A 56316-nucleotide genomic window follows, 5' to 3' on the forward strand; every position below is an offset into this window, starting at 1 on the left:
ACCTCTTCGCCACCGCCGTTCTACAACTTTGCCGTGCTGCCAAAAGCGGACGTCATCGACCCGTTCACCGAGGCCAAGGAAAACGGCACCGCGTACCAGGCTCCGGCCAAGTACGAGCCGATCCACATGCCCAACAACACCGCGACCGGTGTGGTCATGGGCGCGCTGTTGACCGTGTTCGGTTTCGCGATGATCTGGCACATCTGGTGGCTGGCCATCGCCAGCCTGGTCGGCACCGTGGCGTATTTCGTGATCCATGCTGCCCGTGACGATCAGGGCTACATGGTGCCGGTGGATGTCATCGAGCGCATCGAAGCCGAGCAGCACAAGCGCCTGGTAGCGGCCGGGAAAGTCCCCGCCACCGCCACCCGTGTTGAAACCTCGTTGGAACAGGCTTAAACCATGTCGAACTTAGTGACCACTGTTGGACACGCCCATGGTCATGACCATGGGCACGATGACCATCACCACGACTCGGGCGAGATGACCGTATTCGGTTTCTGGCTCTACCTGATGACCGACTGCATTCTGTTTGCGTCGATCTTCGCGGCGTACGCGGTGCTGGTTAACAACGTCGCCGGTGGCCCGTCGGGCCACGACATCTTCGAGCTGCCGTACGTGCTGGGCGAAACCGCTCTGCTGCTGTTCAGCTCGATTACCTACGGCTTCGCCATGCTGGCGTTGTTCAAGGGCAAGAAAAACCAGGTCCTGGGCTGGCTGGCCATGACCTTCCTGTTCGGTGCCGGCTTCATCGGCATGGAGATCAATGAGTTCCACGTACTGATCTCCGAGGGCTTCGGCCCTAGCCGCTCAGGCTTTCTGTCCGGGTTCTTCACCCTGGTCGGCACCCACGGCCTGCACGTGACCAGCGGCCTGATCTGGATGGCGATCATGATGTACCAGGTCCAGAAAAACGGCCTGACCGCCACCAACAAGACGCGCCTGAGCTGCCTGAGCCTGTTCTGGCACTTCCTGGACGTGGTGTGGATCTGCGTATTCACCGTTGTATATCTGATGGGGACTTTGTAAATGGCTAACGCACATTCCCATGATGGCCACGACGCCGGCCACGGCAGCGTCAAGTCCTACGCCATCGGTTTCATCCTGTCGGTGATCCTGACCGTCATTCCGTTCGGCCTGGTGATGTACCCGACACTGCCGAAAAGCCTGACCCTGTGGATCATTCTGATCTTCGCCGTGGTCCAGGTACTGGTGCACCTGGTGTACTTCCTGCACCTGGACCGCTCCGCCGCCCAACGTAACAACGTGGTCGCGTTTGTCTTTGCCGCGATCGTGATTGTCCTGCTGGTTGGCCTGTCGTTGTGGATCATGTTCAGCATCCACACCAACATGATGGCGCACTGAGGAAAGTCCGGATGTCCTTAAAGCACTTTATCCAAATCACCAAGCCGGGGATCATTTTCGGTAACGTGCTTTCTGTGGCAGGCGGGTTTTTCCTGGCTTCGAAAGGGCATGTCGATCTGGCCATCTTCCTGGCGGCGATGATCGGCACTTCCCTGGTGGTGGCGTCCGGTTGCGTGTTCAACAACTGCATCGACCGCGACATCGACATCAAGATGGAGCGCACCAAGAACCGCGCGCTGGTCCAGGGGCTGATCCCGGTGCAACTGGCCCTGGCGTTCGCCACGGTGCTGGGCGTGGCCGGTGTCGCGCTGTTGTATCGGGTCGCCAACCCGTTGGCGGCGCTGTTCGCGGTGATCGGTTTTGTCATCTACGTCGGCCTCTACAGCCTGTACCTCAAGCGTAAGTCGGTGCACGGCACGCTGGTGGGCAGTCTGTCGGGGGCGATGCCGCCTGTGATCGGTTACGTCGCGGTGAGCAACAGCTTCGACATGGCTGCGCTGACGCTGCTGGTGATGTTCAGCCTGTGGCAGATGCCGCATTCCTATGCCATCGCGATCTTCCGCTTCAACGACTACCTGGCGGCCTCGATTCCGGTGCTGCCGGTCAAGCGCGGCATCCGCGTGGCCAAGAAGCACATCCTGCTCTACATCCTGGCCTTCCTCGTGGCGACCTTGATGCTGACCTTCAGCGGCTACGCCGGCATGAGCTACCTCGCCGTCGCCGCCGCCATGGGCATGTACTGGCTGTACATGGCCTGGACCGGCTACAAGGCGGTGGATGACACGGTCTGGGCACGCAAGCTGTTCGTGTTCTCGATCTTCACCATCACCGCCCTGAGCGTCATGATGTCCCTGGACTTCAAAGTGCCGAGTGAGCTGCTGCTGACTTACGCGCCTTAAGCTTCAGATGCTGCATGAAAAAGCCCCGCCTTCGAGAGAAGCGCGGGGCTTTTTGTCTAGGTGGGGCATGGATTGGCTGTCATTCGTCGCAATAGATTTTGGTTTGTTGAACTATACGCAATTTGCCTATAGTTTCTGCCATGCGTACCCTATTTTTTGAAACGACTACGTTCACCGCCACGGTTGGCCATTACCTGACTGACGATGAATATCGCCTGCTTCAGTCCTACATGCTGCAGCATCCAGAGGTTGGTGACGTCATGCCACGAACCGGCGGCTTTCGTAAGCTGCGCTGGTTCGATGAACGTCGTGGCAAAGGGAAGCGAGGTGGGTTGCGAGTCATTTACTATTGGCTCATGAATGATCGTCAGTTCTGGATGTTTGCGATTTATGGCAAGGACGAGTTGGAAAACCTGACCTCCGAGCAAGAGAAGACGCTCAAGCGCGCCATAGAAGCTGAGTTGAAAGTGCGAGGTACCTTATGAAAAAACGTGATCTGTTTGCCGAGATGATGCACGGCGTCGAGGAGATGGCCGCTCACCGTGAGGGCAAGATTACCCTTCGCCAGATATCGATCGAAGACAAACCGGTTCCCGAGGTGTCGGCGCAAGAAATCGTAGCGTTGCGCGACAAGCTCCATATGTCTCAGGCCGTTTTTGCCAAGAGCATCAGGACCAGTCCTGGCACCCTTAGGAACTGGGAGCAGGAGAAGTCCAAACCCAATGCCCAGGCGGCTCTTCTGATCAGGCTGGTCGAGAAGTTCCCAGACATGGTTGAGCGGCTCGGAGCGGTTTGAAACGATCTCCTCATCCCCATGAAAAAGCCCCGCCTTCGAGAGAAGCGCGGGGCTTTTTCATGGGCGTTGCCTGGGCTGCCGATGTTCCTGTGGGAGCGAGCTTGCTCGCGATAGCGGTGGATCAGCCTGCATGAATGCTGAATGTGTGGCCGCATCGCGAGCAAGCTCGCTCCCACAGTGGCCTCGGTGAGGCTTATTGCTGGGCGATGCTGTAGCCGTCGAATGCCTTCTGCTGTTGCAGGGCGGTGACGATGCTTTTACGGGTGGCCTGTTGTTCGGTGCCGTCGTTGTCCAGGAAGGTTTCGTTCTCCAGCTCGGCTTCTTCGCCTTCGCCGACAAAACTGAAACCCAGGAACTCGAAGGCCTCGCGGTCGACGTTCGGCTTGGAGCGCGGCGTGCGCAAGGGCAGGGTAACGCTGATGCCGTCCTTGCTGATGACAAACACTTCCGCTTCCTTCTTGGCCCGGGAGGCTTTGCCTTTGCTGCCGCTCGGGTTGCTGATGGCCTGGTGGGTCTGGTTCAGCACTTTCAGGGCCAGGCCATAAACCAGTTCCTGGAACGCCGGGTCGTCCTTGTAGCTGGACAGGATACGGCTGATGGGGAAACGGCTGCTCAAGTCTTCCAACGCCGCGAAGTCGGCGGCTTCGGCGTCCTTGAGTTGCTTGAGCTGGCCCATCAGTTCGTAGGCCTTGTCGTCGTCGAACGCATCGTGGGCCTGGCGGATGGCATTGCGCAGCTCGCGGATCTGGTCGCTTTCGCGATTCGACTGGAACGCATCAAGGACCATCTCACTGATGTTTTTGGCCAGGGGCAGATGCTGTGAAAGATTGATGGAGTTTTCGTATTCCGCTTTGGACGACAGGGTGACTACGGATTCAGCGGTGTTGGAATCGGACATTGAAATTTCACTACTTCTGTTAGCGGGATGAGGCGAGAAAGGCATTGAGCTTTTTTCCGGTCGCCTAATCTATTGGACGCGAGCGGCGTTGTCACGGTTGAACCGGCGACAGGTCGGCATTTGTTGCCGGTCGCGAGTTTCAGTCGCGCATCAGGTCGTTCAAGCGCAATGCATTGGGGATCGCGGCGCCACTGGCCGTGTTGTCGAAGATGCACCAGGTCGGTGTGTCAGGCTCGGTCTTCAACTGTCGGGCGAGCTGCACCAGCCAGGCATCCTCGTAGTGGGAGTAGTAGATTCGTGGTGACCCGTGCAACCGGTAATAACGAACGCCGGGCCAGCCTGCGGGCTGATCGCAGCCGGGCAGCGGCGTCGGATCGGCGGCGACACGGCCGATGTGTTGCTCATCCAGCAGCGCCGCGACGGCTGGCGCAAGCCAACTCGGATGCCGGGGCTCAAGCACCGCAAGGCCTGGATAACGGTCACGCAAGGCTGTGAAGAAAGCTTCGGCCACCCTGGCGTCGAAGGCCAGTGACGGCGGAAGTTGGATCAACAGGCAACCCAGCTTTTGCCCGAGCTGCGAGCATTGCCCGAGAAACTCATCCACAAGTCCTTCGCAATCGAACAGTCGTCGCTCATGAGTGATCTGCTTCGGCATCTTGACCGAGAACCGGAAGCCCGGGGTAACGCTCTCTGTCCACTTTGCGTAGGTGGCGGGGCGGTGTGGGCGGTAGAACGAACTGTTGATTTCCACGGCCGGGAATCGTGCGCTGTAGCGTTGTAGATGAGTGCCTTCAACGGGAAACGACGGCCAATGCTCCCGGGGCAATGACCAGCCGGCGCAACCCAGGTAAAGGTTGGGAGGAAAGGGGGATCGAGTCGACAAGGGCAAGGACCTGATTGCAAAGGTTACAACCTATGACCGCCGTAGACGCCGCAAAGATGCATTCATTTTTTTGCCGGTGCGCCGGGCCAGGCTCATTTGCAGATCACATTCTTGCCCGCCATCTTGGAGCGATACAGCGCCTGGTCCGCCCGGTCCAGCAGCGCCGCCTGCTGCTCATCGTCGAAGCGCTGCACCACGCCAAAACTCATGGTGATCTGGAAATCACCCACCGGCAGCAGGTCGGACAAGCCCCGGCGAATGGTTTCGGCCATCAGGCAAGCGTCGGCCAGTGAGGTGTTGGGCAAAATCATGATGAATTCATCACCGCCCCAGCGCACCAGCAAATCGCCGTCGCGCTCGCAGCGTTTAACGGCCTGTACCACTTGCACCAGCGCCGCATCGCCGAACGCATGGCCGTAACGGTCGTTGATGTCCTTGAAGTCATCGACGTCCATGGCGATCAGTGACAAAGGCTCGCGAAAGCGCTGGGTGCGCTCGCAGGCCAGTGGCAGCGCCTGTTCAAGGCGATAGCGGTTGGCGACCAGCGTCAGGGCATCGGTCTCCGCGAGCCTGCGGTTTTCGTCGAGCTGGATCTGTAGCTGTTGGTTGACCCGGGACAGTTCGCGGGTGCGCTCTTCGATGACGGCTTCCAGGGACTGGTTGCGCCGCTCCAGTTGTTCGAACAGGCGCTTCTTGTCGTCGATGCTGCGATGGGCGCCGATCATGCGAGCCACCGTGCCGTCAGGATTGCGGGCGATGATGTAACCGCGATCTTCGATCCAGATGTAGGAACCGTCCCGGGTGCGGCAGCGGTATTCGGCCTGGTAGCGGCGGGTTCGTTCTTCCAGGTAGTCGTCGAACAAGGTCATGACCCGTGGATAGTCTTCGGGGTGGATCACGTTTTCCCAAGTCAGCACGGTGTTAGTCAATGAATGGGGCAAGTAGCCGAGCATCGTGTACCAGCCAGGGTTGCGGTAGACGAACCCGGTGTTGGCGTTCCAGTCCCAGATGCCGTCGCTGACCAGTTCCAGAATGGTGTGCAGTACGTCTTCATCCAGATCGGACAGATCGAACCGCGGCCTATCGATGTTCGAGGCATCTCCCATCGTCGTTTCCCCATCAGCCTTGACATCAAAATGCTCGTCCCAGGCGTGAAGAGTAGCCGATGCCGCGCGGGGCCACTAGCGGTGCTGGTGGCCGGTCAGAAGCCAACCCTTTGCCACAACATCATTGCGCTCCAGGCTGAGGCTTCCCCCATTTGTCCAACGCAAACTCGACAAAACTGCGCAACTTCGGCAAACGGTAGCGATCCTGGGCATACATCAGGCTCATCGGACGGTGGGGCAGCTGATAATCCTGCAGCAGCGCTACTAACGTCCCATCCTTCAGGTCCTGCTCCACCAGCGCGTCGGGAAGCATCACCACGCCCATGCCGGCCAGGGCGGCGCGATGCAGGCCTGAAGAGCTGTTGATCAGCATTGGCCCGCTCACCGGTACTTTGATTTCGCCATCCGGGCCGTTGATGGGCCAATGATCCTGGGCGAACCGCCACTCGTCGCCCGCGGGATAGGCGAATGACAGGCAGTCATGCTGTTGGAGGTCGACGGGTTTTTCCGGTGTGCCTCGCCGGGCTAGGTAGGTCGGCGAGGCGCAGATGGTCAGGGTGTAGTCCATCAAGGGGCGGGCGATCCATTTTGGGTCGGGATGACCCAGGCGGATGGCGACGTCGAAGCCGTGCTCGAGCAGGTCCAGGCGTTGGTTGGTCAGCACCACGTCGAGCTTGACCTGCGGATGACGCTGGCTGAATTCGGCCAGGGCCGGCGCGAGGCGCTCGGTGCCGATGGTCAGCGGCGCGGTGATGCGCAAGATGCCGGCGGGCTCGCCCTGGGTCTGTTCGGCCAGGCGTTCGGAGGCGACCACCAGCCCCAGCACTTCTGAGCAGCGCTGATAGTAGACCGAGCCGAATTCAGTCAGGCGCTGACGTCGGGTCGTACGGTTTATCAAGCGCACGCCGAGGCGTTGCTCCAATGCACGAAGATGATTGCCCACCATGGTCGTGGACATTTCGCACGCCTGGGCCGCCGCTGTCAGGCTGCCGGTTTCTACCACCTTCACATAAACGGTCATTGCCTGGAACAGGTCCATTATCAAGCTCAGCTTTTAAATGATTGAAGTAAAGCAGCGTTTATCCAGCATGAGTGGCTAACCATACTGGAAAAAACCACCCGATGGAGCTTGATGCCATGACCGCCGCCTGCCTGATGACCACTTACCAACCCCTGGCACTGAATTTCACCCGTGGCTTGGGTACGCGCCTGTGGGACCAGGACGGTCGCGAATACCTCGATGCGGTGGCAGGCGTGGCGGTGACCAATGTCGGTCATTCCCATCCTCGGCTGGTCGCGGCCATCAGCGAACAGGCGGGTCTGCTGCTGCATACGTCCAACCTGTACAGCATCGATTGGCAGCAGCGGCTGGCGGAAAAACTCACGCAGCTGTCCGGGCTGGAGCGGGTGTTTTTCAATAACTCTGGCGCCGAAGCCAACGAAACCGCGCTGAAACTGGCGCGTCTCTATGGCTGGCACAAGGGCATCGAGCAGCCCTTGGTGGTGGTCATGGAGAACGCGTTTCACGGGCGCACATTGGGCACGTTGTCGGCCAGCGATGGCCCGGCGGTGCGGCTGGGTTTCAATCGGTTGCCGGGGGATTTCATCAAGGTGCCGTTCGGCGATCTCGCCGCATTGGAAGCGATCCAGCAGGCCCATGGGCAGCGCATCGTCGCGGTACTGGTGGAGCCGATCCAGGGCGAAAGCGGTGTGCAACTCGCACCGCCCGGCTATCTCAAGGCTTTACGTCAACTGTGCAGCCGGCGCGCCTGGCTGCTGATGCTCGATGAGATCCAGACCGGCATCGGCCGTACCGGCCAGTGGTTTGCGTTCCAGCACGAAGGCATCGTGCCGGACGTCATGACCCTCGCCAAAGGCCTGGGCAACGGCGTGCCCATCGGTGCGTGCCTGGCCCGGGGCAAGGCCGCCGAGCTGTTTACCCCCGGCAGCCATGGCAGCACGTTCGGCGGTAATCCGCTGGCCTGCCGGGTCGGCTGCACGGTGCTGGACATCATCGAAGAGCAAGGCTTGCTGGACAACGCCCGGCATCAGGGCGAACAGTTGCTTACGCAGTTGCGCGCCGAACTGGCGGATAACCCGAATGTGCTGGCGATTCGCGGCCAGGGCTTGATGATCGGCATCGAACTCAAGCAACCGGTCCGCGACCTGACCCTCAGCGCCGCCCGGGATCATGGCTTGCTGATCAACGTCACCCGGGGCAAGACCATCCGCCTGCTGCCACCGCTGACGATCGATGATCGGGAGGTGCAAATGATCGTCAGGGGCGTGAGCCGCAGCCTCGCGCGCGAATGAGCTCGGTCCAGGCCCACCAGGCCAGGGCGGTCGCGCTGATCGACGCGCCCAACAGGCACACCGCGACCCAACCCCACTGCGCATAAACCTGGGTCGCGGCGCTGGCTCCCAAGGCGCTGCCAATGGAGTAGAAGCACATGTACGCGCCCACCAGGCGACTTTGCGCATCAGGGCGTGCGGCGAAAATCAGACTCTGGTTAGTGACGTGCACGGCTTGCACGGCGAAATCCAGGGCAATCACCCCGACCATCAACGCCAGTAATGAGGTCTGGGCGAACGCCGTGGGCAGCCACGACAGCGTCAACAAGGCCAGGGCGATACCCGTGGTGCGCTGCCCCCATCCTCGATCGGCCCAGCGTCCGGCCTTTGACGCGGCCAACGCACCGGCCACGCCTGCCAGGCCAAACAGGCCGATCTGGGTATGGGACAGCGACAAGGGCGGAGCACTGAGCGGTAGCACCATCGCCGTCCACAACACGCTGAACGCGGCGAAGACCAGCAAGGCCAGGACGCCCCTGACCCTCAAGGTGCGCTCCGTGACGAGCAGTTTGAACAGCGATCCGATCAACCTCGGATAAGACGTGCCGAGTCGGGGAGTGCTGGTCGAAGGCACTGTTTTGGCGAGCACCACGGCCAGGGTCAACATCAGTCCCGCCGAAACGAAGAACACCGCGCGCCAGCCAGCCAGGTCGGCGATGATCCCCGATACCAGTCGGGCCAACAGGATACCCAGCACCACGCCACTGGTCACCGTTCCCACGGCTTGCCCCCGTTGTTGTGGTGAGGCGAGGGCGGCGGTGTAGGCGACAATGACCTGCACCAGCACTGCCATCATCCCCACCATGACCATTGCTCCCAGCAACACCGACCATTGCCCGGCGCCCCCTGCGACGGCGAGTGCCACGGCTGACAGCAGGGTCTGGCTGAGCATCAGGCGCTTGCGATCGAGCAGATCCCCCAATGCAACGATGAACACCAGGCCCACGGCATAGCCCACCTGGGTTGCCGTCACCACGACACCTGCCAGGCCGGGGGCGACGTGCAGGCTTTCAGCGATGGCGTCGAGCAGTGGTTGGACAAAATAGACGTTCGCCACGGCGAATGCGCAGGTGACGGAAAACAACAGCGTCAACGCGCGGCTGAGCCTGGGGGCATGCGTGCGGTATGAGTGTGCGACGGATTCGTCGGATTGGGTTTCTGAAATCATGGGCCATCCTTGATCAATCAGGTTTTGTTTTGAAACCGGTTATTTGATTTCTAGCGTTTCCGGTTTTAATCTGCAACCAGTTTTTTCAACCAAGGAGAGCGGGATGACACAGCAAGCATCGCCGGGCAGCCATGAGTGCCCCGTGGGCCGAGCGGTTGAGGTCATTGGTGATCGCTGGTCATTGCTGATCATTCGCGACGCCTTTGACGATGTGCGCAGGTTCAGTGAGTTCCAAAAGAACCTCGGGTTGGCGAAGAACATCCTCGCCTCACGCCTCAAGGCGCTGGTGGAGGTGGGGGTGTTCGAGACCCGGCCCGCCTCCGATGGCAGTGCTTACAAGGAGTACGCGTTGACGCAGAAGGGCCGCGAGGTATTCCCCATCGTGGTTTCGCTGCGCCAATGGGGCGAGCGGCATTTGTTCAGTGCCGGGGAAACCCATTCGGTGTTGCTGGACAAGGCGCATGATGAGCCGATAGCGCCGCTTGAGGTTCGCTCTGCCGAGGGCAAGAAACTCGAGCCAGGTGACTGTCACCGCCGCCGGGTGATCAAACTCTGAGCGGTGCGATTTTCTGATGTGTAAGTTCTAGGTAAACGCAGCGTAGCGAGCGGAATTTTTAATCTTTGTCGCGTTCCAACGCCAGCCAGAGTCGATTGCCTACGCCCTGGCACTTCAGACTGAAAAACCAGGAGCTTTTCCATGTTCACCTCGCGTCGCTTGATCGTTGTCGCTACCGCTGTGGCCCTGTTGTCCGGCTGCGCGTCGCCTAACCCTTATGACAATCAGGGCCAGGCTTCCACGGACTCTTCAGGCATGAGCAAGACCGCCAAATATGGCGGCCTCGGGGCATTGGCCGGTGCGTTGGCCGGTGCGGCCATTGGTCACGATAACCGTGGCAAGGGCGCGTTGATCGGCGCCGCCGTGGTGGGCGCTTCCGCGGCCGGCTACGGCTACTACGCCGACCAGCAGGAAAAGAAACTGCGCGCCAGCATGGCCAATACCGGCGTTGAAGTGCAGCGCCAGGGCGACCAGATCAAATTGATCATGCCGGGCAACATCACCTTTGCCACCGATTCGGCCAACATTGCGTCCAGCTTCTACCAGCCGCTGAATAACCTGGCCAACTCCCTCAAGGAGTTCAACCAGAACCAGATCGAGATCGTCGGTTACACCGACAGCACCGGCAGCCGCCAGCACAACATGGACCTGTCCCAGCGTCGTGCCCAGAGCGTGGCGACCTACCTGACGTCCCAAGGCGTGAGCGGCGCCAACCTGTCGGCCCGTGGCGCCGGCCCGGACAACCCGGTGGCCAGCAACGCCGACGTCAATGGTCGTGCGCAGAACCGTCGTGTCGAGGTCAACCTCAAGGCGATTCCCGGCCAGCAATATCAGGGGGCGCCGCAGCAGCAGGGGCAGACTTACCAGCAGTACCCTTGATCGCAGGAAGGTAAATGAAACGGGGGCCATGCAGACATGGCCCCCGTTTTTTATGGCTGCCATTTCCCTTGAGTTGACACCAAACCCTGTGGCGAGGGAGCTTGCTCCCGCTGGGGCGCGCAGCGGCCCAAGATCATTCGCCTCGGTCTCCCAGGCCCACCGCGTTCGCTGGGTTGGGACTGCTGCGCAGTCCAGCGGGAGCAAGCTCCCTCGCCACAAAAGTGTTCACTTAAGTGAGTGGGATCAGTTGGCCTCTTTCACCGCACTCAGAAACGCGCACGTACGCTCCTGCTGCGGATGCTCGAAGATCTGCGCCGGGGTGCCCTGTTCGTGGATCTGCCCCTTGTAGAAAAAGCACACCCTGTCAGCGAATTCCCGGGCGAAGCCCATCTGGTGGGTCACCATCAACATGGTCAGGTTGTGCTCGGCCCCCAGCTTGCGGATCACGTTGAGCACTTCCCCGCACAACTCCGGGTCAAGCGCCGAGGTCACTTCGTCGAACAGCATCACTTTCGGCCGCATCGCCAGGGCCCGGGCGATGGCCACCCGTTGTTGCTGGCCGCCAGACAACTGCGAAGGGTAGTGGTCGAGCTTGCTGCCCAACCCCACCAGTTCCAGCAAATCGGCAGCACGCTCCCGGGCTTCTTTCGGGTTCATGCCCAGCACTTGCACCGGGGCTTCGATCACGTTCTGCAGCGCGGTCATGTGGGGGAACAGGTTGAAACTCTGGAACACCATGCCGATCTTGCCGCGCACCCGGCGGATGTGCCGGTCGTTGGCCGGCACCAGCACACCGTTGCGATTGAGCATGTGGGTCAGGGAGTCATCCTCGATGCGGATCTGGCCCTGGTCGATGCCTTCCAGGGTCATCAATACCCGCAGCAGCGTGGATTTGCCCGAACCGCTGGGGCCGATGATCGCGACCTTTTCTCCCGGCGCGACATCCAGGTTCAGATGGTCGAGCACCGTGAAGCTGCCATAGCTTTTGGTCACGTCCTGGAAACTCACAATTGGCAGGGACGCTGTGGGATCTTGCATGGCCGGGGCCTCCTGCTGCGACGCCAGCGTGCTGCGCCGGGACAAATCGGTGGGCGTGGACAGAGGTAAAGTCATTAGCGTAGCTCCATGCGCGTTTCAAGGCGCCGTACCAGATAAGCCAAGGCAAGGCTCAGGGCGAGGAAGAACAGGCCAACCATGGTGATCGGTTCCAGGTAACGGAAATTCTCCGAACCGATGTTCTTGGCCTGCTGCATGATTTCCACCACGGTGATCGCCGACAGCACCGGCGTGTCCTTGAGCATCGCCACCAGGTAGTTGCCCAGCGGCGGCACGATGGGCCGCAGCGCCTGGGGCAGGATGATGTTGCGGTAGGCGTTGTACGGCGCGATGTTCAACGCCGTCACCGCTTCCCATTGCGCCCGTGGCACCGCGTCGAGGCCACTGCGGTAGACCTCGGCGATGTAGCAGGCGTAGTGCAGGCCGATGCCGAGGATGCCGACCTGCATGGCCGTCAGGCTCAAGCCGTAGTTGGGTAGCACGTAGTAGAGAAAATACACCTGGATCAGCAGCGGCGTGCTGCGGATGAACTCGATCACCGCCGTGGCCGGCCACGACAGCCAGAGTTTGCGACTGCGCCGGCCAATCGCAAGGAACAGTCCCAGGACAATCGCAATCAGGAAACCGACCAGGGTGATACCCACGGTGTTGAGGGAGGCGCGCAGCAGGTCCGGCAGGATCTGTGCGGCGTAGGACCAATCGAACAAGGTCATGACAGACCTCCACGCATCCGGCCCCGGCTCAGTCGTCGCTCGATGTGGCGCATGCCGAAGTTGATGGCTTGGGCGAGGATGAAATACATCACCAGCGCCAGGCTGAAGATCTCCAGGGTCTGGAAGGTTGCCTGATCCAATTGCCGAGCCCGGAAGCTCAGGTCGGACAAGGTGATCAGCGACACCAGCGAGGTATTTTTCAGCAACTCGATGAGCAGGTTGGTGCCCGGTGGAATCGCCGCCAGCAAGGCCTGCGGCAAAATGATCCGTTTGAAGCGCGTGAAACCGCTGAAATTCAGCGCCGTGCAGGCTTCGTATTGCCCCTTGGCCACCGAGCTGATGGCGCCGCGCATCACCTCGGCCCCATACGCACCGATGTGCAGGCCCAGGCCGACAATCGCCACCGCGTAGGGACTCAGCTCGATGTTGAACGGCGGCAGCGGCAATACGAAGAACAGCCAGAACAGCTGGACCAACAATGAGGTGCCTCGGAACACTTCGATGTAGGTAATGCTGAACCAGCGCAGCGTGCGCCACGGCGACAGCCGCCCGAGGGCCGCCAAGACCGCGGCGATAATCGCCAGCAGCGAGCCGAAGAAGGTCACCTGAAGCGTGACCCAGGCCCCTTGAATCAATAACGGAAGTAATTCGCCCATGGTTCAACCCGATATCCGATGAAGCAGGGAACAGGCATCACGCAGCGCGCGTCACGCCTGTTTCGGCACGTCAGTTTCGACTATGGCTGAGCGCAGAGCTCGGCCGCGGTTTTACTGGTCACGTTGGACTTGTCGAACCCGAACGGCGCAACCGTCTTGAGGTGTTCTTCGGAGCCCAGCCACTTCTTCAGTTCGGCGTTGACCGCATCGCGCAGGTCTTTGTCTTCGGGGCGGAAGGCGAGGGCGCCGTAGCCGATGTGGGACGGATCGTCCTTGAACTCGGTCATCGCCTCGATCTTGTCGCCGCCCTTGCTGGCCAGGCCTTTCATGGTCAGTTGCGTGCCAACGGCAGCGTCCGCGCGACCGGCCCGCACCGCTTGCAATTGTGCGGTGGTGTCGGGGACCTGGAGGATCTGCTCGTCCTTGACCCCGGAGTCTCGAGCGTAAGCCAGGTTCACCGTGCCGGCCATGATCGCCAGCTTCACGTCCGGTTGCTTGGCGATGTCTTCATAGCTGTGGAGGTTTTTCGGGTTGCCCTTGGCCACGAGCAAGGCATCGGGCAACTGGTATTGCGGATCGGTGAACAACACTTGCTTGCAGCGCGCCGGGGTGATGTACATGCCGGCGGCAATCACGTCGAAACGGCCGGCGCGCAGGCCGGGAATCAGCGAGCCCCATTCAGTGAGCACGCCGTTGACCTGTTGGATGCCCATCTTGGCGAAGATGATCTTGGCGATTTCTGGCGACTCACCGGTCACGGTGCCATCGGTTTCGGTGAAGGCGAACGGGGTTTCGTTGGCGTAGCCGATCCGGATGCTGCTGTTGCTTTTGACGGTGTCCAGAGTGGCCGCCTGGACGCCGCTGGCCAGGCCGAGTACGGCGCAAGTCAGCAAGAGCCGACGCAAGGGCGCGCAGGTGCGGGGAAGAAAATTGCTCATCGATAAAATCTCCTGTTTCTTGTGGATCCGTCGTTGGACGGCTCTGTGGTAGGAGGCAGTGTGACAAGAGCAAAGCGTACTGCGGCTGATCCAGGCTGGGCCTTGGATCGGGAATGGCGCCGGTACAGGTCGAATCCGGCTTTTTGTCAGGGCCAGGAGCCCGCCTGGATGACGACCTTGGACCGAGCATACAAAAGCCCCGGCATCGATTGTATTGCACTAGGACAATTGCTTTGCCGGGATTGTCGCGGGATGCTGTGCGCACCAGAACACACGCGGGTTGCAGCCTCATGGATAAGTGGAAATCAGCCTTGGACGTCGCCCGCAGCGGTGAATCCAAATACAAGATTCTGGTGCAGGCCATTGCCGACGATATCGAACAGGGCGCCCTTGCCAACGACCAGCGCCTGCCGCCGCAACGGCAAGTGGCCGACGCCATGGGCATCAGCGTGCAAACCGTCACCAATGCCTACAAGGAGCTGGAGCGCCAGGGCCTGGTGCGTTGCGAAGTGGGGCGCGGCAGTTTCGTTTCCCGGCGCATGAGCGACCGGGTGGCCACTTATATTCTCGACAGCCCCGAGCGGGCATTGGTGGATTTTTCCATCACGCGGATCATGCACACCCGTGAGCACGACCAGTTCTGGCGCGACACCTGCCTTGAGCTGAGCACCGAGGAGGACCAGCCGTGGATTCATGCGTTCCGGCCGATTGCCGGTTTTGAGTCCCACCGTGAGGCTGCCGCCCAATGGATCGGCCGCCAGGGGCTGAAGGTCGATCGCAACGACATACTGATCACCAACGGCGCGGCCCACGGGATTTTTCTTGCCCTGGCTTCCCTGGCCGGTCCTGACGATGTGGTGCTCTGCGAGGGCGTGACCGACCACGGGGTGATCGGCAACTCCCAGGTGCTGGGTTTCACCCTCAAGGGATTGGAGATGGACCGCTACGGCATCGATCCCGAACATTTCGAAGACATGTGCAGCAACGAGCGCATCACCGCGCTGGTGTGCACGCCGAACCTGAACAACCCCACCACCAGCCTGATGCCCGACACTCGCCGCCGGGAAATCGCCGAGATAGCCCGACGCTTTGGTGTGCACATCATTGAAGACGACGTGTACGGCCCGCTGCTGGACGAACGCCGGGCGCCGCCCATCAGCCATTACCTGCCGGAGCTGTCGTTCTATTGCACCAGCATGACCAAGTCGGTGCTCACGGGGCTGCGCATCGGCTACCTGGTGGTGCCCAAGCGCCTGGCGTTGCGCACCGAAAGCATCCTGCGGGTCAACAGCTGGATGGCCACGCCCATGGTCTCGGAGATTGCCGCCCGCTGGATCCGCGATGGGCGCGCCGAATCGCTGGTGCATCTGCAGCGCCGCTTGCTGTCCGGGCGCCAGGCGATGGTCACCGAGTACATGGGCGAGCACGTGTTGGGCCAGCACCCTCATGCGTTGAACGCGTGGATCGGCATCCCGTCCCATTGGGAAGTGGACAGCCTGGTGCGAGCCCTGCGGCACAAACACATCGCCGTGACCTCCCCCGACCCGTTCACCGTGCGCGGCACCCCAAAACCCCGCGCGGTGCGGGTGTGTGTCGGGGCTGAGTGCAGCGATGAGGAAATGCGCCATGCCCTGGCGGGGATGCGGGACATCTTCAACCAGTATCCGCAGATCCATGATTTCTGATGTTGCTGGATTAATGCACAACATAACCCCCTGTGGGAGCGGGCTTGCTCGCGAAGGCGGCGGCACATCCAGCATTGATGTGACTGGCAGACCGCTTTCGCGAGCAAGCCCGCTCCCACAATGGAATTACGCTGTTCACGGGATTTGTGTTCACCGCAAACTAAATTGCCCTAGTACATTCATCACCACAATCCAGCCCTCTTAGACTGCGTCCAACACATCAGCTCGGGACGCGGTCATGTCGGTGTTGCAGCTTCAGGATGTCTACCTCGCTCGCCAGCGCATCGAAGCGCTGGTGCGGCGCACGCCCATGGAGCCTTCCGCCAGCCTGTCGCGGCTGATGGGGGTGGCGGTTTACCTCAAGCTGGAATCCCTGCAAATCACCGGCAGTTTCAAGTTGCGCGGCGCGAGCAATGCCGTGGCCCTACTCACTCCCGAGCAGAAAGCCTTGGGTGTGGTCACTGCATCCACCGGCAATCATGGCCGGGCATTGGCCCATGCCGCCTCGCAACAAGGGGTCAAGGCGATTGTCTGCCTGTCGAGCCTGGTGCCAGCCAATAAGGTGCAGGCGATTCGCGACCTGGGTGCCGAGGTGTGCATCGTCGGCCAGTCCCAGGACGATGCCCAGCGCGAAGCCGAGTGCATCGCGAGGGAGCAGGGCGCGACCTTCCTGCCGCCCTTCGATCACCCGGCGATCATCGCCGGCCAAGGCACCCTCGGCCTGGAGATCCTCGAGCAGCAACCGGACGTGGCCCAGGTGCTGGTGCCGCTGTCCGGCGGTGGCCTGTTCGCCGGTGTGGCCTTGGCCCTCAAGCGTGCCAACCCAGCGATCCAGGTCCACGGCATCAGCATGGCCCGTGGCGCCGCGATGCACGCCAGCCTCGCCGCCGGGCACCCGGTGGACGTCGAAGAACTACCGACGCTGGCTGACTCCCTCGGCGGCGGCATCGGCCTGGACAACCGCTACACCTTCGACATGACCGGCCAATTGAGCGATGACTTGCACCTGCTTTCGGAAGCCTCCATCGGCAACGCCATCCGTCACGCCTATCACCACGAACGCCTGGTCCTCGAAGGCGCGGCGGCGGTCGGTATCGCCGCGCTGCTCGACGGCCTGATCGAACCGCGTGGGCCCATCGTGCTGGTGATCAGCGGGCGCAACGTCGACACCGAACAACATGCCCGCGTGATCGCGGGTGCCAACACCTGATAACAACACCTGAAACGCAACGGAGCCTGTCATGCGTGAAGTCATCCTATTGAGCGAAGCCGACCTGCGCAGTTGCGTGGCCCTCGACCTGCCCAGCCTCGACGCCATCGAACAGGCTTTCGTGTTGCTGGCGACGGCGGCCGTGGCGATGCCACCGATCCTGCGGCTGGACATCCCCGAACATAACGGTGAAGTGGACGTGAAGACCGCTTACTTGCCGGGCCTGGAACGCTTCGCCATCAAGGTCAGCCCGGGCTTTTTCGATAATCCGAAACTCGGCCTGCCCAGCCTCAACGGCATGATGATGTTGCTGTCGGCGCGCACCGGTCTGCTGGAGGCGCTGTTGCTGGACAACGGCTATCTCACCGCCGTGCGCACGGCGGCGGCGGGGGCGGTGGCGGCGCGCTGCCTGTCTCGCGGGGCCAGCCGCAGCGTGGCGCTGATCGGTGCCGGTGAGCAGGCCGCGTTGCAGCTCCAGGCGCTTCGGCTGGTGCGGCCCATCGAAGAGGTGCGGGTCTGGGCTCGCGATGCTCAAAAGGCCCGGGCTTTCAGCGCCGAACTGGCCCGCGACACGGGGCTGGCGGTCACGCCGAGCGCCTCCATCGACGAAGCCCTCGAAGGCGTGGACATCGCCATCACCTGCACCCCCAGCCGCGAGCCACTGATCCAAGCCCGGCACTTGCACCCCGGCCTGCACATCACCGCGATGGGCTCGGACGCTGAACACAAGAACGAGATTTCCCCACAAGCCCTGGCAGCCGTCGACTGTTACGTCGCCGACCGCCTCAGCCAGACCCGCCTGCTCGGCGAACTGCACCACGCCCTGGCGGCCGGCACCATTGGCGATGAGGTCGCGTTGCGGGAGCTGGGCCAGGTACTGGCAGGGCAGCGAGCCGGGCGTACCGACGAGGCGCAGGTCACCCTGTGCGACCTCACCGGCACCGGCGCCCAGGACACCGCCATCGCCAACCTGGCGTTCGAGCGGGCACGGACGGCGGGGAAGGGTTTCCCGTTCGGTCGCTAACCATTTTTCATTCGTGCGTCATTGATCAGAGGGCAGAGGGATGTCAGAGAGAGTCGTCAATCTTCCGTTCCAACGGGAGGAATACGCCCAGCGCCTGGCGAAGGTGCGCGTCGCCATGCAGGCCCAGGGCCTGGAGCTGTTGCTGGTCACCGACCCGTCGAACATGGCCTGGCTCACCGGCTACGACGGTTGGTCGTTCTATGTGCACCAGTGTGTGCTGTTGGCGCTGGACGGCGAGCCCGTGTGGTTCGGTCGCGGCCAGGATGCCAACGGCGCCAAGCGCACGGTGTTCATGCAGGCCGATAACATCGTCGGTTACCCGGACATCTACGTGCAGTCTCGCGAGCGCCACCCCATGGACTACCTGTCCCGGGAAGTGATCATCGCCCGTGGCTGGGGCGCGTTGACCATCGGCGTAGAGATGGACAATTACTACTTCAGTGCCGCCGCGTACCTGTCGCTGCAAAAACACTTGCCCCAGGCGAAACTGGTGGACGCGGTGGGCCTGGTGAACTGGCAGCGGGCGATCAAGTCGCCCCAGGAAATCGCCTACATGCGCATCGCCGCGCGCATCGTCGAGAACATGCACGGGCGGATCCTGGAGCGGATCGAGCCGGGCATGCGCAAGAACGAACTGGTGGCTGAGATCTACAGCAGCGGCATCCTCGGTGTCGACGGTCATGGCGGTGATTACCCAGCCATCGTGCCGCTGTTGCCCACCGGTGCCGACGCCAGCGCGCCACACCTGACCTGGGACGATTCGCCGTTCGAAAAGGGCGCCGGCACCTTCTTTGAAATCGCCGGTTGCTACAAGCGTTACCACTGCCCACTGTCGCGGACCATCTACCTGGGCAAGCCGCCGCAGCATTTCCTCGACGGCGAAAAAGCCGTGGTCGAGGGCATCGCCGCCGGCTTCGACGCGGCCAAGCCCGGGAACACCACAGGTGACATCGCCGTGGCGTTTTTCAAAGTGCTGGAGAAGTTCGGTATCCACAAGGACAGCCGTTGCGGCTATCCCATCGGTATCAGCTATCCGCCGGATTGGGGCGAGCGCACCATGAGCCTGCGCCCCGGCGACACCAGCGTGTTGCAGCCGGGCATGACCTTCCACTTCATGCCGGGGCTGTGGATGGATGATTGGGGCCTGGAAATCACCGAGAGCATCCTGATCACCGAGACCGGTGTCGAGACACTGTGCAACGTGCCCCGCCAACTGTTCGTGAAGGATTGAATGATGAGCGACTTGCCCACCAACCCCATCAGCGCCACGGTCGATTTCAGCCGCGAGGGTGTGCAGCACGGTTTCCTTAAGTTGCCGTATTCGCGGGACGATTCGGCCTGGGGGGCGGTGATGATTCCCATCACCGTTATCCAGCGTGGCAGCGGCCCGACGGCGCTGCTCAGCGGTGGTAACCACGGTGACGAATACGAGGGGCCGGTGGCCTTGAGCAAACTGGCGCAGCAACTGACGGCTGAAGAAGTGAGCGGACGGGTGATCATCGTGCCGTTCATGAACACCCCGGCGTTCCATGCCGGACGCCGCACCTCGCCCATCGACAAGGGCAACCTGAACCGCAGTTTTCCCGGCAAGCCGGATGGCACCGTCACCGAGAAAATCGCCGACTATTTCAACCGCACATTATTGCCCCTGGCCGACATCGTCCTCGATATCCATTCCGGCGGCCGGACCCTGGATTTCCTGCCTTTCGCCGCCTGCCATGTGTTGCCGGACAAAGAACAGCAGGCCCGCTGCGAGGCGGGAATGCTGGCGTTCAACGCGCCGTATTGCATGCGCATGCTGGAGCTGGATGCCGGGGCAATGTACGACACCGCGGCCGAATCCCAGGGCAAGGTGTTCGTCACCACCGAGCTGGGTGGCGGCGGTTCGTCGACGGCCCGCAGCGTGGCGATTGCCGAGCGTGGGGTGCGCAACCTGCTGATCCACAGCGGGATCCTGCGGGGCAGCATCGACTTGCAGCCGTCACGGGTGCTCGACATGCCGGACGCCAGTTGCTTCATCGCCAGCGAGCACGATGGCTTGCTGGAAATGTGCCGAGACCTGGGTGAGCACGTGACCGCGGGCGAGGTGGTGGCGCGCGTCTACGACGCCACCCGCAGCGGTGTTGCCCCCGTTGAATATCGAGCCGCCCGTAGCGGCCTGCTGGCGGCCCGGCATTTTCCCGGGCTGGTGCAGTGTGGCGATACGTTGGTGGTGATTGCGGATGTGTTGGCTTGATACACCTCTACTGACACACCCCCTGCGGCGAGGGAGCTTGCTCCCGCTCGGCTGCGAAGCAGTCGTCGCTTTTCGGCCTGGGGCAGGCGGAACCGAGATCGGGGCCGCTGCGCGCCCCAGCGGGAGCAAGCTCCCTCGCCACAGTAATCGGTGTGATGTCTGAACTGACTGGAGAGCCCCGGCCCATGCACAAGCTCGATCGCTACGACCTCAAGATCCTGCAGATCCTCGCCGAAGATGGGCGGATCACCAAGTCGAGCCTGGCCGAAGCCATCAACCTCTCGGTGACGCCGGCCTGGGAGCGGGTGCGCAAGCTGGAGATGGCCGGGTTGATCACCGGCTACCGGGCGCAGATCGACTGGGGCGCGGTGTTCAAGCGTCAGCAGGTGCTGGTGGAAATCACCCTGGCCCGGCACACCGCCCAGGACATGCGCCGTTTCGAGCAACGCATGACCGACGCCCCGCAAGTGGCGTTCTGTTACGCCACCGGCGGCGGGGTGGATTACCTGGCGATGATCCAGGCGCCGGACATCGACTATTACCAGCGTTTCGTCGATCAACTGTTGCTCGAAGACCTCGGCATCGAACGCTACTTCACCTACATCGTCACCAAGACCATCAAGACCGGCGGCGCCTTGCCGGCGGAGTTGGCCGAGCCGTCCTGAGCACCGCAGAAAATCCGTTTTTGCCGCCCACGATTCAGAAAAAACCAGGGTTTGACCCACGGCAAACAGCCGATTACCCAAGCGCCGCTGCCCTAGCATGGTGTCACGCACACGCTCTGGAGTGAACGTCATGACTTACCAACATCCGCTGCTGTTCAAGGCGCTTTGCTACATCGACGGCCATTGGGTCCACAGCGACAGCGGCCACAGTATTGCCGTGCACAACCCGGCCACGCGCACGGTCATCGGCCATGTGCCGATGCTCGATCAGCCGCAAATTGACGCGGCCGTGGACGCGGCCCACCGCGCCTTCCCAGCGTGGCGCGAGCAGAGCCTGGACGCCCGGGGCGCGATCCTGCGGCGCTGGGCGGCGTTGATCGTCGAGCACAGCGAAGACCTGGCGCGCATCCTTAGTCTGGAGCAGGGCAAGTCGTTGGCCGAGTCCCGGGGCGAAATCGCCTATGCCGCGAGTTTCATCCCGTGGTTCGCCGAGGAAGCCCGACGCCTGTACGGGCAGAATATCCCCAGCCACATTCCCAATGCGCATCTGGGCACGGTCAAGGAACCGGTAGGCGTCTGCGCGCTGCTCACCCCGTGGAATTTCCCCTCGGCGATGATCACCCGCAAGGCCGCCGCTGCCCTGGCCGCCGGGTGCACCGTGGTGATCAAGCCGGCCCACGAAACACCCTACTCGGCCCTGGCCCTGGCGCAATTGGCCGAGGAAGCCGGGTTTCCCGCCGGGGTGTTCAACGTGGTGCTCGGCGAGCCGCAGATGGCCATGGAAACCTTGGTCAAGGACCGTCGCGTGCGCTCGGTGAGTTTCACCGGCTCGACCCGGGTGGGCAAACTGGTGCTGCAAGCGGCGGCCCATGACGTGAAGAAGGTTGCCCTGGAGTTGGGTGGCAACGCGCCGTTCATAGTCTGCGCCGATGCCGACCTGGCGCTGGCGGTGAAGGTCGCGGTGGAGGCGAAGTTCCAGACCTCCGGCCAGGATTGCTGCGCGGCCAACCGGATCATGGTGCAGCGTCCGGTCTACCAGGCGTTTCTCACTCGCTTTGCCGCGGCAGTGCGGGCCTTGCGGGTCGGCCCGGCCATGGTCGATCAGCAGGAGCAGGCGGTGGACGTCGGCCCGCTGATGCATCAGGCTGCGTTCGACGTGACCGCCGAGCGGGTCGCCGATGCCTTGGCACTGGGCGCACAGCGCCTGGTGGGCGGCGAGGCCCATGCCCTGGGTGGATTGTTCTATCAGCCGACGGTACTGGCCGACGTCACGCCGCAAATGCGCATCTACCGTGAAGAAAACTTCGCCCCCATCGCCGGGGTGATGCCGTTCGACACCCTGGACGAAGCCATCGAAATGGCCAACGACACCGAATACGGTTTGGCGGCCTATATTTGTTCCAACCGTCTGGACCTCATCTATCCACTGATTCGCCGTCTGGACCACGCCATGGTCGCGGTCAACGGCGTCAAGTTCACCGGCCACCCGATTCCCTTCGGTGGCATGAAAGCCTCAGGCCTCGGTCGCGAGGGTGGCAACGAGGGCTTCGAGCCCTTCGTCGAAACCAAATACTTTTGCCTGCACCATCAAGGCCAGTTCCCAGGAGAGCCCGCATGAGCCAAGAATTCAACACGCTGTTCGAACAAGACCGTGCGCATTTCATGCACCCCTCGACCCACGCCCACGACCACGCCAGCGGTGCGCTCAAGGGCCGGATCATCAAGAGCGCATCGGGCATCCGCATCCGCGACCATGAGGGCCGTGAGTTCATCGATGCCTTCGCCGGCCTCTACTGCGTGAACATCGGCTATGGCCGCACCGAAGTGGCCGACGCCATCTACAAGCAGGCCAAGGAACTGGCCTACTACCACACCTATGTCGGCCACTCGAGCGAGGCGATCATCGAGTTGTCCAGTCGCATCATGGACTGGGCGCCGGAGGGCATGAAAAAGGTCTATTACGGCTTGTCCGGCTCCGATGCCAACGAAACCCAGGTCAAGCTGGTGCGCTACTACAACAACGTGCTGGGCCGGCCGCTGAAGAAGAAAATCATCTCCCGCGACCGTGGCTACCATGGCTCGGGCATCATGACCGGCAGCCTGACTGGCCTGGCGACCTTTCATCAGCACTTCGACCTGCCGGTGGAAGGGGTCAAGCACACCGTGTGCCCCCACTGGTATCGCAAGGCCCCGGCGGGCATGGACGAAGCGACGTTCGTGCGTTACTGCGCCGATGAGCTGGAAAAAATGATCCTCGCCGAAGGGCCGGACACCGTGGCGGCGTTCATCGGCGAACCGCTGATGGGCACCGGCGGCATCATTGTCCCGCCTGCCGGCTACTGGGATGCGATCCAGGCTGTGCTGAAAAAATATGACGTGTTGTTGATTGCCGATGAAGTGGTCTGCGCCTTCGGCCGCCTCGGTTCGAAGATGGGCAGCCAGCGCTACGGCATGAAGCCGGACCTGATCACCACCGCCAAAGGCCTGACCAGCGCCTATGCACCGCTGTCGGCGGTGATCATCGGCGAGAAGGTCTGGGATGTGATCGACAAGGCCTCACAGGCCGAAGGTGCCATGGGCCATGGCTGGACCTATTCGGGGCACCCGATCTGCGCGGCGGCGGCACTGGCCAACCTCGACATCCTCGAGCGGGAAAACCTCACGGCCAATGCCGAGGACGTCGGCGGCTACCTCAACCGGCGGCTGCGTGAAACCCTTGAAGGTCATCCCCTGGTGGGTGAAGTGCGTGGTGACGGCATGCTGGCGGCGGTGGAGTTCATGGCCGATCGTGAACAACGCACGGCGTTCGATCCAGGGCTGAAAGTCGGCCCCAAAGTCTCGGCCGCCTGCCTGGAACGCGGCATGATCGCCCGCGCCATGCCCCACGGCGACATCCTGGGCTTCGCCCCACCACTGATCCTGACCCGAGAAGACGCGGACCTGATCGTCGACATCACCCAAGCGGCTATCGACCAGGTGGCGGGGGAAGTACTGGGGTGAATCCAGGTGAGGTGTGCGCAGAATCTGTGAACACCACCAACCCCATGTGGGATTGGTGCCGAGCACAATATTTCTGCTCACTGAAGATCCAGTGTGGGAGCGGGCTTGCTCGCGAAGGCGGACTGTCTGAGACGGTGATGTTGGATATGCCGCCAACTTCGCGGGCAAGCCCGCTCCCACAGGGGATCGGTGTCGAGCACAATATTTCTGCTGACTGAAGATCCAGTGTGGGAGCGAGCTTGCTCGCGAAGGCGGACTGTCTGAGACGGTGATGTCGAGTGTGCCGCCGTCTTCGCGGGCAAGCCCGCTCCCACAGGGGATCGGTGTCGAACACAATATTTCTGCTCACTGAAGATCCAGTGTGGGAGCGAGCTTGCTCGCGATAGCTCAGGCCGGGGGCGATTTTGGCGGGAGCATCCGTGTCGGTGGCTTGCCGTTGGCGTTGTGCTGGTAGATCTGCGCGGGTTGTCCCTTGTCATTGAAGAACACCTGGCCGATTCCCGCTGAGTTCCACAGCCGTTCCCCGGCCTCGGCGTGTTCCGGGGTGTGGGGGACGATGCGCATGCTCCGGCGCTTGGTAAACCAGTTCAGGGGCGAGCGCGGTGAATAGAGCCAGCGGTTCAGGCGGTCGAACCATTCCAGCAGCGCCGGTGGGAATTCATTCTTGATGCCGCTGCTGGTGATCTGCCAGATGCGCGGGCCGCCCTTGCGGTGTGGGATCAACACCTCGTAGACGAAGGAATAATGCACATCGCCTGACAGCACCACATAATTCCCGGGCGTACGCGAGTGTCGGAAAATGTTCAGGATCACCTGGGCCGCGCCGCGATGGGCCATCCAGTTTTCCGCGTCCACCAGCAGTGGAAAACCGCACCAACTGAACACTCGCTGTACGGTCTCGATGAGCTTTACGCCGAAGATCGGCGCCGGTGAAACGATGATCGCCGAAGGGTGATCCAGCAGCTCTTGCTGCAACTCGCTCAGGGCTTCCCAATCCAGCAGACCGGAAGGCTGCTTGAGGTTGTTCTCGCTGCGCCAGCGCCGGGTGCGGGTGTCGAGTACCACCAGGGCCGGCGTGCTCGGCAGCACGTAATGCCATTGCTGGAAAGCCAGCAGCGTGTCGATCAGTTGGTCCTGGGGGCCGCTGTCGAGGTAGCGGTCCCGTGCAGTGTCGCTCAACGCCACGGTTTGCTCGACCACGTCGGTAAAGGCATCAGGATTGTTGCCCCAACCCTGGCAGAGCATGTAGGCGATCAAGGCATTGCCGATGATGCGCTTGGAGAACGGATGGCCGTAGGCCGTTTCTTCCCACTGCGCGGACAGATTCCAGTCATCGGTAATATCGTGATCGTCGAAAATCATCAGGCACGACAGGTGCGCGAACACCCGCGCCACGCCGCCCAGTCCGGCCTTGAAGCCCTCGATGCGTTGTTGTTCCAGGTCGTAGCGCTGGCGTCGCTCGGCGGTCAGCTCGGGTGGTTGCGGGGCGACCAGCGTCCATGGCACCGGGGACCATACCAACAAGTACATCGCCATGACCTCGGCGAAGGTCACCAGGTGATTGTCAGCGCTGCTGCTGGTGAAAATCGGCTTGCGCGCCCCGCCGAAAAATCGCTCGCGCAGGGTTTCGTTGCTCTCAAGCGCGGGTAATAAATCGGCGCGATGGTAGTAACTGGCCGGGTGTTGGTAGAGCTTGGCGCTGTCCTCCACCACGGCGCCGTCCAGGCATTCCTCGAACAACCCCAGCCGCTCGATCAGCGCATGAATCGCCCGCAACATCGGCCCGGCGACGTCATCGGCGTAGACCTGGTCGCCGCTCATCATCAACAGCGCTGGCCGTTGCGTCGGCGCCTGGGCCAGCAATCGATCTACGCAAAGCAAGCCGTCGTTGGTCGGGTAATGGGGCTTGCGGCAGGAACCGTGGACCAACTGCTCGATGCGCGAATGCAGCACGAAGTTCGGACACCGCGCCTGGCCATACAGCAGATGCGGTGCCCACTCGGCGATGGGGACACCGTCCACCAGCAGGTCATAATCAATCGCGATGTCCTGGGGCAGCGGATTGTCGAGGCGCACATCGATCAGATGCACGAACGCCCGCTTCCCCACCGGCACCACCGTGCAGCGTGACGCATCCAGCTCAAGATCAGCCACGCCGTCCACACGCAACGTCAACGCCAACGGTCGCGTGCCCACCAGCCACATCACTAGCCGCGAGGGCTCAAGCCGCCGCAACAACGGGCCGACGAGAACGGGGGGAGGTCGGGGGTGATGTCTGGGGTGGACGACAGCATTAGCGGAAAAAGCTCTGTTCAGGGAGAGGCGGGGATCATAACGCAATGTGCTGTGCAGCTGGGGATGGGGGGCGGGCACTTTGTGGCGAGGGAGCTTGCTCCCGCTGGGGTGCGAAGCGCCCCCAAAACCTGACATTGCGGTGTGTCAGGTTAAACCTTGGGGCTGCTGCGCAGCCCAGCGGGAGCAAGCTCCCTCGCCACAGGGATGTGTTGAGCCTGGCGACGTCACTGGGCTGTATTGGAAGCTTCGGCCGCCTTGATCAAATCCGGCCCAATTTCCTTTTCAAACTTCGCCCATACCGGCTTCATCTTGTCGCGCCATGCGCTGCGCTCTTGCGGCGTGAGGGTAATGATCTCGGTGGTCTTGGCATCCAGGACGTGCTGCTTGTCCAGCTGGTTGAACCGTTCCGCTTCCTTGTTCGCATGGACGGTGGATTCGACCACGATCTTGTCCAGCTCGGTGCGGATATCCGGCGGCAGGCCGTTCCAGAAGTCCGAGGTGGTGATCAGCATGTAGTCGAGGATGCCGTGGTTGGACTCGGTGACGTACTTCTGCACTTCATTGAGTTTCTGGTTATAGAAGTTCGAGTAGGTGTTTTCCGTGCCGTTGACCAGCCCGGTGCGCAAACCTTGATACACCACCGAAAAAATCATCGGTTGTGCCTTGGCGTTCACCATCTTGAACTGTTCCTCCAGCACCGCGGAGGTCTGTATCCGGAACGTCAGGCCACGGGCATCCTCGGGCATACGCAGGGGCTTGTTGGCCGACAGCTGCTTCATGCCGTTGTGCCAATAGGCCAGGCCGGTCACGTTCTTGCTTTCCATGGACTTGAGCAGCTTCTGGCCCTCGGGGCTCTGCTGGAAACGGTCCACTGCCGTGATGTCGTCAAACAAAAACGGCAAGTCGAATAATTGCACCGATTTGGTGTACTGCTCGAACTTGGCCAGCGACCGCGCAATGATCTGCACCTCCCCCAGGAGCAACGCCTCCATCTCCTTGTCATCGCCATACAGTGTGGAGTTGGGATACACCTCGACCTTCACCTTGCCCGGCAGCCGTTCTTCCGCCAGCTTCTTAAACATCAACGCGCCCTGGCCCTTGGGCGTCTGTTCACCCACCACATGGGAAAACTTGATCACTATCGGTTCAGCCGCCATCGCGGTGGCCCCTGCACTGAGGGCGAGGGTGCAGAGGAGCGTTTTCCATATCGGCTTGAGCATTGCGGGCTTCCCTTTTTATTTGTCTTTATCGTACGGGCTCATTCAAAACCCGGCGTACAGCGGACAATGGCAAGTCTAGGAGAAAAAACGCCGACTGCAGGATGCCTGTCCAAGAGACCTCTGGGCATCTGCTAGGCTAGGCCGTCAGAATTGAGAACCTAGGGACGGGAGCAGGATGTTTACATTCGATAAATTATGGAGCAGCCATCCGCAGATATACGGCGACGCCGCGCCCTGCAGAGACAAAGGCAAAAAAAACTTCAGCGACCAATGTGCGATCAACCTCGGCGTAGCCCTGCGCCGCGCCGGTGCCGATATGAGCCAGCTCAAAAGTGTGCGCCATTGTTGGCAGCATCCCAGAAGCGAAGGGCACATACTGGCCGCTGAAGAGCTTGCCAGCGCGTTGACCCGCGCCAGGATTCCTGGCTTGCAGCCTATGAAGACAGCCAAAAGTGAAGACTTCGAAGAGGCCCTGAAAGGGCAGCAGGGCGTTATTTTTTTCAAGGACTTCTGGCGTCGAGCAAATGAAACCACTGCGGGGCGCAGTGGTGATCACATCGACTTGTGGAATGGTCGGCGCCTGACGGATTGGATGAGCTACGTGCGCATACAAATGGGCTTTTCGATCGAAGGTACGTTCTCGGATTTCCATGACTCCAAAGACATATGGTTCTGGAGGGTCATATGAACTTCATCAAGGGAGCGTTGTTTGTCCTCCTGATCATTGCCCTGGCGGTTGGGGCGTTCAATTTGGTTTTCGTGACGGTTGGCAACTACTTTGGACCGTTCTACGAAAGTGAGGCGGATCAGAGCCGTAACTTTGCAATCTGGTTGTTCGGTAATGCCGGGGTGGTGATCATCGCGGCGGTGGTCGGCGTCCTCTGGAATCGCCGGCGCAACCCCCGGATTTAACAGCGGCCACAGCGTTGCAGAAACGTTTGGCGGGGGAGCTCTGAGGTCATCCTCCCCGGGCAAAGTGAAATTCGGATTCACCGGCAAGACGAACATCGGCGAAATCTCCAAGGTGATTTCCAACCACCTCCTGACCTGATTTTTTATAGCGGGCACAGACTCTGTGCCCGCTATAAATCCCCTGTGGGAGTGAGCTTGCTCGCGATGACGGCGGTACATTCAACCTCGCCGGCCCAGGTACACCGCTATCGCGAGCAAACTCGCTCCCACAGGGTTTTCTAGCCCTCAGCTCTATCTTTTATCCCTTCAAGTGATCATCCCCTCCCGTGATAAGTGGTCTCACTTTTTTGTCTCGTGGTATGACGACATCTGAAAATCCCTCACGCAAAAATAACCTCTTCTTTCAAGCGGATCTCATTAAAGCGCATATTTTATTGAATTTCAGGGTTGACAGTGCGCCAGGAACGTCCGAATAATCCGCTACGTTGTATGACGACATACAAATAAACAATAACAACTTGGTGCTCCTCCCTATGAGAATCACAGGCGTTCACGTCGAAGTCTTTTCCACCCCTTCGCGCCGCGCTCAGGACAGTGCCGGCCATGCCCATCCAGGCGATGAGGTCATGATCAAGATGGCCTTGCTGCGCATCGGCTGCGACGATGGCAGCGAGGGTTATGCCTTCGGTCCGCCTGAGTTGATTCGTCCGCACATCATCGAATCCTTCGTGCGCAAGGTGCTGATTGGCCGCGACCCGATGGATCGCGAAAGCATCTGGCAAGACCTGGCGCACTGGCAGCGCGGCAGTGCCGGGCAGTTCACCGACCGGGCGTTGGCGCTGGTGGAGCAAGCCCTGTGGGACCTGGCCGGGCGCAAGCTCCAGTTGCCCGTGCACAAGTTGATTGGCGGCTACCGGGATAAGGTCCCGGCCTACGGTTCCACAATGTGCGGCGACGATTTGCCGGGCGGCCTGTCCACGCCGGATGAGTACGCCCAGTTCGCCGAAAAACTGGTCCAGCGCGGCTACAAGGCCATCAAGTTGCACACCTGGATGCCGCCGATTTCCTTCGCACCGAATCCGCAAATGGACATCCAAGCCTGCGCTGCCGTGCGTGAGGCGGTGGGGCCGGACATCGCGCTGATGCTCGACGGTTACCACTGGTACAGCCGCATGGATGCGCTGACTATTGGCAAGGCGCTGCAGACGCTGAATTTCGCCTGGTTCGAAGAGCCGATGATGGAAGATTCGGCGGAGTCCTATGCCTGGCTGGCGGCCAACCTGGACATCCCGGTGCTGGGCCCGGAAAGCATCGCCGGCAAGTTTCACAGCCGCGCCAGTTGGGTCACCCAGAAGTCCTGTGACATCCTGCGCGCGGGCGTGGCCGGGGTCGGTGGCATCGGGCCGTGCCTGAAGGTGGCGCACCTGGCCGAGTCGTTCGGCATGGATTGCGAAGTGCACGGCAATGGCGCGGCGAACCTGGCGGTGGTCGGTGCCATCAGCAACTGCCGCTGGTACGAGCGCGGCCTGTTGCACCCATTCCTCGACTATGAAGACATCCCTGCACACCTCAACAGCATCGTCGACCCGATGGATACCGACGGTTTTGTGCACTTGTCTGATCGGCCCGGGTTGGGCGAGGACATCAACTTCGCGTATATCGAGGCCAACACCGTGTCCCGACATTGATCGTGCGCCACGTCCCAGGCCCATAGCGGCCCGGGCGACAAGTCTTTATAAATATAAGAAAGGACTGAACCATGAATCTCTGGCCCAAGCGCCTGACCCGGCTGCTGTGTGTCACCATGGCCCTGTGCGCAGTGCAGGTGCCCGTCAGCCTGGCCCAAGGCGAAACGCCCCCGATCAATTGGTGGTGGGCATGAGCATGATCAACCTGCTGTCCCTGGATCCCGCTGCGGCGACGGGCCTGGAGGTGGCCGAAGTCAACGCCAACGTCTATGACATGCTCCTTGAGCAGGACGCGGCGCAGCCGGACACGCTGATTCCGGCCCTGGCGAAAACCTGGGAGATCAGCCCCGATCGCATGCGCCTGACCTTCCAGTTGCGCGATGACGTGCGTTTTCACTCCGGCACACCGCTCACCGCGCAGGACGTCGCCTGGTCGTTGCAGCGGGTGGTCACCCTCAACCGTGCCCTGGCCTCCACTTGGAAAGCCTACGGTTTCACCGCCGACAACGTCGTCAAGCTGATGCGAGCCGAAGGGCCGCACACCTTTGTCATGGAACTGCCGCGCAGCACCGATCCGATGCTGGTGCTCAACACCCTGGCGACCTCACCCAGCGCCTTCATCATTGATCGCAGCGTCGCCTTGCAGCATCAGGTCGGCGATGACCAGGGCGCGGCCTGGCTGGCGACGCACACGGCCGGCTCCGGCGCTTTCAAGCTCGACATCTGGCGCGCCAACGACGTGATCCTGATGAGTCGCAATGACGATTATTGGCGTGGCGCGGCGAAGTTGCGCCGGGTGATTATGCGCAACATGACCGAGTCCCAAGCGCTGCGGCTGATGGTCGAACGCGGTGACCTGGACGTCGCCCGGGGCATGGCGGCCACTGACATCAAGGCGTTGGGAGCGGTCGATGAGGTGCGCATCCAGAGCATCGCCCGGGGCACGCTGTACTACGTGGCGATGAGCATGCAACAGCCGTTGTTCCAGGACATTCGCGTGCGCCAGGCCATTCGCCTGTTGATCGACTACCAGGGCATCAACGATGTGGTGATGCCGCACTACGGCGTGATCAATCAGCGGCCATTGCAATTGGGACTGCCGGCACGCCTGGAAGACCCGGGCTATCGCCTGGACGTGGCCGAGGCCAAGCGTCTGTTGGCGGCGGCCGGTCACGCCGATGGCTTCAAAGTGACCATCCGTTCGTTGACCGATCCACCGTTCATTAATATCGCCACCAGCCTGCAAGCGACGCTGGCCCAGGCGGGGATCCAGGCAACGATCATCACCGGCACCGGCAACCAGATCTACGGGGCGATGCGCGACCGTCAGTTTGACATCCTCGTCGGGCGCGGCGGTGGCGGGGCGGAGCGCCATCCCCATTCGAGCCTGCGCGCCCTGGTGTACAACCCGGACAACCGCACCGAAGCCAAGCTGAGCAACTTCCAGGGCTGGCGCACTTCGTTCTTCGATCCGCAGCTCAATCAGTTGATCGAGCAGGCCGAGCGCGAGCGTGACCCTGGGCGCCAGCGCGAAATCTATGCGCAGATCCAGACCCTCTACGACCAACAGGCCGGGGCGATCATGCCGGTCTCACAGATGGTGGACGAAGTGGTGATCCATGCGGATGTGCGCAACTACATCGGCCACACCGCCGCCACCACGCGTCTTCGGGACGTCTACAAGCAGCGCTGAAATCGACGGCCGCACGGCCAAGGCAGGAATGAACATGTCGACTGCATCCTTTTCAATCTGGACCACCCGGGCCGCTTCGGCGACCCGGCGCGGCGGCTCGGTGGCGGTGACGCTGCTGGGGTTGCTGCTACTGACCTTTTTCATCGGGCGAGTGATGCCCCTGGATCCGGTGCTGGCCATCGTCGGCCCGGACGCCGACGCCTCGGCCTACGCCCAGGTGTACAAAGAGCTGGGCCTGGACAAGCCGTTGTGGACCCAGTTCGCGATCTACCTCGGCGACTTGCTCCACGGCGACTTCGGCATGGCCTTGTTGACCGGCAACCCGGTCATCACCGACATCGCCCGGGTCTTCCCGGCGACGTTGGAACTGGCGACCCTGGCCATTCTGTTCGGCGTGTTGGCGGGCTTGCCGCTGGGTGTCTACGCCGCGACCCACCAGGGGCGTGCCGGTGACCATGTCGCGCGGCTGATCACGCTGTTCGGTTATTCCACGCCGATTTTCTGGATCGGCATGATGGCCTTCCTGGTGTTCTACGCCTGGCTGGGTTGGGCTGGCGGCGTCGGGCGCATCGGCCTGGCCTATGACGGGCTGATCCCGAAACACACAGGATTGTTGTTGATCGATACCGCCTGGTCCGGCGACTGGGAGGCCTTTCGCAGCGCACTGCGGCACATCCTGCTGCCGGCGGTGATCCTCAGCTTCAACTCGGTCGCCTACATCAGCCGCATGACTCGCAGCTTCATGCTCGAGCAACTGTCCCAGGAGTACATCATCACCGCCCGGGTCAAGGGCTTGTCCCAACGGCGGATCGTCTGGGGTCATGCCTTCGGCAACATTCGCGTGCAGTTGTTGACCATCGTCGCCCTGGCTTATGGCGGCCTGCTGGAAGGTGCGGTGCTGATCGAAACCGTGTTCGCCTGGCCGGGCTTCGGCCAGTACCTGACCAGCAGTTTGCTGCTCGGTGACATGAATGCGGTGATGGCCTGCGTGCTGCTGATCGGCCTCATCTTCGTGACGCTGAACCTGATCAGCGACGCGCTGTACAAGATCTTCGACCCGAGGACTCGCTAATGAACCTGCCCCTTGCTTCCAGCGCCGCCGGCAGTGCCGCGCTGCCCGCTTCGAGTACGGCAGCGCTGGTCGCCAGCACCGTGCGCCTGCTGCGATTCTTGCTGCGCAACCCGATGACTTTCGCCGGCCTGATCGTCGTTTCGACGCTGATCCTGGTTGCGGTCTTCGCGCCGTGGATTGCCGGCCACGACCCATTGCTGCAAAACCTCGCCGGGGCGTTGCAGGCCCCCAGCGGCGCGCACTGGTTCGGCACGGACGAATACGGCCGTGATGTCTTCGCCCGGTTGGTGTACGGCTCACGCATCACCCTGTACATCGTCTTGCTGGTGACGGTGATCGTCGGCCCCATCGGCCTGTTGGTCGGCACGGTTTCCGGCTACTTCGGCGGTTGGGTCGACAGCCTGTTCATGCGCATCACCGACATCTTCATCTCGTTCCCCAGCCTGGTGTTGGCGCTGGCGTTCATCGCCGCCCTCGGCCCGGGATTGGAGCATGCGGTAATCGCCATCGCACTGACGGCCTGGCCGCCGATTGCGCGTCTGGCGCGGGCCGAAACACTGCCGCTGCGCAACGCGGACTTCGTCGTCGCGGTGCAGCTGCAGGGCGCGTCGAGTACCCGCGTGATCCTGCGCCACATCATCCCGATGTGCCTGTCGTCGGTGATCATCCGCCTGACCATGAACATGGCGAGCATCATCCTCACCGCCGCCGCCCTGGGCTTTCTCGGCTTGGGCGCCCAGGCACCGCTGCCGGAGTGGGGCGCGATGATCTCCACCGGGCGGCGCTACATGCTCGAAAGCTGGTGGCTGGTGGCGGCGCCCGGTGCGGCGATCATGCTGGTCAGCCTGGCCTTCAACCTGTTGGGCGACGGCTTGCGCGACGTCCTCGACCCACGCAGCCAATCCTGAGGAACAGCCCATGACTGAGATAAAACTTGCCGTGCAGGACTTGTGTGTGGAGTTCCGCAACGCCGGCAAAACCTCGTTGGCGGTGCGTGACGTGTCGTTCACCCTGGGCCGGGAAAAGCTCGCCATCGTCGGTGAGTCCGGTTCGGGCAAATCCACCGTTGGCCGCAGTCTTCTGCGCCTGCATCCGCCGACGGCGCGGGTCACCGCCAAGACCTTGCGCTTCGCCGATATCGACCTGCTGGCCGCCAGCGAAAAGCAGATCCAGGCGATTCGCGGTGCGCGCATGTCGATGATCATGCAAGACCCCAAGTACTCGTTGAACCCGGTGGTGCGGGTCGGCGAACAAATCGCCGAGGCGTACCTGGCCCACCACAAGGTGCCCCATCGCGAAGCCCGTGAGCGGGCCTTGGACATGCTCGCCAAGGTGCATATCCGCGACCCACGGCGGGTCTACGATTTGTACCCGCATGAGGTCTCCGGCGGCATGGGCCAGCGGATCATGATCGCCATGATGGTGATCACCGATCCCCAGGTGATCATCGCCGACGAGCCCACTTCGGCGCTGGACGTGTCGGTGCGCCGCCAGGTGCTCAATGTGCTGGAGGAGTTGGTCAGCGAACGTGACCTGGGGCTGATTTTCATCAGCCACGACCTGAACCTGGTGCGGAGTTTCTGCGACCGCGTGCTGGTGATGTACGCCGGCCGCGTGGTCGAGTCGATTGCCGCCGCCGACCTCGACCAAGCCACCCATCCGTACACCCGTGGCCTGCTGGCCGCACTGCCCAGCCTGGACCATCCACGCGCCACGCTGCCGGTGTTGCAGCGTGACCCACTCTGGTTGAACGCTTGAGGAGCCTGTCATGAGCATGATTGAAATCGCCGGCCTGAACCTCAGTTTTGGCACCGGCGCATCACTGAACGCGGTACTGCACGATGTCGATTTGAGCGTGGCCGAAGGCGAGGCCTTTGGCTTGGTGGGGGAGTCCGGCTCGGGCAAGACCACCGTGCTGCGTTGCCTGGCCGGGCAGTACCAGCATTGGAGCGGACAACTGCAAGTCGCCGGCCAGGCCGTGACGCGCAACCTGCCGCTGAACCACTACCGCACGGTGCAGATGGTGTTCCAGGACCCGTATGCGTCGTTGCATCCGCGCTACACCGTCGATGCCGCGCTGCAAGAACCGTTGCGCATCCACGGCATCGACGGACGCGCGCAGAAGGTCAGCGAGATCCTGCGCAAGGTCGGCTTGAACGACAGCTTTCGTTTTCGTTATCCGCACCAGTTGTCCGGTGGCCAGCGCCAACGGGTGGCGATTGCCCGCGCGCTGATCCTGCGGCCCCGAGTGCTGTTGCTGGACGAGCCGACCTCGGCGCTGGATGTCTCGGTGCAGGCGGAAATCCTCAATCTGCTGGCCGACCTGCGCCGGCAGGAAGGACTGACCTACCTGATGGTCACCCATGATCTGGCGGTGGTGGCGCATTTGTGCGGTCGGTTGGCGGTGATGCAACAGGGCAGGGTGGTGGAGACGCTCGACAGTCAGCTTCTGGCGAACGACGGTGCCACTCACGCGTATACCCGTTTGTTGGTGCAAGCCAGCCGCGACATACAGCGCGTGCCCATCGCTGTTTGAGTTTCTATTAATCAGTTGTACTTGTTTTAACCCGTAAAAAGCGTTGAAGCCCAGGTATCAATGCCGCGCACGCGCTCGCCTGTGATTTAGCGTCTGCCCTAACTAACCTTTCAACCAACAAGAATAAAAAACATGAAAAAGACACTCGCAGTACTTTCGTTTGCTTCGCTGTTCACTTCGCTTATTGCACAAGCCGATACCGGTTATATCAACGTGCGCCACCAATATGCGGAACAATCGCGCATGCACGCCGACCGCGCCAAGTTCGGCATGCGCCTGGACAACGGCATAGGCCTGGAAGGTGAACTCAAATACAAGACCGCCGGGGATCGTGAAGACGTCGCCTTCGACAACACCGTCGGCAGCGGCCATGAATTTACCGTCAACTACCAGCACAAGATCGATGACCGCTGGACGCTGACACCGTCGTTCGCCATGGAAAGCGACGAGGAGTCCACCACCTACAAACTGGGCATGCGCCTGGGCTACAAGATCACCAAGGAGCTGAGCATCGCCGGTCGCTACCGTTACGATTCATCCAAGCTGGATCGCGACCAGATCGACCGTGACGTGCCGGACAACGGCCAGGACGATCAGAAGATCAATCGCTACGACGTCTACGTCAACTACGCGAACCAGGGGCCGTGGGCCTATGAGTATCAACTGACCTACTTCGATGCCAATTACATTCGTTATAACGGCGGCACCGACGACTATGAACAGAATGCCGTGGTCAAGTACAAGTGGGACAAGCGCTGGGCGCCGTTCTTTGAAGTAGGGGATATCAAAGTCAATTCCGTCGACAATGATCGCCAACTGCGCCTGCGGGTCGGTATTCAATACAACTTTTTCTAAGTTGTTGAAGCACCGGGATCAACTTGTGGGAGCGAGCTTGCTCGCGATAGCGGCGGATCAGTCAACATTAATGCGGCTGATACACCGCCATCGCGAGCAAGCTCGCTCCCACAGGGGGTAGGGATTACTCGTTGTAGAACGCCTGGCGCTGTTGCGTTTCACGCAGGCGCATGCGGCTATTGCTCAAATGCAGGTACATGGCCGCCCGCGCCGCATCGACATTGCCGCTGGCGATGGCGTCGAAGATCTGCTGGTGTTCGGCGTTGATCCCTTGCAGGTAAGCACTGCGATCACTTTGCCCGGAGTAGGCGGAGTTCATGCGGGTACGCGGGATCAGCTTCGTGCCCAGGTGCTTCATGATGTCGATCAGGTAGTAATTACCGGCCGCCTTGGCGATTTTCAGATGGAACTGGAAATCGGCATTGATGGTGGTGCCGGACTTTTCCGGCCCTTGCAGCAACGCCTCCAACGCCTGGGCCAGTTCGGCCAGGGCTTCGGGCGTTGCACGTTCGGCGGCCATGCCAGCGGCCTGGACTTCCAGGCTCAAGCGAAACTCCAGCAGGCTGAGCACATCCGACAACGTGGCAATCGTCGCCGGCCCGAGGGTAAAGCCCTCGGGGGCCGGCATGTCCAAAACAAAGGTGCCGACGCCATGCCGCGTCTCCACCAGCCCCGCCGCCTGCAAGCGCGACAGCGCCTCACGCACCACCGACCGACTGACGCCTTCGGCCTCCATGATGTGCACTTCGGTGGGGAGCTTTTCGCCGCGCTTGAGAATGCCTTCGCGCATGCGCTGGGCAAAGCGGTCGACCAATGTTTCGGCGAGACGGCGCGGCTTGTTCAGTGGAGATAACGCTTGATCCGTCATCGGCTTGCTCTTGGGTGATCAGCGGGCATTATAGTGCGTTTCGCCGCGAGGTCGCGGCTATAATGCGCGATCGTCTGGCTTTTATGGATAGGTGCAATGGACCGTGTCACACCCGATCGACGCCTGAGCATGACCCAGCAACTGGTGGTCGACCTGACGCAGCAGATACTGGCCGGCGAACTGCCCGCGGGCAGCAAGTTACCCACCGAACAGGTCATCATCAAGGACCGTGGCGTCAGTCGGACGGTGGTTCGCGAAGCCATGTCGCGGCTCCAGGCCGAAGGGCTGGTGGAGACCCGCCACGGCATCGGCACCTTCGTCGTCGACACCGCCCGTCCCGGTGATTTCCAGGGCAGCAAACATGTCAAGGGTGGCGCCTACGACGCGCTGGCCGTCATCGAACTGCGCTTGAGCCTGGAAGTGGAAGCCGCCGGCATCGCGGCACAACGGGCCACGCCGGAACAGTTGCAGGCGATGCGAGAAGCGCTCGACGCGGCGAATGCGCTTGAGGCAACGGATGACGAAAGCGCCCGGGTCGATTTCGAATTCCATTTGCAGATCGCCCGGTGCACCGGCAACAGCTTCTTTATCGATGCCATGGCCCATGTGGGCAACACGCTGATCGCGGTGGTGCAGCAGGTCGGACCTGTGGTGACGGACGAGAACCGGGCGTTGCTGGTTCGAGAGCGCGAGCAGATTTATGCGGCGCTGGCGCGGCGGGATGCGGAAGCGGCGCGGGCTTCGATGCGCCTGCATTTGATCAATATGCTGCAGCGGGTCAGGGGTGTGGTTGAGTCAGCGGCGCAATAACACGTCCAACGGTTGCAGCGGCGCCCCGAGGGGCGCCGCTGCAAGGCTCAGGCTCAAACCTTTGCAGGGTTCTGCTTTTGCGGATCGATGCCGTAGAGCCTGATCGCCTCGGCTACTTTTTCCCGAGGCATTTTTCCGTCGTCGGCCAGGGCCTTCAACGCCGCGAGGGCGATGAAGTGCCGATCCACTTCGAAGAACCTGCGCAGCGACTCGCGGGTATCCGATTGGCCGAAACCGTCGGTGCCGAGGGCCACGAAGCGGCGATTGGCTACGAACGGGCGAATCTGGTCGGCGAATATCTTCATGTAGTCAGTCGCGACCACCACCGGACCCTGTTTGTCCTGCAGGCAACTTTCCACATAGCCGACACGCGGCGCATGCTCGGGATGCAGCAGGTTCCAGCGTTCGGCTTCCTGCCCGTCGCGACGCAGTTCGGTCAGGCTGGTCACGCTCCAGACTTCGCTGCTGACGCCGAAGTCCTGTTCCAGCAACTGAGCTGCCGCGACCACTTCTTGAAGAATCGAACCACAGCCCATCAGCTGGACGTGCTTGCCTTCGACAGTTTTTTCAGGCGCCGAGAGCCGGTACATGCCCTTGAGGATGCCTTGCTCGACGCCTTCGGGCATCGCTGGATGGGCGTAGTTTTCGTTCAGTACGGTGATGTAATAAAAGATGTCTTCGTTTTCGGCATACATCCGTCGCATGCCGTCCTGAATGATCACGGCCAGTTCATACGCGTAGGTCGGGTCATAGGACACGCAGCATGGGATGGTCGACGACAGCACATGGCTGTGACCGTCGTCATGTTGCAGGCCTTCGCCCATCAGTGTGGTCCTGCCGGAGGTGGCGCCGAGCAGGAAGCCGCGTGCGCGTGCGTCACCGGCGGCCCAGGCGAGGTCGCCGACGCGCTGGAAGCCGAACATCGAATAAAAGATGTAGAAGGGCACCGTCATCACACCGTGGGTGCTGTAGGACGTACTGGCGGCGATCCACGAAGAAATCCCGCCGGATTCGTTCAGCCCCTCCTGCATGATCTGGCCATCCCGGGCTTCTTTGTAGTAGCTCAACTGGCCGGCGTCCTGGGGCGTATACAGCTGGCCGACGTGGGAATGGATACCGATCTGGCGGAACAGGCTTTCCATGCCGAAGGTACGTGATTCGTCCGGGACGATGGGCACGATCAGCTTGCCGATGTTCGGGTCCTTGAGCAGCGTGCCGAGAATGCGCACGAACGCCATGGTCGTGGAGATGGCCCGTTCGCCGGTGCCTTTGAGCTGTGTGTCCAAGGCCGACAAGGGTGGAACCTGCAAGGGCGCCGCGGCCTGGAAACGGGCCGGGATGTAGCCACCCAATTGGTTGCGCCTGGCTTGCAGGTAAAGGGCCTCGACGCTGTCCGCAGCCGGCTTGAGGTAAGGCATGTCGCCCAACTGGTCATCGCTGAGTTCCAGTCCGAACCGATCACGGAACGCCTTGACCGCGTCGTCGCCCATTTTCTTCAGTTGGTGGTTGATATTCTGGCCCTCACCGGCTTCGCCCATGCCGAAACCCTTCACGGTCTTGGCCAGGATGACGGTCGGCCCGCCGGTATGGCGCATGGCGGCGGCATAGGCGTTGTGGACCTTCTCAGGGTCGTGGCCGCCGCGAGACAGCTTCCAGATCTCGTCATCGCTGAGGTCGCTGACCAGCTCCAACAGCTCGGGATACTTTCCAAAGAAGTGCTCGCGCACATAGGCGCCGTTCTGGGATTTGTAGTTCTGATAGTCGCCGTCCACGCACTCCATCATCCGCTGGCGCAGCAGGCCGCTCTTGTCCTTTTCCAGCAGGGCATCCCAGCCGCTGCCCCAGATCACCTTGATCACATTCCAGCCGGCCGCCCGGTACAGGCTTTCGAATTCCTGGATCACCTTGCTGTTGCCACGCACCGGGCCGTCCAGGCGTTGCAGGTTGCAGTTGACGACAAAGATGATGTTGTCGAGCTTCTCCCGACCCGCCAGGGAAATCGCCGCCAGCGATTCCGGCTGGTCCATTTCACCGTCACCGAGGAACGCCCAGACTTTGCGGCCCTGGTGTTCCTTCAGGCCGCGATCTTCCAGGTAGCGCATGAATCGCGCCTGGTACGCGGCCGTGATGGGGCCGAGCCCCATGGACACCGTCGGGAACTGCCAGAAGTCCGGCATCAGTCGTGGATGCGGATAGGACGAGACGCCATCGCGGTCGGTCTCGCGACGAAAGTTATCCAGCTGATCCTCGCTCAGGCGTCCTTCCAGGTAGGCGCGTGCGTAGATGCCAGGAGAGGAGTGGCCCTGGATGTACACCATGTCACCGGCGAACTGCTCGGTGCGGCCACGGAAAAAATGCTCGAAGCCGACGTCATACAAAATCGCCGCTGATGCGTAGGACGCAATGTGCCCACCCACGTTCGAATGTTTGCCGGCGCGCAGCACCATGGCCAGTGCGTTCCAGCGAATATAGGCGTTGATCCGGCGCTCCACGGCCAGGTCGCCGGGGTAGGGCTGCTGGCGGTCGACTGGGATCGTATTGACGTAGGGCGTCGTCACGCGACCGTAGAAATCGCCGTGGCGGTTGGCGTCGAAATCAAGCATCTGGTCGATCAGGTAGTGGGCGCGAGGACGCCCTTCGACACTCGCCACCGATTCAATGGATTCGAGCCATTCGCGAGTCTCTTGTGGATCCTCGTCGAGAAACATGGATTGTTGTGCCATCGTTGTCGTCTCCTGGACAGTGCTGCAGCACCGAGTCGTTTGGTGCCTGACTAAGGGGCGTGGGTCGACGCCAACCTTCGAGAATTTTGTAGTTGCAGATGCAACTACGTGCGAGAACTTAGCCTGCCGCGCGCTACAATTGCAACTAAATCGATTTCCAAGAAAGGTGCTGCATGTCTTCCAGCGAGCCGGATACCTGGTTCAGATTCGTCAGGGCCCACCGTTGCCTGATCCGCGAAATCGAGCGCCGGCTGGCGGCCGCCGGGCTGCCTGCCTACGCCTGGTACGACGCGTTATGGGGCCTGGAAAGCGGCCCGAACGGTGCACGCCGCATGAGCGAGCTGGCCGACGTCATGGCCATCGAGCGCTACAACCTCACCCGCCTGGTGGACCGCCTGGAGGCGGAAGGCCTGGTCACCCGTAGCCGCGCCAGTGATGACGGTCGAGGTGCGTATGCCGCCATCACCGAGAGCGGAAAAGCGCTGCGCAAGAAGATGTGGAAAATCTATGAAGGCGCGGTGGACGAATTGTTCCTGTCACAATTCGATGACGACCAGCAGCGGGTCTTCAGCCAAGCGCTGGAGCGCGCGGCCAATGCCGCGCGCGGCAGCGGTCGAGCGAAGTGAACGCTACGTTTCATTGCAACAGATACCGACTCATCGCCTGCTTGACGCGCGCCTGTTCGATGGCTCCTTCCTGAGCCAGCGCTTGCAGCGCCAGCACCACGATCCAGTGTTTATCCACGGCTTGCGAAGAGGTCCCGGTCGAATCGGCGCCGAGCGCTACGAACCGTGACGTGACATGTGCGCCGATCTGATCGGCGACGTGCTGCGCGTAGCCCGTCACGGCGACGACCGGGCCGCTCCCCGCGCCCAGGCAATCGAGCAAATGCGCGGACCGCTTCGGCCTCTCGGGGTGCAGGCGGTTCCAGCGTTGGGCTTTGTCCGCGTCACGGGCCAGGCGGGTGTAGCTGGGGCAGCTCCACAATTCACTCGCGATGCCCCAGTGTTCACCCAGCATCCGTGCTGCGCTCACCACCGACTGCAACGCCAACCCGGCGCCCAGCAAGCGAACCTGGGGCGCTCCCGCATCAGTCTCGATCTCGGTGAGCTTGTACATTCCCTTGAGTGCCTGGCTCGCACTGATGTTGCCGACGGGACCGAGGAAATCGTTGGGCTCATCGTGAAGCGCCATGTAATAAAAACCGTCGTTTCCCTCCACGTACAGGCTCTGCAAAGCGGCCAGGGCAATGGCGTGCGCTTCGGCACCGCTGGCCGGGTCGAAGGGCAGGCATTGTGGGTTGGCCACCAGCCAGAGCGGCATCCAAGGGTGAACGCCTTTAGCCCATCGCGAAGGCAAGGTTTCGATGTCGTTGCACAAAATGCCCCGGTTGGCGGACTCGTTCGACAGCGCGCAAAGTTCCGCCGATGTCGCCGAGCTGGTCAGGTACAGCATCGGTTTTTCGCTGGCGCGTGCGGCAGGACTCAAACGCAGGGGCCAGGCGCTGATGCGGGTGTGACAGTTCTCGACTTCAGGTTGCTTGTTGGCGCGGATCACCCAGACATGCCGGGCGGTTCCCGGGTCTCTCTCGAGGCGATTGGCGATATCGATCATGGTGTAGAGCGGCGAGGAAAAACCACTGGCGTGCAGCGCTGAAAGCGTTCGGATCTTGTTGATACAGGCCTGGGCGGCCAGGCGGGTCTCTGGTGTTTTGCTGAAGCTGGCAAAGCCGATCATTCCACAATCTCCGTGCGTTCCGTCGTGCTTGCACCATACGGCACGGCTCAATATGATTGCAAATGCAATGAAATCCACCTGAAATGGAGTTCCTCATGACCACGGCTTGCGCCATCACGCTCTATACGGCTGATACGCCCAACGGGCAGAAAATCAGTATTTTCTTGAAAGAGGCAGGCATCGATTACGACGTGGTGAGGCTCAACCTGTCTGAAGGGCGACAGCATTCACCGCAATTCCTCGCCATAAACCCGAACGGGAAAATCCCTGCCATCGTGGATCACCAGGCCGGGGTCTCGGTGTTCGAATCCGGCGCCATCCTGGGTTACCTGTCGCAGAAATACGCATGCCTGCGGCCTGATACATCTGCCGAACAGCTTGCGGTTCAACAGTGGCTGTTCTTCCAAGTGGGCGCCATCGGCCCGATGCTGGGCCAGCTTTGGTGGTTCCTGCATGGCAGCACTACGCAGAATGAGGAAGCGATCGCTCGTTATCGCAAAGAGGCCCTGCGCCTGTATGGCGTGGTGGACAAGCAACTGGCCGAGCGCAGTTACCTGGCGTGCAATCAGTATTCCATCGCGGATATCGCAGCGTTTCCATGGCTGCGCACCTTTGAGGAGTTGGATTTGGATATCACTTCTTTCACTCATGTGCGGCGCTGGCTGGAAACGATCGAGGCGCGTCCTGCCGTGCAGGCTGGGCTTGCCCAGTCTCGAGATACGCCTTTCGGTTGATGCCTTCCTGCTCCGGAACGAGCCGCCTGATTGCAAGAAAAGGGCGGCTGCGCCAGAGAGTTGAGTTCCACAAGTCTCGCTTCATTCTGGTCATCGGGTGTGTAGTGGTTATTTGGCTTTACTACGAGTTGATACTTGGGTTGAATGCTTCCGATAACGCGACAACAGGAAAACCAATACAAAAAGTAAATCCATAAAAAAGGGAGTTTTTATGAACGGTCAAGCTGTGAAAGGCAGGCGAGTCATAAATACAGGGTCTGAATTGGATGAAAGACTCAAGAGTACATTTGAAAAATACCTGCGGCCGCTGGTGGGTTGCCATTATGCTTACTTCGTCATGTATAAAGGGCGAGAGGTAAAGCCGAGGATCTTTTCCAACTATCCCAAACGTTGGCTCGATGTGTATAAGGCCGAGAACTATCACCTTATCGATCCGGTCATCAAGCACGGCCTGAAATGCATAGCCCCTTTCTTCTGGCATGAAGCGCTTGAGTCCAAGGCATCAGATCAAGGGCAGGCGGTTTTTGCCTCTTCGGAAAAATTTCAAATATCGGACGGGTTTACGTTCAACTTGCATGATGCCAATGGCTTGTTCGCTGCACTGAGTATCAGCAATACCGAGCGCCGCAAGGACTTCCAGCAAACCATGATGCGCAGGGCGGCAGAGATCCAGATGACGCTCATTCAATTCCAAGACAGATTGACTGATTGTTTTTCCTTGAGCGAATTGTTTCCGGAGTTGACTGAGGCCGGACTGTCGGACAGGGAGCTTGGTGTATTGAAATGGGTGGTCATGGGCAAGGCCTACAGCGAAATTGCCGTCATTCACGCCATCTCCGTGCGCACCGTGAAATTTCATATGGCGAACATTGTAGACAAACTGTGCGTCTGCAACGCCAAGCAAGCCGTCTACAAGGCTGTCAGCCTGGGATTGGTCTGAAACTGCCCGTGGCCATGCTGGCCTGGCAGCTCAACCGTTGCGGTCCCAGGCACGCCACGCCGCTGCTTTGATTCTATCGTTTGTTTAAGGCTCCAGTCGTTTTCAGGGCGCACCGGCATATTGAGCAGCAGGACCTTTTCACCGGGTGAAGCTTCTCCGGTATCCAGGACCTCATAGTGCCAACCAGCCCTGAGGACGATGCGCGACATGGCTTGGCTGACCACTGTGATGATCGAATCCAGGTTCTGTCGAGCGGCATGGCCGTGCATGGCCAGAAGCAGCATCTCGGTCAACGGTGCGTGGCTCAATCCCATGGCTCGGGAACGGGTCTTATCAACAAAAAAACGACTGGATTCGGCAATCGACTGGTCTTTAGGAAGTTTGCACTTGAAGAAGTTTCGAAACGGACCTTCGACCATATAAGGGTTCAGTGTATTGATCAGGCGTAAACTACTCAGTGGACGCCCTGCATAAAGACCTACCAGATAAGTTGCACAGGCGTTGTCATATTCATCAATCTCTCTTCCATGCTGCGTCGTGACGCGCCAGTCAAGTCGGTCGGAAAAAACTTCTTTCCTCAATCCATACAGGTCACCCAATAACTCTTCTGAGGCGTCTGAATAATTGATGGCATGAAAGCTGACCTTGTCCATATGTCCTGCAATGTCCTTGGGTATTTGAATACTGAATCGTTAGCGCGCGCCGAGCATGGCGATATGAATCAAGGAAAGCAACTGTACCTAGATACAGAGCCCAAATAAAAGGGCTGCACCCAGGTACAGTTGTTAGACAATAAAACAATGTTAACTATAGATCAGGATTTATCCACGGCGCCGTCAGCCCGCCCAGTGGGATAAATATCTTTAGCACCTATAGGAATAACAATATGAGTGTCATGACCCGTCTGGATGATAAAGAAGATATCACCCAACATGAAATTTCTGCCTTGAAGACGCGCTTCAATCTCGCTGACGCCCATACCCATCAGGACCAAAGTGTCACCCAGCGAGAGATAGTCAACCGTCTCCCCGAACTGTGGTATCGCGCTCAAGGCCAAAGCCAGTATCAGAGCGAGCAGGAATTCATCCAGGCGTTTTTCACCTTCCATGGACAAGAGCATGCGCTCAAGCGCCATGATGAGATTTACCTGGTTTACGCGGCCTCCATTGCGATGCACATCACCGCGACCTACCTGCGCAAACGCAACATGAGCGTAGGGTTGATCGAGCCTTGCTTCGACAATCTGCATGATCTGCTCAAGCACATGGAAGTGCCGTTGACGCCGCTGGACGAGGCCCTTCTGCAATCTTCGACGGACGTCTATGCCAAGCTTCAGTCGGCGGCGGCGAATGTCGATGCGATTTTCCTGGTAGACCCGAACAACCCGACCGGTACCAGCATGTTCGCCGAGGGCGCCGACACCTTTGTGGAAGTGGCTCGTTATTGCAGGGACCACGGCAAGCTGCTCATCCTGGACTTTTGCTTCGCCGCGTTTTTCAAAGCAGCCGGGGGCAGTCGCGTTGATGCCTATGCCATCCTGGATGACATCGGTACCCAGTACATCATCATGGAGGACACGGGAAAAACCTGGCCGCTGCAGGACACAAAATGCGCCACGATCATGTCCAGCCGCGCCCTTAACGCTGACATCTATAGCATCGTGACAAGCGTATTGCTGAACGTCTCGCCCTTCATCCTGAATGTCGTGACTCAATACATCCGCGATAGCAGCGAGGACGATTTCGAGTCGGTGCGTTCGATACTTGATGTTAACCGTGCCGCCGCTCGACGCCATCTGCAGGGCAGTTTTCTGAGTTATCTGACGCCCATGGTCGAGACCAGTGTCGCCTGGTTTGAAATCCTCCGTGAAGACGTCTCTGCCGATGATTTACAGGCGTACCTGATGGCGTACGAAGTCTATGTCCTGCCGGGTAAGTACTTTTATTGGAGCCAACCGCAGGCGGGGCAGAAATTCATCCGCCTGGCATTGGCCCGCAAACCCGAGGAGTTCGAACAGGCGGTCGAAACCATTGCCCTGGCATTGGAGAACTATCATGGCTGAGGCTTCCATTGCGGTTATCGACGCCACCGTTTTCATGGGCATGCACCACAGCGACCCAGAGGTACGGGCCCAGTCCCTGGGCTTTTTCGGTGCGTTCTATTCGCGTCAGGTAATGATGAGCTTCGGTCAGATTGGTATTTGCGATGCCATTATCTGGAAAAAGAGCCGGCACTTGCAGGACGTCTACTACCCATTCATGGATGTCCTTCACACGGACATGGATATCCAGCGCCAGGGTTATTGCAACAAGGTCCTGAAACGCGCCTGCCTGGAGCCGGACTGGGCACGCCTGAGCGTGGAAAAGCGATTGTTGGTTGCTCATGTAGTTGAGCACCAACTGCCTTTTTACACTCATGACGACTCGCTGCGTGAGCTGGGTCTACTCAAGCCATTCTTGAAAACGTTTCCTGCGTCGGCTTCGTCATCCGTATTTCCTGAAAACCTTCAGCGTTTGTACGAGCAATCCATGGAAATGACCATTGGAAAGGAGGACTTCCAGCATGTCGGGTAAGCATATCTATGTACCGTTGATCACGCCCCTCGATGATCAGGCGCGCGTCTGCGAAGCCAGCGTGCACCGGTTGCTGCATAGCTCGCGGCCGTTTGTCGATGGTTACATTCCGTGCCTGACTTCCGGTGAAGGTTGGCGACTAGGAAAGCGGGACTGGCAACGCATGTTGGAGCTGACGTTGGCGCACGCCCAGGATAAGACCGTCATCGCCGGTATTGAACGCGCGACGACGGCCGAGGTAATCGAATATGCACGGTTGGCGCAAGACCTTGGGGCCCAGGCGGTAATGTTCACGTCGCCTTTCGCTCCAGGCACAAGCCAGCAAGACATGATCGATCATTACCGGGCGGTCCACGACGCCACGTCGCTGGACATCTTCGTCTACAACGAGTCTGCACTGTCCGGCAATGAGAAAAGTTTCGACACCTTGATGGCCATCGCCCAGTTACCGAGGGTTATCGGCATCAAGGACTCACCTTCCCAGCCGCGTGTCCAAAGTGAAATCGAGCGCCTGCGCAACGAGGGGCTGGATTACTTCATCGGTTGGGAAATGCTGCTGGCCAGGGAGTTGGAGTCCGACGGTAATGTCGTGTCGTTGGCCAACTTGGAGCCAGCGCTTTGCCGGCTGGCAATCGGTGCTCGACAAACAATGGTCGGCGGACTGGTGGAGGCGCTCAATGACCGTTTTGAACTGGCCGCAGATGATTGGTACGCCCACGTCAAAAAGGAACTCAAGGCGCGTGGCATCATCAGCACCGACCGTGTCTTCGCAGAGCAGGAGGTCATGGCATGAGTGACTTGCAGAAAGCACTGTTCCTGGCGAATCGCGCTTGCATCAAGCAGCTCAAGCCATTGGAAAGCCATATCCTGGCCTTCGAGCGTGATTGGATCGAATCGACCATCCTCAAGACGCGGACCGCCAATCCGCCGACTGATCTCGCCGCGTTACGCAAGCAACTGGCTGAACTGGTGGAGATGGACCGCAGCGACGTCCCCCCCAGTGCTGCATACGTGAGCGAACACATGGGCCTCGACGAATTCAAGATCCTGGTACAGGAGTTCGCCCTGGATGGTTTGACCGAGGCGCAGGTTTTTTATCACCTCATGCCCCGGCTCAGCCTGGCCGCGCAAATGCCGATGCTGCGCATGATGATCGACGAGTTCGGTTCCGGTAACCTCAAGCGATCCCACACCACGCTGTACATCGACCTGCTCAACGAGTTGCAAATGCCCACCGACCTGGCCTTCTACATCGACGTTAACGCGCCGGCCGGGTTTTCGTTTCCCAACATGTTCTGCTGGTTGACGATGAGGGCGGATGACCCGTCGTATTTCGCGGGTGTCATCACTTACTTCGAAACCGTCGTGCCATTCTTTTTTGAATGCTACACGTCGATCTGCTCGCGTTTACAGATCCAAGCCCACACTTACTATTCCGAGCATGTCCACATTGATGTCTTTCATGCAATTGAGGGCCAGCGCCTGCTCAAAGCAATGGACATGGCGGGGGACCTTGACCCAGTCAAGGCGTGGGAGGGGATCTGCATGGGGCGCGATATTACCAACGCCGCGTTTGATGCGGCCGTCGATAAAGCGAGGCGCCAGCAGTACTTCAATAAGGAGCGAATGATTGAACGAGCCATCTGAATTCTATCGCCCAGGCACGTTCGCTGTCGTCATCGACGACCAACACTTTGAAGTGCCGCATGCCTGCCCACACCGCGCAGGATGGTTGGAGCACGGGGTGATCAATCAGCAGCGCAAAAGCATCACCTGTCCCTTGCACTTTTCGGTGTTCAGCCTGGAAACGGGCGAGCAACTCAGTGGGCCGCCTTGTGGGCGTCTTGAGGTAAAGCGCCTGAGTTAACGGCGCGGTATGACTGTCGGCAGGCTCGGGCGCGCCCGGGCCTGCCGAATTGACCAATATCCTCGCTTGGAATATCCCGGGTAAAGTGTTCCTGCCAGTTGCGCTTCCAGTCTTCTCGGACTTGAAGGTCACCTCGTATTCCGCATGGGCTTCGTGGGTAAGGTTGAAGCCCTTGCTGTTGAGCCGCAGGCACTCCATTATCTTCCTTAAGGACTTGCCGATGATCGACTTCAACAACAAAGGCTTCTTAAACTCAAGCAAAACGACGAATACGCCGAACGGCAAAGTGAAGTTCGAGTTCACCGGCAAGACCGCAATTGTGGAAGTCTCCAAGGTGATCTCCAAACACCTCCTGACCTGATCGGCAACTCAATGCCCATCGCCAATCCGCTGTGGGCACTCAGGGCTCCAACGCCGGGCCCTTCAACTCGATCTGGTTGCCGTCCGGATCGAAGCAATAGATCGACCAGCCTTTTCCTTCCGCGCCATAGCGCATCTGGGCTTTCTCAACGCTCAGGCCGGCGGAAGTCAAATGAGCGAGAAGGGCTTGTTCATCGAACGGTTCGATACGCAGGCAGAGGTGATCGACGTTGTGCCCTTGCTTCCCGGGCGCCGGCCCACCCTCGAGACCGAGGGGGCCGTCGACAGCAACCAGATCGATCATCGACACACCGGTGCTCAGATGAAGCATGCCTAGATCGTCCCGGCGCTTCTTGAGCTCGCAACCGAGCACCGATGTGTAGAAAGCGAGGCTACGTTCAAGGTCTTTTACACGCAGGACGATGTGGTCGATACGTTGGATCGTGAAGTTCCGCATACAGGCCTCCTGGTTCGGGGGTGGGAGCTATGGGTGACTTCACCTTAGCTATTCATGCGGGAATGTCATAGCGACAAAAAGCTCTGTAGCAGGAGGCGCAGCGGTAGCTGGGGTCGAGTCGCTTTGAACAGGAATTTCGCACGCTATCAAAGGGGCTGATACCGTGCGGAAAACTTGACTCAAACGAGACCCCAGGTTCCTTGAATGAGTCCGATCTCGCGCCACTGGTACTTAGCCGATGAACCTTTCCATCAAACGCAAACGCAGTTCTGGCTTGTCTGGCCTGGGCCCGATATCGGTCCAACCATGATGACTGTAAAACTGTGCCGCCCTTGGGTTCGTCTCGCTCACCGACAATCTCATCCGGTCGCACCCCAGACTGGCAAGAAAATGGGTCGCATAAGCCAGCAGCAACTTCCCGGCACCGCGTGATCGCCACTCGGGAACGAGATAGAAAAAGTGTATGTAGCCCACCAAGGGGGCTTTCTTTAGCAGTGACATCTCTATCTGACCCACAATCCGTGTTTCATCCCAGACATGGACAATGCTGCCAGGAATCACGGCTGCCTTTTCTCGAAGCGACTCAAGGTAATGCCGCTCCCCATCGGGACCACCCAACTGTTGTGCAGAACCGAACGCACAAAGCAGCATGTCGTTGAAGAAACGAACGCAGACGTCGCTGTCCTGATCAAGATTTATGGGATGAAAGCTCAATAGAGCGTCTGACGTGCTTCCCCTGACCATCGGTGTTATTCCTGAACTCGCAACCTAGCCCTGAAGACCGTAGATAGACCGCCAATGCTGCTTCAACGCTTAGCTGAAGGAATAACTATCATTGAACAACCGATCAGCAGCGGACGCCACCCTCATGCAAAAACAAGAGCAGGACAAACTCCTCCAAGCCCTAAAAAGCCGATTCGAACAAAACACTCATCGCCATCCAGACATTCCGTGGGCTGATGTCCAGTGCAGGCTGGAGAGCAACCCCAACGCCTTGAAATCCCTTCAGGCTATGGAAGCCACCGGCGGCGAGCCAGACGTGATCGGTCTCGACCCGAAGACCGGCGTTGTCACCTTCTGCGATTGCGCCAAAGAAAGCCCAACCGGCCGCCGCAGCCTCTGCTACGACCGCGCGGCCCTGGACGCTCGCAAGGAAAACAAGCCAACAGGCAGCGCAGTTGAAATGGCCGAAGCGATGGGCATCGCCCTGTTGACGGAAGACCAGTACCGAGCATTGCAGGAACTGGGTGAGTTCGATGCCAAGACTTCCAGCTGGCTGGCAACGTCCCCTGAGCTTCGCGCCCTCGGCGGGGCGATTTTCGGTGACTTTCGTTATGGCCGGGTGTTCGTTTACCACAATGGTGTGCAGTCGTATTACGCGGCGCGAGGGTTTCGCGGGTTGCTGCGGGTTTGAGCCCTCAAAAACACCGCTAACCCCGTGGCGAGGGAGCTTGCTCCCGCTGGGCTGCGCAGCAGCCCCAAAGCCATCCACCACGGTGTGCCAGGAAGAGCGGCATCAGCAGGTTTTACGACTGCTGCGCAGCCGAGCGGGAGCAAGCTCCCTCGCAACGGTGATAGCGTACGGTCGAAGGAAATGCGGCAGAAGCCCCTCACTCAAAAACCAAAACCTCACCCCCCTTGGCCTCAACCATCTCGCTAAATTCCGGCAGCCGCGCGACAAACTCCGTCTCGAACGCCAGATACCGATCCTGCGCCGCCAAGTAACGAATCTCCGGCTTTACCCGCGCAATATCCTTGGAAGACAGCTTCACCACCTCATGGCTGCGCTGATTCCAGAACCAGGCCAGGGTGTGTGTGCCAAACGTATTGCTGCTGTAATTCCACACCCACCAATCCCCATGCCCCCGGGCAACATGAAGCTGCCCATGAAACGTGCGCAACGTGATGACCTGCTTGGGCTGCGTGACCAGCAGGCGCGTGTCCTGGCGTAGTTCACTGCCGAAGCCGTCCAATGTCGCCTTCGTCGCAGTGCCAGTCATGAAGTTGAAGCGCCACGCCAACAACACCGTTTCCTGATAACCCGAATGCTCAACGTTCTGCCGCGCGCCTTCGCTGAACAGTAAAACCTCGTCACCCCCCAGGTACGCGGTTGAGGCCCGCAGCTTATAGGCCTCAGCGGGCATCGGTTTGGCGACGAAGGCCTGGTGCGGCGATTCTTGATTCCAAGTCCAGCAGCGCGGGCCATTGTGCTGCATGAACAGCAAGCGACCAGGGCCGACGGGCAGGATCGTCAGTTCATCCGCGTGCTCGAAAATCACCTCGCTGCTGTCCGCCGTGATCCGCCAGATCCGCGTCACATGCTCGGGTTCGTAAATACGCTGGCGTTCGAATATCGCCGGGCCTACCACCACGCAGGGCTGTTCAAACTCCGGCCACTGCACCCCGGCAGGCCCGAACGCCGCGATCTCATCGCCTTGCCGAATCTCGTATTGGTAACGGTCATCCGCACTGTAATCGCCGCGCATCACCCGACGTTTCCACAGGCTGCGCTGGGCATCGGCATCGATGAGCTGCAAATCCGCGCCGTCCACGCCGTCGGTGCGGTGTTCGAGCATGTCCTGCTCGGCGGGCGGCCATTGGTTGTAATCAATCAGAAAGCACAACCACTGGTCTTCGTCCTGCTCGGTGATGGCGGCCCAACCGTTGCGGTAGTTGTATTCGTGCACATAGGTGGAGCCGGGGTAGTCATGGACTTCTTGCAGCCACTTCACCTTGCCGCGTTTGGGTTTGGCCGGTTTGCGTTCAGCGGCGGCAGGCTTGGGCGGCTCGATCAACCCCGGCGTGAACCTCGGCTCAGCGCGCTGTTTTTCCCAATACTTGGCAAACGCCTCGCGCTGATCGGTGGGGACAATGACCGGCCGGTAATCATCGCCACCGGCGTCCAGGTTCCACAAGTCATAACCCTGACCCGCCAACACCGGCGCCAGCGCCTCGAAGCAGACCTCGGGCATCTCATTGGACAACTCATCCAACAACGCCTCGAATTCCGGCCCGGCAAACACGCCGATGTCGGGATAGTAGTGCTGAAACAGCGCAAGCAACTCGCCGCCCGGTGTTTTCCAATCGATATGAACCAACGGATCAAATTGCGATTGCATCACGCCTGTCTTCCCTGTGATTTCCCTGGGCGCCATCTTAGCCGCACCCCTACCGAAAAGGACAATCACACCCCCCACCATCTGATCGTTCCCACGCGGAGCGTGAGGAACGATCGAACGCTGCCGAACTTAAGTAAACGAATAATCCCGTGGCGAGGGAGCTTGCTCCCGCTGGGCTGCGCAGCAGCCCCAAAGCGATGGGCACAGTCCACTGTGGGAGCGAGCTTGCTCGCGATAGGGGCAGGTCAGGCACAGCGATGGCGGCTGGTATATCGCTATCGCGAGCAAGCTCGCTCACACAGGTATTCTCGGCGCCTTCAAGTCTTCGCCGGACCTGCCGCTATCGGTATAACGATTTTTACCGATCCATCGATTGGCTTTGCAATACCGTTGCTTTCCGGCAATTAATTGGCAAACGCACGATAAGAGAACGTAGCGCATGGACGACGGACGATACGAAAGGCGGGCGGCGATGGCTGGAGGCGCGGCGGTGTCATCCGAGCCGCCGCATATTCTGCTGATCGACGATGTCCCGGAGGATATCCGCGCAACGCTCGTCCTGCTCAAGGCGCAACCCTGGCGCATTTCCCTGGCCAGCGATGCCCACCAGGGTTATCAACGGGCCCTGGCCTTGCGTCCGGACCTGATCGTGCTGGACGTGCACATGCCGCACATGAACGGTTTCAGCCTGTGCAGGCTGTTGCGCGAGGCACCGGCGACCCGGCACACGCCGATTCTATTCCTGTCGTCGGCCAACAGCTCCATCGAGCGTCTGGAAGGGCTGACCGTGGGCGGGGTGGATTACATCCCCAAATCCTGCGCGCCCGAGGAAGTGCTGGCGCGTATCAAGATCCACCTGCAATTGACCTGGCGCGCGCCGCCCACCGGTCAAGCCAGCCCGGCCCATCCGGAGCCGGAGGGCGATGAGATCGTCCTGCGCGCCGCGATGCGATTGATCGAAGAACACCTCGATGACATGCCTTCCCTGGTGCAACTGGCGCAAAAAGTCGGCACTCACGAGAAGCGCCTCTCGCGGATCTTTCGTGAGCACCTGGGACTGACCGTGTTCGCCTACATTCGCGATGCACGGCTGCGTCGCGGCCAGGCGTTGCTGTCCGAAAGCGCCATGAGCGTGCAGGACGTCGCCGACCTGGTGGGCTTTCGCAATGCGTGCAACTTCACCACGGCCTTCCGCCAACGAATCGGCATGACGCCCAGCCAGTTTCGCCAGCAAACCCTGGGCATTGCCGATACAGAGTCGGCCGGGCGCGCCTGATGCGGCTCCTACAGTTTTTATTGCTGGCGATAGCGTTGTTATCCACAGGCTTGCTGCACGCCGCGCCTGTGGATATCTGCCGGGCGGACCACCTGGACCTGATGCCCGCGATACAGATTTTCGAAGACACTCAAGCCAGCTTGAGCCTGGAAGACGTCGCCCGACTGCCCGAAACGCGTTTCAACGCCGCAACCCCTGGCTGGCCGACCCAAGGCTATAGCCGCTCCGCCTTCTGGTTGAAAGTGCAGCTCACCAACTCAAGCGCCGTGGCGTGTTCGCGCCTGCTGGTGATCGGGGCGCCGCGCCTGGAAGACATCCGTGTGTACCAGTCGGGACATGACGCCCACGCCGGAGCCGCCTATCCCTTGGCCGAATGGCCCCAACCGGCGGCGCGTCAGCCGGCGTTCCCGGTCGCGTTGGCGGCGGGGCAGAGCGTCACGGTGTTCGTCCGGGTGGCGAGCCATTTTCAGATGTTGCTGGAGCCGGAACTGTGGTCCGAACCGGCGCTGCTGCGCAGTCAGCAGCAGACCTACCTGAGCGACGGACTCACCCTCGGCATTGTCTTGCTGGTCGTGCCATTCGGCTTCATCGTCGGCTGGATCCTGCGCTCCCGGTTGCTGAGCGTGAATGCGGGTGCGGTCCTGAGCTACATCCTGCTGACCTGCATCCTCAACGGCTACCTGATCTATTGGCCCGCCGCGCTGGGTTGGACACGGGAGCTGCTGACGTTCGCCAGCGCAGTCTCGTTCGTCCTGTTCCTCGCCTACTTCCGCGTGCTGTTGCAGGTGTCCGTACTGCCCAAAGTCATTGGCTGGAGCTATTGGCTGCCGCTGTCGGGTTGTGTGCTCGGCCGACTCTGGTGGTTAAAAGTCGATCCCGTCCAGGGCGCGCAGATAGTCCAGATATCCCTCCTGAGTTTCTACGGGGTGCTGCTCGTCACGCTGTTCATGGCCTGGCGCAGACGACTGAGCTACAGCTGGCTGGCCTGGCTGGTGTCGGGGCTCTTGCTTGCACAATTGCTGATGCGGATGCTTTTCCCCCAGGAACAATTGCCCTGGCAGTCGCCCCAAAGCAAATACAGCTTATCGTCCACACTACCGGGCGTGATGTTGCTGGTGTGCACGTTGATCATGGAAGTGGCCCGCAGCCGTAACCGCGAAAAAAACGCCCTGTCCACGCTCGAACAACAACGCCAAGCCGAGCACGAACGCCTGGAAAGCACCGTGGCCCTGCGCACGGCGCAGTTGCGCGAATCCCTGGCGGCCCGCAGCGCGTTGATGGCGCGGATCAGCCACGACCTGCGTTCGCCGCTGGTGCGCATCATCGACTACGCGCGCCTGCTGCACGCCGGGCCAAACCGCGATTATCAAGCCACCATCGAGCGCAACGCCCGCCAGCAACTGGAGCTGATCGACGAGATGCTCGAGTTTTCCCGTGGCGAGTTGGAGCAGATGCAACTGACCCTTGCGCCGGGCTACCTGTACGGCTTCCTCAAAGAGGTCGTAGACGAAGCGGGCTTTCTCGCCGCGCGCCAGGGCAACACCTTCGAAGCTGTGCTGGCGGATGACTTGCCGCCACTGGTGGAGGCCGACTTCAAACGCCTTCGGCAGGTCCTCATGAACCTCCTGGCGAACGCGGCGAAATTCACCCGCAACGGCCAGATCCGTTTTGCAGTGAGTGCGGCCCCAGGCGCCGCCGCCGACACCGTGGAGCTGCGCTTCAGTGTGATCGACAGCGGCATCGGCATCGATCCACAGGAGTTCGAACAACTGCTGCAACCGTTCCACCGCGGCCGCAATGCGCAACGCTACGAAGGCAGCGGGCTCGGCTTGTCCATCGTCACGCAACTGCTGGAGCGCATGGACAGCCGGCTCGAGCCGCAGGCCACCGAGCAGGGCAGTCACTTCAGTTTTCGCCTTCAGCTTAAATGCGCCGAGGAACACGACCTCGAAAACGGCATTGTCGACAACAACGCCACGCCGTTTGACGGCACGGGCCAGCACGTCCTGCTGGTGGACGACATCGAACAGAACAGCGAATGGCTCTATGACCTGCTGGCCGGCTACGGATTTGACGTGAGCATGGCGGCGAACGGCGAAGACGCCTTGGCCTGCCTGGCGCAACAGCCGGTCGACCTGTTGATCAGCGACCAGATGATGCCCGGCATGGATGGCTGGGAACTGCTGCTACAGGTGCGCGAGCGCTGGCGCGACCTCCCGGTGATGCTTTATTCGGCGGTGCCGGCGCGCCGGCCGAAGGGCTATCCGCAGGACCTGGCATTCGATGCGGTCCTGCTCAAGCCCGCCGACAGCAGCGAATTGCTGGCGAGGGTCAAGACACTGGTTTGCTCGGACACGGTGCCACGCGCGATGGCGTGGGAGCGATAGCATGCTGGGTTTGGGTTATCGGCTGTTCTTGCTCGGCAGCCTTTCAGCTTTGCCCTGGGCGTGGGTTCATGCCGGACAAGAGGCCCCCGGCGCCCTCACGCTCGACGAA

General features: G+C 60.6%; 56 protein-coding genes and 4 pseudogenes (2 of these 60 cut by a window edge). 42 read left to right on the forward strand and 18 right to left on the reverse strand.

What is annotated here, in order from left to right; all coding sequences use genetic code 11:
- The 6 genes from cyoB to CD58_RS04825 all read left to right on the forward strand — a co-directional run.
- Positions 1–399 carry the 3' end of a cytochrome o ubiquinol oxidase subunit I gene (gene cyoB, locus CD58_RS04800; protein WP_025211925.1) on the forward strand. 1632 nt of this gene lie to the left of the window's left edge, so the window shows 399 of its 2031 coding nt (coding positions 1633–2031); its start codon lies off the left edge, out of view; the stop codon is at positions 397–399.
- Between the two features lie 3 nt (positions 400–402).
- Positions 403–1029, forward strand: a complete 627-nt coding sequence (locus CD58_RS04805) for a cytochrome o ubiquinol oxidase subunit III (RefSeq protein ID WP_025211926.1) — start codon at positions 403–405, stop codon at positions 1027–1029.
- Entirely contained in the window at positions 1030–1365 is a 336-nt protein-coding gene (cyoD, locus tag CD58_RS04810; RefSeq protein ID WP_025211927.1) for a cytochrome o ubiquinol oxidase subunit IV, read from the forward strand. It begins immediately after the preceding gene.
- An 11-nt stretch (positions 1366–1376) separates the two neighbouring features.
- A complete protein-coding gene (gene cyoE, locus CD58_RS04815; protein WP_025211928.1) occupies positions 1377–2264 on the forward strand; it encodes a heme o synthase in 888 nt (295 codons plus the stop codon).
- Positions 2265–2404: 140 nt separating this feature from the next.
- On the forward strand, positions 2405–2749 hold the full coding sequence (locus CD58_RS04820) for a toxin (RefSeq protein ID WP_025211929.1): 345 nt from the start codon (positions 2405–2407) through the stop codon (positions 2747–2749).
- On the forward strand, positions 2746–3060 hold the full coding sequence (locus CD58_RS04825) for a helix-turn-helix domain-containing protein (RefSeq protein ID WP_025211930.1): 315 nt from the start codon (positions 2746–2748) through the stop codon (positions 3058–3060). Before CD58_RS04820 ends, CD58_RS04825 begins: the two co-directional genes overlap by 4 nt.
- A gap of 193 nt (positions 3061–3253) precedes the next feature.
- On the opposite strand, the gene CD58_RS04830 is transcribed toward CD58_RS04825, so the two are convergent.
- From CD58_RS04830 to CD58_RS04845, 4 genes are all read right to left on the reverse strand, one after another.
- Positions 3254–3958 carry a hypothetical protein gene (locus CD58_RS04830; protein WP_025211931.1) on the reverse strand — a complete coding sequence of 235 codons (705 nt, stop codon included), beginning with the start codon at positions 3956–3958 and terminating at the stop codon, positions 3254–3256.
- Between the two features lie 139 nt (positions 3959–4097).
- Positions 4098–4841: a DUF72 domain-containing protein gene (locus CD58_RS04835; RefSeq protein ID WP_025211932.1), complete on the reverse strand. Its 744-nt coding sequence runs from the start codon at positions 4839–4841 to the stop codon at positions 4098–4100.
- Between the two features lie 92 nt (positions 4842–4933).
- Positions 4934–5947 carry a sensor domain-containing diguanylate cyclase gene (locus tag CD58_RS04840; protein WP_025211933.1) on the reverse strand — a complete coding sequence of 338 codons (1014 nt, stop codon included), beginning with the start codon at positions 5945–5947 and terminating at the stop codon, positions 4934–4936.
- A 121-nt stretch (positions 5948–6068) separates the two neighbouring features.
- Complete coding sequence (locus CD58_RS04845) at positions 6069–6986, reverse strand: LysR family transcriptional regulator (protein ID WP_025211934.1); 918 nt, start codon at positions 6984–6986, stop codon at positions 6069–6071.
- A gap of 98 nt (positions 6987–7084) precedes the next feature.
- Between CD58_RS04845 and CD58_RS04850 the strand changes: the two genes are divergently transcribed.
- A complete protein-coding gene (locus CD58_RS04850; protein ID WP_025211935.1) occupies positions 7085–8260 on the forward strand; it encodes an acetylornithine transaminase in 1176 nt (391 codons plus the stop codon).
- On the opposite strand, the gene CD58_RS04855 is transcribed toward CD58_RS04850, so the two are convergent.
- Positions 8226–9467: an MFS transporter gene (locus CD58_RS04855; protein WP_025211936.1), complete on the reverse strand. Its 1242-nt coding sequence runs from the start codon at positions 9465–9467 to the stop codon at positions 8226–8228. The genes CD58_RS04850 and CD58_RS04855 overlap by 35 nt on opposite strands.
- 103 nt (positions 9468–9570) lie before the next feature.
- Here CD58_RS04855 and CD58_RS04860 point away from each other — a divergent pair, with 103 nt between their 5' ends.
- Together CD58_RS04860 and CD58_RS04865 are read left to right on the forward strand one after the other, a co-directional pair.
- Positions 9571–10023: a winged helix-turn-helix transcriptional regulator gene (locus tag CD58_RS04860; protein ID WP_025211937.1), complete on the forward strand. Its 453-nt coding sequence runs from the start codon at positions 9571–9573 to the stop codon at positions 10021–10023.
- Positions 10024–10164: 141 nt separating this feature from the next.
- Complete coding sequence (locus tag CD58_RS04865) at positions 10165–10902, forward strand: OmpA family protein (protein ID WP_025211938.1); 738 nt, start codon at positions 10165–10167, stop codon at positions 10900–10902.
- A gap of 243 nt (positions 10903–11145) precedes the next feature.
- On the opposite strand, the gene ehuA is transcribed toward CD58_RS04865, so the two are convergent.
- From ehuA to ehuB, 4 genes are all read right to left on the reverse strand, one after another.
- A complete protein-coding gene (gene ehuA, locus CD58_RS04870; RefSeq protein ID WP_038436768.1) occupies positions 11146–11940 on the reverse strand; it encodes an ectoine/hydroxyectoine ABC transporter ATP-binding protein EhuA in 795 nt (264 codons plus the stop codon).
- A 74-nt stretch (positions 11941–12014) separates the two neighbouring features.
- Entirely contained in the window at positions 12015–12671 is a 657-nt protein-coding gene (gene ehuD, locus CD58_RS04875; RefSeq protein WP_025211940.1) for an ectoine/hydroxyectoine ABC transporter permease subunit EhuD, read from the reverse strand.
- Complete coding sequence (gene ehuC, locus CD58_RS04880) at positions 12668–13327, reverse strand: ectoine/hydroxyectoine ABC transporter permease subunit EhuC (protein ID WP_025211941.1); 660 nt, start codon at positions 13325–13327, stop codon at positions 12668–12670. The genes ehuD and ehuC overlap by 4 nt, the downstream gene beginning before the upstream one ends.
- An 80-nt stretch (positions 13328–13407) precedes the next feature.
- Positions 13408–14265, reverse strand: a complete 858-nt coding sequence (ehuB, locus tag CD58_RS04885) for an ectoine/hydroxyectoine ABC transporter substrate-binding protein EhuB (RefSeq protein WP_025211942.1) — start codon at positions 14263–14265, stop codon at positions 13408–13410.
- A 290-nt stretch (positions 14266–14555) separates the two neighbouring features.
- Here ehuB and CD58_RS04890 point away from each other — a divergent pair, with 290 nt between their 5' ends.
- From CD58_RS04890 to CD58_RS04925, 8 genes are all read left to right on the forward strand, one after another.
- Positions 14556–15950 (forward strand): PLP-dependent aminotransferase family protein, encoded by a 1395-nt coding sequence (locus tag CD58_RS04890; protein ID WP_025211943.1) that lies wholly within the window; start codon positions 14556–14558, stop codon positions 15948–15950.
- A 238-nt stretch (positions 15951–16188) separates the two neighbouring features.
- Positions 16189–17160, forward strand: coding sequence for a hydroxyectoine utilization dehydratase EutB (eutB, locus tag CD58_RS04895; RefSeq protein WP_025211944.1), 972 nt, complete (start codon positions 16189–16191; stop codon positions 17158–17160).
- A gap of 31 nt (positions 17161–17191) precedes the next feature.
- A complete protein-coding gene (locus tag CD58_RS04900; protein ID WP_025211945.1) occupies positions 17192–18184 on the forward strand; it encodes a cyclodeaminase in 993 nt (330 codons plus the stop codon).
- A 40-nt stretch (positions 18185–18224) separates the two neighbouring features.
- Complete coding sequence (gene doeA / locus CD58_RS04905) at positions 18225–19415, forward strand: ectoine hydrolase DoeA (protein WP_025211946.1); 1191 nt, start codon at positions 18225–18227, stop codon at positions 19413–19415.
- 3 nt (positions 19416–19418) lie between these two features.
- Positions 19419–20420 carry a N(2)-acetyl-L-2,4-diaminobutanoate deacetylase DoeB gene (doeB, locus tag CD58_RS04910; RefSeq protein WP_025211947.1) on the forward strand — a complete coding sequence of 334 codons (1002 nt, stop codon included), beginning with the start codon at positions 19419–19421 and terminating at the stop codon, positions 20418–20420.
- Positions 20421–20605: 185 nt separating this feature from the next.
- The gene (locus tag CD58_RS04915; protein WP_025211948.1) at positions 20606–21085 is read left to right on the forward strand and encodes an Lrp/AsnC family transcriptional regulator; all 480 of its coding nucleotides are present in this window, start codon (positions 20606–20608) and stop codon (positions 21083–21085) included.
- A gap of 130 nt (positions 21086–21215) precedes the next feature.
- Complete coding sequence (locus CD58_RS04920; RefSeq protein ID WP_025211949.1) at positions 21216–22703, forward strand: NAD-dependent succinate-semialdehyde dehydrogenase; 1488 nt, start codon at positions 21216–21218, stop codon at positions 22701–22703.
- Entirely contained in the window at positions 22700–24085 is a 1386-nt protein-coding gene (locus tag CD58_RS04925; protein WP_025211950.1) for an aspartate aminotransferase family protein, read from the forward strand. Before CD58_RS04920 ends, CD58_RS04925 begins: the two co-directional genes overlap by 4 nt.
- A gap of 387 nt (positions 24086–24472) precedes the next feature.
- On the opposite strand, the gene CD58_RS04930 is transcribed toward CD58_RS04925, so the two are convergent.
- Together CD58_RS04930 and CD58_RS04935 are read right to left on the reverse strand one after the other, a co-directional pair.
- Positions 24473–26290: an alkaline phosphatase D family protein gene (locus tag CD58_RS04930; protein WP_235195293.1), complete on the reverse strand. Its 1818-nt coding sequence runs from the start codon at positions 26288–26290 to the stop codon at positions 24473–24475.
- 314 nt (positions 26291–26604) lie between these two features.
- Positions 26605–27600 carry a TRAP transporter substrate-binding protein gene (locus CD58_RS04935; RefSeq protein WP_025211952.1) on the reverse strand — a complete coding sequence of 332 codons (996 nt, stop codon included), beginning with the start codon at positions 27598–27600 and terminating at the stop codon, positions 26605–26607.
- Between the two features lie 175 nt (positions 27601–27775).
- Between CD58_RS04935 and CD58_RS04940 the strand changes: the two genes are divergently transcribed.
- From CD58_RS04940 to CD58_RS04980, 10 genes and pseudogenes are all read left to right on the forward strand, one after another.
- Complete coding sequence (locus CD58_RS04940; RefSeq protein WP_025211953.1) at positions 27776–28288, forward strand: type VI secretion system amidase effector protein Tae4; 513 nt, start codon at positions 27776–27778, stop codon at positions 28286–28288.
- A complete protein-coding gene (locus CD58_RS04945; RefSeq protein WP_025211954.1) occupies positions 28285–28512 on the forward strand; it encodes a hypothetical protein in 228 nt (75 codons plus the stop codon). The genes CD58_RS04940 and CD58_RS04945 overlap by 4 nt, the downstream gene beginning before the upstream one ends.
- A gap of 49 nt (positions 28513–28561) precedes the next feature.
- Positions 28562–28651 (forward strand): annotated as a pseudogene (locus tag CD58_RS30000) (PH domain-containing protein); the annotation flags it as partial.
- A gap of 394 nt (positions 28652–29045) precedes the next feature.
- Entirely contained in the window at positions 29046–30200 is a 1155-nt protein-coding gene (locus tag CD58_RS04950; protein WP_025211955.1) for a mandelate racemase family protein, read from the forward strand.
- Positions 30201–30271: 71 nt separating this feature from the next.
- Positions 30272–31893: pseudogene (locus CD58_RS04955) on the forward strand (ABC transporter substrate-binding protein).
- Between the two features lie 34 nt (positions 31894–31927).
- Positions 31928–32965, forward strand: a complete 1038-nt coding sequence (locus tag CD58_RS04960; protein ID WP_025211956.1) for an ABC transporter permease — start codon at positions 31928–31930, stop codon at positions 32963–32965.
- Complete coding sequence (locus CD58_RS04965; RefSeq protein WP_025211957.1) at positions 32965–33873, forward strand: ABC transporter permease; 909 nt, start codon at positions 32965–32967, stop codon at positions 33871–33873. Before CD58_RS04960 ends, CD58_RS04965 begins: the two co-directional genes overlap by 1 nt.
- 10 nt (positions 33874–33883) lie before the next feature.
- Positions 33884–34723 (forward strand): ABC transporter ATP-binding protein, encoded by an 840-nt coding sequence (locus CD58_RS04970; RefSeq protein WP_025211958.1) that lies wholly within the window; start codon positions 33884–33886, stop codon positions 34721–34723.
- A 10-nt stretch (positions 34724–34733) separates the two neighbouring features.
- Positions 34734–35501 carry an ABC transporter ATP-binding protein gene (locus tag CD58_RS04975; RefSeq protein ID WP_025211959.1) on the forward strand — a complete coding sequence of 256 codons (768 nt, stop codon included), beginning with the start codon at positions 34734–34736 and terminating at the stop codon, positions 35499–35501.
- Positions 35502–35633: 132 nt separating this feature from the next.
- Entirely contained in the window at positions 35634–36356 is a 723-nt protein-coding gene (locus tag CD58_RS04980; protein ID WP_025211960.1) for an oligogalacturonate-specific porin KdgM family protein, read from the forward strand.
- A gap of 124 nt (positions 36357–36480) precedes the next feature.
- Here CD58_RS04980 and CD58_RS04985 read toward each other — a convergent pair whose 3' ends face one another.
- A complete protein-coding gene (locus tag CD58_RS04985; protein WP_025211961.1) occupies positions 36481–37224 on the reverse strand; it encodes a FadR/GntR family transcriptional regulator in 744 nt (247 codons plus the stop codon).
- A gap of 96 nt (positions 37225–37320) precedes the next feature.
- On the opposite strand from CD58_RS04985, the gene CD58_RS04990 reads away from it, so the two are divergent.
- Positions 37321–38034 (forward strand): FadR/GntR family transcriptional regulator, encoded by a 714-nt coding sequence (locus CD58_RS04990; protein WP_025211962.1) that lies wholly within the window; start codon positions 37321–37323, stop codon positions 38032–38034.
- Between the two features lie 53 nt (positions 38035–38087).
- Here CD58_RS04990 and aceE read toward each other — a convergent pair whose 3' ends face one another.
- Positions 38088–40757: a pyruvate dehydrogenase (acetyl-transferring), homodimeric type gene (gene aceE / locus CD58_RS04995; RefSeq protein ID WP_025211963.1), complete on the reverse strand. Its 2670-nt coding sequence runs from the start codon at positions 40755–40757 to the stop codon at positions 38088–38090.
- A 173-nt stretch (positions 40758–40930) separates the two neighbouring features.
- On the opposite strand from aceE, the gene CD58_RS05000 reads away from it, so the two are divergent.
- Positions 40931–41383: a MarR family winged helix-turn-helix transcriptional regulator gene (locus tag CD58_RS05000; RefSeq protein ID WP_025211964.1), complete on the forward strand. Its 453-nt coding sequence runs from the start codon at positions 40931–40933 to the stop codon at positions 41381–41383.
- A gap of 10 nt (positions 41384–41393) precedes the next feature.
- Here the strand turns inward: CD58_RS05000 and CD58_RS05005 are convergent, their stop codons facing one another.
- Complete coding sequence (locus tag CD58_RS05005) at positions 41394–42494, reverse strand: transketolase-like TK C-terminal-containing protein (protein ID WP_025211965.1); 1101 nt, start codon at positions 42492–42494, stop codon at positions 41394–41396.
- A 95-nt stretch (positions 42495–42589) separates the two neighbouring features.
- Here CD58_RS05005 and CD58_RS05010 point away from each other — a divergent pair, with 95 nt between their 5' ends.
- The gene (locus tag CD58_RS05010) at positions 42590–43228 is read left to right on the forward strand and encodes a glutathione S-transferase family protein (protein WP_025211966.1); all 639 of its coding nucleotides are present in this window, start codon (positions 42590–42592) and stop codon (positions 43226–43228) included.
- A 211-nt stretch (positions 43229–43439) separates the two neighbouring features.
- The gene (locus CD58_RS05015) at positions 43440–44168 is read left to right on the forward strand and encodes a helix-turn-helix transcriptional regulator (protein ID WP_025211967.1); all 729 of its coding nucleotides are present in this window, start codon (positions 43440–43442) and stop codon (positions 44166–44168) included.
- On the opposite strand, the gene CD58_RS05020 is transcribed toward CD58_RS05015, so the two are convergent.
- Positions 44138–44821: an acyl-homoserine-lactone synthase gene (locus tag CD58_RS05020; RefSeq protein ID WP_025211968.1), complete on the reverse strand. Its 684-nt coding sequence runs from the start codon at positions 44819–44821 to the stop codon at positions 44138–44140. The genes CD58_RS05015 and CD58_RS05020 overlap by 31 nt on opposite strands.
- A gap of 233 nt (positions 44822–45054) precedes the next feature.
- Between CD58_RS05020 and CD58_RS05025 the strand changes: the two genes are divergently transcribed.
- From CD58_RS05025 to CD58_RS30005, 7 genes and pseudogenes are all read left to right on the forward strand, one after another.
- Complete coding sequence (locus CD58_RS05025; RefSeq protein ID WP_038436449.1) at positions 45055–46230, forward strand: aminotransferase class I/II-fold pyridoxal phosphate-dependent enzyme; 1176 nt, start codon at positions 45055–45057, stop codon at positions 46228–46230.
- Positions 46223–46741 carry a DUF6190 family protein gene (locus CD58_RS05030; RefSeq protein ID WP_025211970.1) on the forward strand — a complete coding sequence of 173 codons (519 nt, stop codon included), beginning with the start codon at positions 46223–46225 and terminating at the stop codon, positions 46739–46741. Before CD58_RS05025 ends, CD58_RS05030 begins: the two co-directional genes overlap by 8 nt.
- Positions 46731–47534: a dihydrodipicolinate synthase family protein gene (locus tag CD58_RS05035; protein WP_025211971.1), complete on the forward strand. Its 804-nt coding sequence runs from the start codon at positions 46731–46733 to the stop codon at positions 47532–47534. Before CD58_RS05030 ends, CD58_RS05035 begins: the two co-directional genes overlap by 11 nt.
- Positions 47531–48388 (forward strand): iron-containing redox enzyme family protein, encoded by an 858-nt coding sequence (locus tag CD58_RS05040; protein ID WP_025211972.1) that lies wholly within the window; start codon positions 47531–47533, stop codon positions 48386–48388. The genes CD58_RS05035 and CD58_RS05040 overlap by 4 nt, the downstream gene beginning before the upstream one ends.
- A gap of 52 nt (positions 48389–48440) precedes the next feature.
- Positions 48441–48608, forward strand: coding sequence for a Rieske (2Fe-2S) protein (locus tag CD58_RS05045; RefSeq protein WP_235195311.1), 168 nt, complete (start codon positions 48441–48443; stop codon positions 48606–48608).
- A gap of 220 nt (positions 48609–48828) precedes the next feature.
- Positions 48829–48908: pseudogene (locus CD58_RS31780) on the forward strand (PH domain-containing protein); the annotation flags it as partial.
- A pseudogene (locus CD58_RS30005) lies at positions 48889–48969 on the forward strand (PH domain-containing protein); the annotation flags it as partial. The pseudogenes CD58_RS31780 and CD58_RS30005, both read left to right, overlap by 20 nt.
- Before the next feature lie 39 nt (positions 48970–49008).
- Here CD58_RS30005 and CD58_RS05050 read toward each other — a convergent pair.
- Together CD58_RS05050 and CD58_RS05055 are read right to left on the reverse strand one after the other, a co-directional pair.
- Positions 49009–49425, reverse strand: a complete 417-nt coding sequence (locus tag CD58_RS05050; protein WP_025211974.1) for a VOC family protein — start codon at positions 49423–49425, stop codon at positions 49009–49011.
- 231 nt (positions 49426–49656) lie between these two features.
- The gene (locus CD58_RS05055; protein ID WP_025211975.1) at positions 49657–50169 is read right to left on the reverse strand and encodes a GNAT family N-acetyltransferase; all 513 of its coding nucleotides are present in this window, start codon (positions 50167–50169) and stop codon (positions 49657–49659) included.
- Positions 50170–50293: 124 nt separating this feature from the next.
- Here CD58_RS05055 and CD58_RS05060 point away from each other — a divergent pair, with 124 nt between their 5' ends.
- The gene (locus CD58_RS05060; protein ID WP_025211976.1) at positions 50294–50839 is read left to right on the forward strand and encodes a DUF4256 domain-containing protein; all 546 of its coding nucleotides are present in this window, start codon (positions 50294–50296) and stop codon (positions 50837–50839) included.
- Between the two features lie 196 nt (positions 50840–51035).
- On the opposite strand, the gene CD58_RS05065 is transcribed toward CD58_RS05060, so the two are convergent.
- Positions 51036–52544 (reverse strand): DUF6630 family protein, encoded by a 1509-nt coding sequence (locus CD58_RS05065; RefSeq protein WP_025211977.1) that lies wholly within the window; start codon positions 52542–52544, stop codon positions 51036–51038.
- 472 nt (positions 52545–53016) lie between these two features.
- On the opposite strand from CD58_RS05065, the gene CD58_RS05070 reads away from it, so the two are divergent.
- The 3 genes in view from CD58_RS05070 to CD58_RS05080 are tightly spaced (at most 1 nt apart) and all read left to right on the forward strand, a layout consistent with a single transcriptional unit that may run on beyond the window.
- Positions 53017–53820 carry a helix-turn-helix domain-containing protein gene (locus CD58_RS05070; RefSeq protein WP_025211978.1) on the forward strand — a complete coding sequence of 268 codons (804 nt, stop codon included), beginning with the start codon at positions 53017–53019 and terminating at the stop codon, positions 53818–53820.
- Positions 53820–56207 carry a hybrid sensor histidine kinase/response regulator gene (locus CD58_RS05075; RefSeq protein ID WP_025211979.1) on the forward strand — a complete coding sequence of 796 codons (2388 nt, stop codon included), beginning with the start codon at positions 53820–53822 and terminating at the stop codon, positions 56205–56207. Before CD58_RS05070 ends, CD58_RS05075 begins: the two co-directional genes overlap by 1 nt.
- Position 56208: 1 nt before the next feature.
- A protein-coding gene (locus tag CD58_RS05080) for a TonB-dependent receptor (protein ID WP_025211980.1) crosses the window boundary here: on the forward strand, positions 56209–56316 show its start. 2244 nt of this gene lie beyond the right edge of the window; the window shows 108 of its 2352 coding nt (coding positions 1–108); its start codon is at positions 56209–56211; the stop codon falls past the right edge of the window.

This window comes from Pseudomonas brassicacearum (assembly GCF_000585995.1).
Taxonomy (GTDB): domain Bacteria; phylum Pseudomonadota; class Gammaproteobacteria; order Pseudomonadales; family Pseudomonadaceae; genus Aquipseudomonas; species Aquipseudomonas brassicacearum_A.

Coding starts and splice junctions, on each gene's coding strand:
- CD58_RS04805 (WP_025211926.1), top strand. CDS start 403: ATGTCGAACTTAGTGACCACTGTTGGACACGCCCATGGTCATGACCAT.
- cyoD (WP_025211927.1), top strand. CDS start 1,030: ATGGCTAACGCACATTCCCATGATGGCCACGACGCCGGCCACGGCAGC.
- cyoE (WP_025211928.1), top strand. CDS start 1,377: ATGTCCTTAAAGCACTTTATCCAAATCACCAAGCCGGGGATCATTTTC.
- CD58_RS04820 (WP_025211929.1), top strand. CDS start 2,405: ATGCGTACCCTATTTTTTGAAACGACTACGTTCACCGCCACGGTTGGC.
- CD58_RS04825 (WP_025211930.1), top strand. CDS start 2,746: ATGAAAAAACGTGATCTGTTTGCCGAGATGATGCACGGCGTCGAGGAG.
- CD58_RS04830 (WP_025211931.1), bottom strand. CDS start 3,958: ATGTCCGATTCCAACACCGCTGAATCCGTAGTCACCCTGTCGTCCAAA.
- CD58_RS04840 (WP_025211933.1), bottom strand. CDS start 5,947: ATGGGAGATGCCTCGAACATCGATAGGCCGCGGTTCGATCTGTCCGAT.
- CD58_RS04845 (WP_025211934.1), bottom strand. CDS start 6,986: ATGGACCTGTTCCAGGCAATGACCGTTTATGTGAAGGTGGTAGAAACC.
- CD58_RS04850 (WP_025211935.1), top strand. CDS start 7,085: ATGACCGCCGCCTGCCTGATGACCACTTACCAACCCCTGGCACTGAAT.
- CD58_RS04855 (WP_025211936.1), bottom strand. CDS start 9,467: ATGATTTCAGAAACCCAATCCGACGAATCCGTCGCACACTCATACCGC.
- CD58_RS04860 (WP_025211937.1), top strand. CDS start 9,571: ATGACACAGCAAGCATCGCCGGGCAGCCATGAGTGCCCCGTGGGCCGA.
- CD58_RS04865 (WP_025211938.1), top strand. CDS start 10,165: ATGTTCACCTCGCGTCGCTTGATCGTTGTCGCTACCGCTGTGGCCCTG.
- ehuA (WP_038436768.1), bottom strand. CDS start 11,940: ATGCAAGATCCCACAGCGTCCCTGCCAATTGTGAGTTTCCAGGACGTG.
- ehuD (WP_025211940.1), bottom strand. CDS start 12,671: ATGACCTTGTTCGATTGGTCCTACGCCGCACAGATCCTGCCGGACCTG.
- ehuC (WP_025211941.1), bottom strand. CDS start 13,327: ATGGGCGAATTACTTCCGTTATTGATTCAAGGGGCCTGGGTCACGCTT.
- ehuB (WP_025211942.1), bottom strand. CDS start 14,265: ATGAGCAATTTTCTTCCCCGCACCTGCGCGCCCTTGCGTCGGCTCTTG.
- CD58_RS04890 (WP_025211943.1), top strand. CDS start 14,556: ATGGATAAGTGGAAATCAGCCTTGGACGTCGCCCGCAGCGGTGAATCC.
- eutB (WP_025211944.1), top strand. CDS start 16,189: ATGTCGGTGTTGCAGCTTCAGGATGTCTACCTCGCTCGCCAGCGCATC.
- CD58_RS04900 (WP_025211945.1), top strand. CDS start 17,192: ATGCGTGAAGTCATCCTATTGAGCGAAGCCGACCTGCGCAGTTGCGTG.
- doeA (WP_025211946.1), top strand. CDS start 18,225: ATGTCAGAGAGAGTCGTCAATCTTCCGTTCCAACGGGAGGAATACGCC.
- doeB (WP_025211947.1), top strand. CDS start 19,419: ATGAGCGACTTGCCCACCAACCCCATCAGCGCCACGGTCGATTTCAGC.
- CD58_RS04915 (WP_025211948.1), top strand. CDS start 20,606: ATGCACAAGCTCGATCGCTACGACCTCAAGATCCTGCAGATCCTCGCC.
- CD58_RS04920 (WP_025211949.1), top strand. CDS start 21,216: ATGACTTACCAACATCCGCTGCTGTTCAAGGCGCTTTGCTACATCGAC.
- CD58_RS04925 (WP_025211950.1), top strand. CDS start 22,700: ATGAGCCAAGAATTCAACACGCTGTTCGAACAAGACCGTGCGCATTTC.
- CD58_RS04930 (WP_235195293.1), bottom strand. CDS start 26,290: ATGTGGCTGGTGGGCACGCGACCGTTGGCGTTGACGTTGCGTGTGGAC.
- CD58_RS04935 (WP_025211952.1), bottom strand. CDS start 27,600: ATGCTCAAGCCGATATGGAAAACGCTCCTCTGCACCCTCGCCCTCAGT.
- CD58_RS04940 (WP_025211953.1), top strand. CDS start 27,776: ATGTTTACATTCGATAAATTATGGAGCAGCCATCCGCAGATATACGGC.
- CD58_RS04945 (WP_025211954.1), top strand. CDS start 28,285: ATGAACTTCATCAAGGGAGCGTTGTTTGTCCTCCTGATCATTGCCCTG.
- CD58_RS04950 (WP_025211955.1), top strand. CDS start 29,046: ATGAGAATCACAGGCGTTCACGTCGAAGTCTTTTCCACCCCTTCGCGC.
- CD58_RS04960 (WP_025211956.1), top strand. CDS start 31,928: ATGTCGACTGCATCCTTTTCAATCTGGACCACCCGGGCCGCTTCGGCG.
- CD58_RS04965 (WP_025211957.1), top strand. CDS start 32,965: ATGAACCTGCCCCTTGCTTCCAGCGCCGCCGGCAGTGCCGCGCTGCCC.
- CD58_RS04970 (WP_025211958.1), top strand. CDS start 33,884: ATGACTGAGATAAAACTTGCCGTGCAGGACTTGTGTGTGGAGTTCCGC.
- CD58_RS04975 (WP_025211959.1), top strand. CDS start 34,734: ATGAGCATGATTGAAATCGCCGGCCTGAACCTCAGTTTTGGCACCGGC.
- CD58_RS04980 (WP_025211960.1), top strand. CDS start 35,634: ATGAAAAAGACACTCGCAGTACTTTCGTTTGCTTCGCTGTTCACTTCG.
- CD58_RS04985 (WP_025211961.1), bottom strand. CDS start 37,224: ATGACGGATCAAGCGTTATCTCCACTGAACAAGCCGCGCCGTCTCGCC.
- CD58_RS04990 (WP_025211962.1), top strand. CDS start 37,321: ATGGACCGTGTCACACCCGATCGACGCCTGAGCATGACCCAGCAACTG.
- aceE (WP_025211963.1), bottom strand. CDS start 40,757: ATGGCACAACAATCCATGTTTCTCGACGAGGATCCACAAGAGACTCGC.
- CD58_RS05000 (WP_025211964.1), top strand. CDS start 40,931: ATGTCTTCCAGCGAGCCGGATACCTGGTTCAGATTCGTCAGGGCCCAC.
- CD58_RS05005 (WP_025211965.1), bottom strand. CDS start 42,494: ATGATCGGCTTTGCCAGCTTCAGCAAAACACCAGAGACCCGCCTGGCC.
- CD58_RS05010 (WP_025211966.1), top strand. CDS start 42,590: ATGACCACGGCTTGCGCCATCACGCTCTATACGGCTGATACGCCCAAC.
- CD58_RS05015 (WP_025211967.1), top strand. CDS start 43,440: ATGAACGGTCAAGCTGTGAAAGGCAGGCGAGTCATAAATACAGGGTCT.
- CD58_RS05020 (WP_025211968.1), bottom strand. CDS start 44,821: ATGGACAAGGTCAGCTTTCATGCCATCAATTATTCAGACGCCTCAGAA.
- CD58_RS05025 (WP_038436449.1), top strand. CDS start 45,055: ATGAGTGTCATGACCCGTCTGGATGATAAAGAAGATATCACCCAACAT.
- CD58_RS05030 (WP_025211970.1), top strand. CDS start 46,223: ATGGCTGAGGCTTCCATTGCGGTTATCGACGCCACCGTTTTCATGGGC.
- CD58_RS05035 (WP_025211971.1), top strand. CDS start 46,731: ATGTCGGGTAAGCATATCTATGTACCGTTGATCACGCCCCTCGATGAT.
- CD58_RS05040 (WP_025211972.1), top strand. CDS start 47,531: ATGAGTGACTTGCAGAAAGCACTGTTCCTGGCGAATCGCGCTTGCATC.
- CD58_RS05050 (WP_025211974.1), bottom strand. CDS start 49,425: ATGCGGAACTTCACGATCCAACGTATCGACCACATCGTCCTGCGTGTA.
- CD58_RS05055 (WP_025211975.1), bottom strand. CDS start 50,169: ATGGTCAGGGGAAGCACGTCAGACGCTCTATTGAGCTTTCATCCCATA.
- CD58_RS05060 (WP_025211976.1), top strand. CDS start 50,294: ATGCAAAAACAAGAGCAGGACAAACTCCTCCAAGCCCTAAAAAGCCGA.
- CD58_RS05065 (WP_025211977.1), bottom strand. CDS start 52,544: ATGCAATCGCAATTTGATCCGTTGGTTCATATCGATTGGAAAACACCG.
- CD58_RS05070 (WP_025211978.1), top strand. CDS start 53,017: ATGGCTGGAGGCGCGGCGGTGTCATCCGAGCCGCCGCATATTCTGCTG.
- CD58_RS05075 (WP_025211979.1), top strand. CDS start 53,820: ATGCGGCTCCTACAGTTTTTATTGCTGGCGATAGCGTTGTTATCCACA.